Origin of the sequence: Leptotrichia shahii (genome assembly GCF_008327825.1) — a bacterium.
Classification (GTDB): Bacteria; Fusobacteriota; Fusobacteriia; order Fusobacteriales; family Leptotrichiaceae; genus Leptotrichia; species Leptotrichia shahii.
The window spans coordinates 1153430-1211100 of the sequence record NZ_AP019827.1 but is presented as its reverse complement, the minus strand read 5'-3'; the positions used below and the strand labels follow the sequence as shown (position 1 = coordinate 1211100).

Here is a 57671-nt window from a genome sequence, read left to right as displayed (position 1 = left end):
TTAATCGTACCAGCAGAAGCATGGGGAACAGGAATATTGAACTTGACTGACGAGCATAAAGAAGCCTTGAAAAAACAAGTAAAAGAATTTTTGGAATTTATTAAATAGACTTGAATTTTGAGAAAATTTGATATTTAATTTATTAAAGAAAAAAACAAAAGAAGAATAGCTTTTATTGGTTATCCTTCTTTTTTTATTAATTTAACTGTTATATTCAAAATCCAAAATATCTTTTCTAATATCCCTTATCAAAAATTTTATTAAATTATCTGATTCTGTTTGAATTAAAAGAAACAATCTTGCCAGTATTTTCCCAACAAAAACTTTTTTTATCTGATCCATCTCATTTAATGTATGATGTTTTAGAAAACTGATTAAATCGTCTACCTTATTAACAATATTATTTACTGATATATTTTCAAATCGTCTATCCGAAATAAATCTTTCATAAATCGTAGAATTTTTATTAATTCGGATTCCCTCCTTCTTCTCCACAGCCGTAGCTTTTGAAAAATGGTCATAAATTTCTGCATAAAGCATATCATTTGGACCTTCAAAGATAGTAAATGGTCTAAAGTCAATTGCCACATTGCTCATCGGATGCCCAGCTTCAAATCCTTTTGCCCCCAATAACTTTTGCGCTGTTTTTGCAGCATTGTATGTGTACTCAGTAGCAAGGCTCTTTATAATATTTGCTTCCATAAGTTTGTCTGACACCGATTTTTCAGGATCAACATTATCGCAAGTGTAATCATACATAATTTTTGACACACCATAAATTGTTTCTATTTCGTCCAGCTCCCCTTTTACAAATGGAATATCAGATTTAGAATATTTTTTTATATTTTTTACAATATATTCCATAATTCCATGTGTCATTCCAACTAGCTGTAATCGGCTTCTTATAAAGATATTTTGAAATTCTCTAAGACAGTTTGCCTTGCTTTCTGAAAGTTTTATTATATATCTTGCAGGAATTTCTGCATCAACATGATTTACAGCATATCTTACTGCTTTTAAACCTTCCGAATTTAGCACATCATAAGTTATATATTCTCTTGGAACTAAAATTAAGCTAATTATTTTTGATAATTTTCCTTCTTTCTTTTCCTTTGCTGCAATTAATAAAAAATCACTTTGAGAATTTCCTTGCCAATATTTATCAGCTTTAACATGAACTGTATTTTCATCAACATATTCATAGTAAGACTGCATTTCTTTTGCTATGGCAGATCCAGAAGTTTCAGGCTCTGTTATAGCTAGTCCTCCACCTTCTCCGTTAAATATCATTTCCAGACCTTTTTCAATTTGCTCCTCATTCCCATATTCAAGAAGCGGCTGCAATACTAATGCTCCTTCAATTCCTGTTCTAAGTGTAATTGGTACACCATAGCTACCTGCAATTCTAAGTACTTCCTGAATTTCAAACTGGCTGTTTTTTCTTCCTCCAAATTTTTCTGGCAGAAAAGGCAGTAAAAGTCCACATTTTTTTATACCTAACCATTTCTTCTCTGACAAATAGCTCATCAAATTTATCTTTTCAATATTTCCATTTGAAAAAACTTCGTTAAAAGCCTTCTTTATATTAGACAGAAATTCTTCTGTATTCATTTTTAGCAAATTTCCATTTATAAATTTATTCATTTTTCTCCTCCCAAGTAAGTAATTTAAATCAAAATATTTTGATTTTAAAATAATTTGTTTATATAACAGTTGTTATTATAACATAAATGAAAAAAAATGACAATTTATTAATAAAGTTATTTTTGTAACTTGTTTTAATTCAGTTAAGATTGAGAAAAAAAGGAATATCATCTTTTTAATTGACTGAAAAAATTAATTTAATATACTGAAAATAATAAGAAATTGAGTATAGGAGTAATGAAATTAAATTTGAAAAAATTAAAAAAAAACATTGCATTTAGTATTAAAATTTATGATTTTAGTTATAGAATTTAAGAAAAATCTGAATAGAATAAAAATTTAAAAATTCTGAAAATTTAGGAAATTACATAATTTTTTTGAAAAAATAAATTTTATTCTAAAGGGACAAAAGATGTCTCATATAAAAGTATAATTAAATAACAAATGTAAGGAGATAAAGAATGTTAGAGATATTAGATATCTTGAAGAAAAAAATTTAAGAGAAAATTTTGTTTTAATAGAAAAATTAGGAAAAAGTTTTAAATTTTGAAAAAGTGATAAATCAAGGTATAATTAAAACGTTGAGAAGAATTTTTTAGAAAGGCTTAATCTTAATCATGAAAAATGAAAATTCTGAGGAAAAATCGATTAGAATATTAAAAATAATGAAAAGGTTGAATCAAAAAGAGATAGTGAATAGAAGTGATTTAGCTAATGAATTTAGAGTCGATAAAAAAACGATACAACGAGATATAGCTACTTTGAGGAATTATTTTTTTGAAGAAGGTGAATCGGATATAAAATATTCTAGTTCAAAAAAAGGTTATTGTCTTGAAAAGAATGACAAGATAGCTTTTACAAACGAAGAACTTTTGGCTATAAGTAAAATTATCCTTGAAAGTCGGGCTTTTAATAAAGAAGAAACTGAAAAATTAATAACGAAACTAGTTAACAATTCCTCAATAAACGATAGGGAGATAATAAAAAATTTGATAAATAGTGAAAAGGTGAATTATATTCCTTTACAACATGGACAGAAACTACTCGAAAGCATTTGGAAATTAGCGCAATGTATAAAAAACCAAGAATGGGTGCATTTAAATTATACAAAAAAAGATAAACAATATAAAGAATACAGAATAAAGCCACTGTCAATAATGTTTTCTGAATATTATTTTTATCTAATTGGATATATTGAAAATAAAGAAGAATATCCTGCAATTTTTAGAATTGATAGAATGAAAAAGATAGAAAATACAGGCAGAAAATTTAAAATCTTAAATTATTCTGACAAATTTAAAGATGGTGAATTTAGAAAATATATACATTTTATGCATTCTGGACCTCTCACAAAAATTAAATTTGAGTACAAAGGTTATATTGAATACGTTCTTGATAAATTTCCAACTGCAAGAATATTAAAAGAGGAAAAAAGAGAAGAAAAAAATGTAGAATATACGATTTATAATGTTTTAACCGAGGTTTATGGGAGTTTTGGAGCAGAAATGTGGCTAAAAAGTCAAGGGGATTATGTTATTAAATATGAGATTTTAAAATAAATTATTGAAATTAAGGAGGATTGCTGTGAAAAAAATAAAAATAATCAATTTAGGAGAAACACCATTAGATGTGGTTGAAAATGAAAATTTAGAAATCATTGGAGCAAAAGATAGCTATGCAAATTTGAGAATAGATTTTCAAAATACAGATGCAATTTTTATAGTTTTAAATACGAATTTGGAAAATGAAAGAAACATTGCTTTAAAAGTAATTGAGGATGCAGAAAGAAGTAATTTTATAGGAATTTTCGATATTGGAAATGGCGATGCCGAATTATTTGATTCAAAAATAAATTTTATCACAAATTGTGAAACTGCTGAAGAGATAAAAATAGGTCTAAATGGAATAGTCAGTAGTTTGATAAATGAAGGACTAGTAAATATTGACCTAGATGATTTAAAAGTATTATTTGAAAAAACGTCAAAAGTTTCTTTTATTTCTGAAGTGGGAGAATTGAAAAATATTGAAACATTTTTAGAAAACTTGAAATTAAAATTGGGAACTTTACAAAAAAATAAAGACGGTAGAGTCTTTATTAATATAACAGGAGGACCTGAAATTTCATTGGATCAAATAAAGGATACAGTTGAAGTTGTGTCAAATATTTTTGAGAAAGCAACAATTATTTGGTGTTGTCTTTTGAATCCAGAATATGAAGAAAGCATAAAGGTTACTGTTTATAGTATGTAGTTAGGAATGGAAAATTGAAGAAATAGAATTAATACAGGAAAGAAGGGATTTTAGATGGAAAATAGAGAAAAAAATTATTGGGGATACAGAATTGATGTAAAGAATCAAGATTTCTTTTTTAAGGAATTACAGCAAGGACGTTTACGACAAGGTTTGGGGTATGCTGAAAATCAAAAATTGCCTAATACAAAGGATAGTGGTGCTAGAAAATGTATCATAATGTAAAAAAAGGAGATATACTGTTAATACCTAGATTGCCAGATTGGGGGAGCGTTGCTATAGTTGAAGCAACTGAAGATTGGGATAAAGCATATGGGTTTGAGATTGATGATGAAAAGAAAGATTATGGACATATTTTTCCTGCAAAGTACAAAGGATGTTTTAACAGACATGGAAAAGATGTTTCTGGAAATATACAAAGTACGTTAAAAGCAAGAAATAGATTTTGGAATATTAGCCGTTTTTCAGAAGATATTGAAAAAATTATGGGAAATTTAGAAGGAAATAGGGAATCAACAAGTGTTATTGAAAATATAAAAAACATTGTATCAGAACAAGTGAAATCTTCTTTTGATTTAAAGAGATTTTCTGAAAAAGTTATTGATGAATATAATCGAAAATTTACAGCTTCTCAGTGGGAAGAAGTAATAAAAAATATTTTAGAAAAAATCTATCCTGGATATGAAATTGAAAGAATTGGTGGTAGTAAAGAAGAAAAACATGGGACGGATATTTTGGTAACTATATCAGGACTTTCAAATTTGGAAAAATACAATATAGCTATGCAAGTAAAAAATTACAACGATGTGATTTCTGATAATAATATTGATAATATTATAAAACAAATAAATAAAGCCGAGGAATATGTATGGGAAAATAATGGTAAACTAATTGATAAAATTTTGGTCATAACTTCAGCAAAAAAAGAGGAAAATCCAAAATTAATTGAAGAATGTAAAAAAGAAAATATTAAAGTTATTTTTTCAGAAGAACTAGAAAAATTAATTCTTCGATCTATTATTGAAAGTATTGATTTAAAAGAAATTTTTGATGAGATGTTACAGGAATAATAATATATACAGATTATTAGAAGGTTAAATACTTAAATTTAAGAATTAATATTAGTATAAGAAGTTATCTCAAAATGATTAAAATTTTGAGTTTAGCTTCTATTTTTTTGCCTAAATTAAACACTCACTAATTTTTTATAGTTCTTTGATTACAATTTTTTTTTGATCAAAGAAAAATTAAAAAACTTTATTTCTCTTAAAACTTAGTTTTTAGTTAATTTATGAAGTTTTATATCTTCTTGTCTTTTTTTATGAATATATTTTCTTAAATTATATCCAATATCAAATATTAAAAGTTCAACTTTAGCTTTTTTATATTTTAACACTTCAAATGCTCCAATGTTCCTGTTGTAATGTATTTACAATATAAAATGTTCCTATTAAATCCTTATCTGATTTTTCCTTGTCCACAACCGATGTCTTATTTACAATACAAAATGTTCCTATTAAATGAAAGATATACGAAAGAAAATTGGATATTCTGACCTTTACAATACAAAATGTTCCTATTAAATCGAATATATTTATCTTATAATTATCTTTATCATATTGCTTTACAATACAAAATGTTCCTATTAAATTTCTATTCTCCTTATTTATACATATTTTTATTTATACTTTACAATACAAAATGTTCCTATTAAATTTGGATTTATAACAGCTGGAAATATAAATTTATTTGTCTTTACAATACAAAATGTTCCTATTAAATTTGTAATTTAGACACTAATAATTGTATGTTATCATTCTTTACAATACAAAATGTTCCTATTAAATTTTTATCAGTATTAATTGTCTTGGGTGCATTACTGCTTTACAATACAAAATGTTCCTATTAAATCTTAATTCCATATCTTTTAAATATTTGTATAATTTGACCTTTACAATACAAAATGTTCCTATTAAATGATTGTAGTAATTTTTATGATAGTTATGTAGAAGATACTTTACAATACAAAATGTTCCTATTAAATCAACGGCAAAAAAACAATTAAATTATTACGTTGCCATCTTTACAATACAAAATGTTCCTATTAAATGCTTCACTAAAACTCATTTTTATCCTCCTTATTAAGGTTTACAATACAAAATGTTCCTATTAAATTCTACAACTCCAGAGGGATGGAAAAGTCTTAATAGGCGTTTACAATACAAAATGTTCCTATTAAAGTCAAAATATTCAAAAATGGATTTTGATCCAGTAACATTTACAATACAAAATGTTCCTATTAAATATAAATACCTTCATTCTTATGCAAAAACCATTCGTTATTTACAATACAAAATGTTCCTTACTCCCATTTCCCAAGTCATTTGCTTTGATTTAACATTCGTTATTTACAATACAAAATGTTCCTATTAAATTGTTGCTTCGGATAAAGTGCCGGACCATCACGCGGATTTACAATACAAAATGTTCCTATTAAATAAAGGATAATATGCCATTTCAAACATATGTTGATCGATTTACAATACAAAATGTTCCTATTAAATATGACATTATTTTCTAATATCGATTTTGGGAGCATATTTACAATACAAAATGTTCCTATTAAAGAATGATATAAGAGGTACTGTTAGAGATAATGGTAAATTTACAATACAAAATGTTCCTATTAAATGAGAAGGCGAAAAAGAAAATTTTGAAAAAGATATGTATTTACAATACAAAATGTTCCTATTAAAGCAAAAACAGTTGATACAGAGAGTGGAACAAGCAAATTTACAATACAAAATGTTCCTATTAAATTTATAAAGGAATTCTCAAGGATTATAGAGCCAAGTGCATTTACAATACAAAATGTTCCTATTAAAAATGATGAAAACGCTTGGAACTGGTAAAACTGTAAAGCATTTACAATACAAAATGTTCCTATTAAATAGATATTGCAGACGTTGGAATAGCGGCGGTAATTTGATTTACAATACAAAATGTTCCTATTAAAATGAGATTTTACGATCCTGAAATGAACTTAGAGAAGATTTACAATACAAAATGTTCCTATTAAATACAATATATTTTCTTTTGATGTTTTTAGAATCAAGATTTACAATACAAAATGTTCCTATTAAATAAAAGAGTTGCAACAAGAAGACAACGAACTTCTGAAGATTTACAATACAAAATGTTCCTATTAAATATCGAAGAAGAAACAGCAGATAACGATACTCAAAGATTTACAATACAAAATGTTCCTATTAAATCATAAGCTCCTTTACTTCCAGCCGTTGTAAAAGATTCATTTACAATACAAAATGTTCCTATTAAATGATACACGTGTTATTAAAGCAGTTTGGAGATGAGATATTTACAATACAAAATGTTCCTATTAAATTAAATCATACACGTTTTTAGCTACTTTTTTATCAAATATTTACAATACAAAATGTTCCTATTAAATTTTTAGACTATATGAATTATGAATTATAAAAAATAAATTTACAATACAAAATGTTCCTATTAAATTTATCCTCCCCAAACTACTTATATAGTATACCACTTTTTCTCATTTTTGTCGATACCAATATTTTCATATATTTTTACCAAAAATTTCTTTTTATTTTTTTATAAAACAGTCAAAAAATCCAATAAAAATCAATATTACCGAAAATCTGTCGATGTCCCGGCTTTTTAGTGTTATTACAGGTCGACAGATTTTGTTTAAAAGAAGTTTGAAGTTTTATCATCTTCGATTCCCCAAAATTCTTTTTCTAGCCATTTTTCTTTATAAGATTTAAAAGTTATTAAGAAGTCTTTTTCTTTCAAAATGAATTTTCATTTTTTGATAATATTTGATAGTGATATTTTTTGTATTAGTTCCTAAAGTGATTGATAAAAAAGTTTAAAAATTTAAGAGAAGTTTTCGTTTTAATAAAAAATTTAGAATAATATTTTAAATTTTGAAAAATTATAAATTGAGGTATAATTAAAATGATAGAAAAATAATAAAAAATTTAATGAATCATAAATTATATAATGTATTGCAACAAATTAAAAAATTGATTACACTTTTTTACAACATTGAAAAAAATTAATCAAAAGCATAAATTAGCATAATATGTAAAAAATTAAATTTAAATACAAATTTTGGAAATGAAAGAGATGCTGTTTTAAAAATAATGAAAGGTGTTAAAAAAAAATAGTTTCGTAGGAATTTTTAATATGGAAATAAATTTATCATAAGTTATAAAACTTATGAAGAAATAAAAATAAGGATAAACAGAATAGCGAGTGGTTTAATAAACGATAAAATAGTAAATATAGATGGAGTGAGTGAATTAAGGGAGCAAGGTAAATATAAGAAAAAAGAAAGTTTAGAAAAAAAATAGAGAAAAAATTATTGGGGTTATAAAATTGCGAAAAGAGAAATCTTGTATTGAATTCTAAAAAAAATATAAATAAAGCTACAATGACATTGACATTAGAAAAAATAACGGTATACTTTTAATAAATAAATAATATAAAGATTAGTAAAAGAAGGCGATACAAAATGAAAATAACAGGATTGATGATAAACTATTATTTTGTTTGCAAACGAAAGTTGTGGTATAACTCACGAAATATTAATCTTGAAGAAGACAATGAAAACGTTCAAATGGGGAAATTAATTGATGAAAATAGTTATAATTTAGAAACAAAACAAATAATGATAGAAGAAACTGTAAATATTGATTTTATTAGACATTGGAAAGTTATTCATGAGGTTAAAAAAAGTAAATCTATTGAAAAAGCAGCTATTTGGCAAGTGAAGTATTACATTTATTTTTTAAAACAGAGAGGAATTAATATTGAAAAAGGGATCATTGATTATCCTGTGATTAAAGAGCGTAAAGAAGTATTTTTGACATTGGAAGATGAAAAAATATTAAAGGATATTTTAAAAGATATTGAAAAAATTTGTTTAGATAAAAAAATTCCTTCTGTAATTAATGAAAAAATGTGTAAACAATGTTCTTATTATGAGTTTTGCTATATTTGATAATTCTCTAAAAATAAAACTTATTTAAAAATATTTTTAAAATTGCTTAAAGTTATATATTAGAATTTTAAAAAAATTACCAAAAAAATTAAATTATAAAAACTACTGGAAAGAAGGATTCATAATGTCAGAAAGTTATTTTATTTTTTCAAATGGAGAATTAAAACGAAAAGATAATGTTATTAGAATTACTGCAGCGGATGGAAGATTTAAGGATATAAAAATTGAAGTTACTCGTGATATTTATCTATTTGGAGAAATTTCATTGAATACAAAAGCTCTAAATTATTTGGCACAAAATAAGATTCCAGTTCATATTTTTAATTATTATGGATTTTATACAGGAACATTTTATCCAAAAGAATCAAATGTTTCCGGGAAACTTTTTGTTAAACAAGTTGAAAATTATACAGATAATAAAAAAAGAATTGAATTGGCACAATTAATAATTGATGCAGCAAGTACAAACATTTTGCGAAATTTGAGATATTATCAAGAGCGGGGAAAGGAATTGGAGTCGGAAATAACAGATATTAAAGCACTTAGAAAAGGAATTTTTCGCACAGAGAATGTTGAAGAATTAATGGGAATAGAAGGAAGTATTCGTCGTATTTATTATACTACATGGAATATTATTGTAAATCAAGAAATAAATTTTGAAAAAAGAGTAAAAAGACCGCCTGACAACATGATTAATACGATGATTTCTTTTTTGAATACATTAGTTTATACATCTTGTTTATCAGAAATTTATGTGAGTCAACTAAATCCAACAATAAGTTATTTACATAGCGTTGGTGAAAGAAGATTTTCCTTATCGCTTGATATTTCTGAAGTATTTAAGCCACTTCTAGCAGATAGAATTATTTTTTCATTACTGAATAAAAAAATGATAACAGAAAAAGATTTTGTAAAAGACTCAAATTATTTCTACATGAAAGAAAATACTCAAAAATTAATTTTGAAAACTTTTAATGAAAGATTGGAAACAACCATAAAACACAGAGATTTGAATCGAAAAGTTTCTTATCGTCATTTAATGAGGTTAGAAGCATACAAGTTAGTAAAACATTTATTAGAAGATAAAAAATACGAAGGATTCAAAATATGGTGGTAATATGTATATAATTTTAGTTTATGATATTCTTTCTGATGAAAATGGAGCCAGAATTTCCAGAAATATATTTAAAATTTGTAAAAAATATTTAACAAATGTTCAGAAATCAGTATTTGAAGGCGAAATAACACCAGTATTATTAAAAAAATTAAATATAGAACTAGGAAAATTTATTCGCAAAGATAAGGACTCCCTAATAATTTTTAAATCTCGTCAAGAAAAATGGCTAGAAAAAGAATTTTGGGGAATCGAAGATGATAAAACTTCAAACTTCTTTTAAACAAAATCTGTCGACCTGTAATAACACTAAAAAGCCGGGACGTCGACAGATTTTCAGTAATATTGATTTTTATTGAGTTTTTTGACTGTTATATAAAAAAATAAAAAGGAATTTTTGGTAAAAATATATAAAAATATTGGTATCGACAAAAACAGAAAAAAATGGTATACTATTTAGGTAGGTTAGAGATAGTAAGATTTAATAGGAACATTTTGTATTGTAAATATTTTTGATGAAAATATTGGAAGAGCCTTTAATGAGATTTAATAGGAACATTTTGTATTGTAAATTTTTCATTAACTATTATATTATCTTGATTTTTATTAATTTAATAGGAACATTTTGTATTGTAAATAATTGTCGACTGTATATGTCGCAGTCGTATGCAACAATTTAATAGGAACATTTTGTATTGTAAATAATTAACAACACTTCCAGTTCCGTTTGGGTTTTTCAATTTAATAGGAACATTTTGTATTGTAAATGAATAAATCCTATTCCATAATACTCATTATTATCCGATTTAATAGGAACATTTTGTATTGTAAATGTCCTTTTATGCTGAATGAACCTCCAGCATTTTTCAAATTTAATAGGAACATTTTGTATTGTAAATTCAAATCCAAGAATAAAGCGATTGTACATTAATCCAAATTTAATAGGAACATTTTGTATTGTAAATTTCTATATTTTATTTTTATTGTTATTGTTAGATATAATTTAATAGGAACATTTTGTATTGTAAATATCTTCCCCATTGCTCATCATAATTGTGTTTTTTTCAATTTAATAGGAACATTTTGTATTGTAAATTTATTATAAACGTTTTGTACTGTTAAGTTTTTCATTATTTAATAGGAACATTTTGTATTGTAAATTATCTAGCAGTCTATGTAGTTGTTGTTCTGCCTGCTGATTTAATAGGAACATTTTGTATTGTAAATCATCCTTTATTTTTTTATAATTTTATATTTTTATTTAATAGGAACATTTTGTATTGTAAATGTTTTTCATTTATAACAATATATTTTCTTTTTAATAATTTAATAGGAACATTTTGTATTATAAATATCGATATCATATCACTTTGTTTAAAAAATGAAAAACTGGTATTGACAAATTTAAAGTGTGGGTTATACTAATATTAATACAAGAAAGGAATTCTAAAAATGAGATTTGGAAATACAAAAATAAATTTTAAGTTTAGAATTGGTTGGAAAGAAGCAACTAGAAAAGAAAAGTTTTATGGGATTTTAACTTGGATTGTAATTTTAATTGTAGTGATATATTTTTTTAATAGATAGTTGTAAATTAATAAAAAAAAGGGTGAATAAAATATGAGATTTAGAATTAATATTGAATTAATTGAAGGAAACACATTTCCAGTTAATTTTAGGGTTAAAATTTTGCATATGTTGAAAGTTGGGTTGAAAGAATATGATAGGGAGATTTTTGAAGAACTTTTTGATTCAGCAAAGCAAAAAAATTATACTTGGGCTGTTTATTTTCATGCGATTAAGTTTGAGAAAGAACGAATTTTATTTTTAAATGAGAATGATAAAAGATTTATAATTAATTTTTCTATTTTTGATAATGTAGATAGTTTAAATATTTATAATGCTTTTTCTAGTATTAGATTTAAAGAATTTAAAATATCAGATGAAACTAAAGTTAGAATTACTAATATTTCAGTTGTTCAAAGAAAATTTGTAAAAAATAATGTATTGAATGTGAAAACGTTGTCGCCAGTGGTTTGTAGGGATCATGATAGAGAAACTGAGAAAGATAAGTATTATGTAGGAACTGATGAGGAATTTCCTGTGATTATAAAAAGAAATCTTTATTTGAGATTGAAAGAAATAATGGGGGAATATGTAGAAAAAGATATTGAAAATTTAGTGATAGATGCGAGTAAAACGAAGAAAGTAGTCGTTAAGCATTATGACAAAAGAAGTGCTGCTCAGAAGGAAAGTTCAGAAAAAGAATTTAAGGGAATACTTATTGACGCTTCAGTAGGAACAATAAAATTTGAAGGAAAAAGTTATCTTTTAGATTATATTTATAGTGCAGGACTTGGAAGTGTGACTGGAAGTGGATTTGGGATGCTTGAAATAATTTAGTGTGAGAAGGAAGAGAAATGAGCGACGGGAAAATGAAATTAAAATTAAAAGATTGGTTATTTAATGCAGGGTTATTGGGATTTATTAATATACTTGAAACATCGGATGGAGAAGAAAAAGTAAGAAAATTTATTGATGATCAAAATAGATGTTTGAAATTTTCAAAAGAAGAATTGTTAGAACTTTTAGAAGATTTTGAATATAAATATTTTGATTTTTTTATAAAAAGATATGGGAAAACTTTAACTTATGGGAAAATTTTGGAGTTTGAGGAGTATATTGATGATTTTGAAAATGAGAATCGAAAGATTGAAGAAATTGAAGAATTGAAAAGAATAAACGAAAAAATTGGTTTTTTTAAAGAAAAATTAAAATCAAATAGTTATAAAGCGGCGTATGATTTTATAAAAAATGATGGAAAAAACGAGATCGAAAAACTTGAAAAAGCGTTGAAAAAAGTAAAAGAACCGAAGAAAAATGAAGAAATAAGTGATAGTATAAATCAAGATATAAAAAATAATCTTAAAATTATGAAGGAAATTATTAATTTTTTTAAATTAAAGATTTCAAATGAAAGAGGTTATAGCAAAAATTATTTGGCTGCAAAAAATATTGCATATATTTTAATAAATAATGCTTGGAATAGTGTTTCATTTTTAAACAGAGGAAATTCTGCTAAAGATATTTATGAAGAATATAAATCGTATTTTGTTGATACTGCGAAAGAATATATTGAAATGGATAAATCAAAATTTAAATATAAATGTGCAGTTACAAATATGCCAATGAAAGATTTTAAAAATACTCTAGGATTTCTAAATAATACAGGATTTGATGTAAATAGAAAACCTTCGCATGTTTGGAATTTTGTAAATGATATTGCGGTTACTCCGTTGGTTATATTAATTTATTCATGTGTTCCAGCGGGATTTGTGTATGGAGCAAGTAAGGGAATGTTTGTTAATGCTAATCATAGTATAGAACAGTTGGAGAGTATTAATAATGGTATGGCTAGTGAAATTTATAATGAAAATTTTAATGAAAAGAATATTAGTTTGTATAAAAATTTATTGAGAGAAATGCAAAAGAGAACGAATGAGTCTAAATATGAATTATCTGATATACAGGTTGTTAAGTATGAAAACGAAACATATAGATTTACTTTGCTGTCAAAAAATATTTTGCAGTTGTTAAATAAAAATAAATTAAGATTAGATAGATTGCTGGATAAATGGTATATTTTAGATAGAAGATATTTTTATTTATATGATGTTACAATTTCGGAATTATTAAATAATGAAAATTTGTTTTCTTTGATTAATAAATTGTGTCATTACAAAATTTCTAAAGTGAAAGGAAATTATAATTTAAGAAATCTTGAGGATTTGTTGCTGGTAAATCTTGAATATATTAGGAGGTTGAAAGAAATGGAGAAAGCTGAAAAAGAAGTCAAGAATAAAAAAGTTTCGCAAGAATTGGAAGAAAAGGATGTTTATTCTATTAGAAGAGATGGGATAGAATTTAGAAAAGCGTATCTTGGAAAAAGTGGAAATGACAAGAAATTAGGAAGTTTATTATATAGATTGCAAAATTCATTGAGAATAAAAGATGTGAATATGTTTATGGATACTTTGATTTCAGGACATTCTTATGCGGGAAGAAATGTTCATTATTTGTTTGGGAAAATTTTTACTGATGATGAAAATTTCCAAACATTGGGGCATGCTTTCTTGATAGGACTTTTGGGTGAAGATAAATTTGAAAAAACAGGTGAAGAAAAAAATACGACAAAGGGAGATGAATAAATCATGGATAAAAAAGGATTGACATTTACAGCGATTTTTTTAGCAGAAAGTGCGAATTATGGTGAAGGAATTGGAAATGTTGCTACATTGAAGAAAATATCGAGAAATAGAGGAGAACAGTATACATATATTTCAAGACAGGCTATTAGATATAACATTGTTGAACAATTGGATGAGAATAAAGCGAATGTGAAAGCAGAAGGTAGTGGAGATAAAAAAGTTGTTCAGTTTTCTGCAGAAACTACGATAAAAGATTATCCAGAATTGGATTTTTTTGGGTATATGAAAACAGTTAAAGGTGATAATTCTAAAAATAGATCAGCAATAGTTAGACTTTCTAATGCAGTTTCATTGGAAACATTTAAGGGAGATTTGGAATTTTTGACTAATAAAGGATTAGTGGATAGAATTGATAGAAATGAAAAGGTTTTTCCGAATATTGCACAGGCGGAAATTCATAAGTCTTATTATAAATATACTGTTACGATTGATTTGGATAAAATAGGTATTGATGAATTGGATGAAATTGAAATAGAAAATGAAGAAAAAGCTAGAAGAGTAAATAAATTATTGGATACAATTTCATTACTTTATAGAGATATTCGTGGAAGAAGAGAAGACCTAAAGCCATTATTTATAATTGGTGGAGTTTATGATATAAAAAATCCATTTTTTGAAAATGTGGTTGATGTGAGAAATAATAAAATTTTGGTTGAAAAATTGACAAGTGGAATTTATGATTTTATTGAAAATGATACGGTTGTTGGAATTGTGAAAGAACAATTTGAAAATGATACAGAAATTAAAACAGAATTAGCTAAAAGAAATATTAAAGTTTTAAATGTTCCAGAATTTTTTAAACAGTTGAAAAATAAAATTGACGAATATTATAAAAAATAGGAAAAAAGGGAGGGAAAGTGTATGAAATTTTAAAAAATAAATTAAAATTGTCATGCACTAAAAATCTTTATGAAAGCAATAAAATTAAGACTATATCAAAATATGGCAAATTACAAAGTTGCAACTAGTTTTCAGCTAAAAGAAACTTATCCTCTTCCTCCTTATTCGACAGTTATTGGTATGGTTCACTCGCTTTGTGATTTTAAGGAATATCATCCAATGAAAATAAGTATTAGTGGAAATTATTTTTCAAAAGTGAATGATTTATATACAAGATATGAGTTTAAAAATGGTAATTCTTTTGAAAAAGGAAGACATCAGATTGATGTGAATGGATTGGGTGTGAATAGAGGAGTTGCAACAGCGGAATTATTAGTGGATGTAAATTTAATAATTCATATTATTCCAGAAAATCAATCTGAAGAATTTTTAAATTTAATTTTTGAGGCTTTTAAATATCCGAGAGAATATCCGAGTTTGGGGAGAAGAGAGGATATTGTTGTAATTGATGAAGTTAAAATTGTAGAAATTAAAAAAAAGGAATTGGAAGAGGATATTGAGCTTAAAAAGGATACTTTTGCATATATTCCAGTAAATTTTATTTCTGATTCTTCAGTAGAAGTGGGAAATTCAAGAATTTTCGGGACAAGATATGAATTAACTAAGAATTATGTTTCTGAAAATATTGGAAATAAGAAATCATCTAAAATGGTAAGAATTTGGAATAAGGAAGAAGTAATTTATTCTTCAAATATTACAGCTTTAGAAGGAGAAATAGTTCCTATTGATGAAGAAAATGATGTTGTATTTTGTGAAATGTGATTTAAATGTCAGAAGAGAGGGAATTTTTAGATGGGAAATGTTTTTTTAGCTAAATCTAATGGAGAAATAGTAGTTGAGCATACAAAAAAATTAATACAGAATTTTGAAAAATTAATAGAGCTGTATCCGAATATAGAAGTTGATAAAAGATTATTACTTTTAGCTTGTATTTATCACGATTTAGGGAAAATCAATGCAAAATTTCAATATAAAGTTTCAAATGAAAAACGAAAGAGTCTTTTAAAAGAAAAATATGAAATTGATTTAAAAAAGAATGAAATTCCACATGGTATCTTGAGTACAGCATTTATTAATAGTAATGAATTATTAAAAGAAAATTTTGATAAAGAGGATATAAAGATTTTAGCACATTCTGTTGCATTGCATCATGAAAGAGATATTTCTGAAATAGAAGATGAAGATTTTAAGGAAGAAATAAAGAAAATGGAATTTGAACTTAATGATTTTGAAACAGAATTGACTAGTTTGGAAAATATTTATTTTGAGATTATTAAAGAAATTTATGGAGAAATAAAAAAATATTCGATTTTTAAAAGAGAAGATGATAATTTTAAAATAAAAAAATTGAGTAAGAAATATTATAAATTAAATGACAGAATTTATTCAGAAAAAATGTATACGAAAAAAGAAGAAGCTCTTGAAATTTTTAAGAAATACGTTATGTTAAAAGGATTGTTAAATAAAATAGATTATGCAGCAAGTTCGTATACGACTATTGAAGAAAAAAATGATTTTTTAGAAATTAAGATGGAAAAATTTTTGGAAGATGTGTTGAGAAAGGACAATCCTAAAAATGACTGGAATGCTTTGCAGAAATTTATGAAACAGCATAAAGATGAGAATATGGTAGTTGTGGCACAGACAGGATATGGGAAAACAGAGGCTGGGTTACTTTGGATAGGAAATAATAAGGGATTTTTTACATTGCCTTTGAGAGTGGCAATTAATGCGATTTATGATAGGATTGTGAAAAATATTGTGAGAGAAAATGTAGAAAAAAGAATTGGTTTGCTTCATTCTGATTTTAGAGAATATTATACAGAAAAAAATTCTAAAGAAAATAAATTACTAAAAAATGAAGAATTATCGGAATATATAAATAGAACAAAGCAATTTTCACTTCCGCTTACAATTTGTACAATAGATCAATTATTTGATTTTGTGTTTAGAGCTCCAGGATTTGAGTTGAAGGTAGCGACGTTGTCTTATTCTAAAGTAGTTATTGATGAAATTCAAATGTATTCAGCAGATTTGTTGGCTTATTTGATTTATGGATTGAAGTATATTACTGATTTTGGAGGGAAATTTGCGATAATGACTGCGACTCTTCCTGGGATTGTTACTTATTTGCTTGAAAAAGAAGGTGTAAAATTTGTTACGACAGAACCGTTTACGAATGATAAGAAAAGACATAGTTTAAAAGTGATGGAAGAAAATATAAATGCAGAATTTATAAAAGAAAAATATAGAAATAATAAAATTTTGGTTGTTTGTAATACAGTTAAAAAAGCAAAAGAGATTTATGAAAATTTGGATATTCCGAAAGAGGAATTGAATTTGATACATAGTAGATTTATAAAAAGAGATCGGACAAATAAAGAAAAGGAAATCACTGAGTTTGCGAATCCAAAGAGATTTAGAGAAGATATTAAAAATAGAAGAGAAAAAGAAGGATATCAAGAAAATGGGGTTTGGATTGGAACTCAAGTTTTAGAAGCTTCTCTTGATTTGGATTTTGATATTTTGATTACAGAATTGTCGGATTTGAATGGGCTTTTTCAGAGAATGGGGAGATGTTTTCGTAATAGGGAAAAAGTTGATGAAGAATATAATTGTTTTGTTTTTACAAAAGAATGTTCTGGAATTAAAGGAGCGAAGGCTATTATAGATAAAGAAATTCATGAAAAATCTGAAAGTGTACTATTAAAAGTTGATGGAATTATTTCTGAAGCTCAGAAATTAGATTTGATTAATAGTGTTTATTCTTATGAAAGTTTAAAGGATACAAAATATTTTAATAAAGTGACGGATAATATAAAATATTTAAAAAAATATATTGTTGAATATGAAAAAACGAAATCTGAAGTTCAAAAAATATTTAGAAATATTGCTTCATATGATGTGATTCCAAAAATAATTTACGAAGAGAATTTTGAAGAAATAAATAGAAATGTTGAGATTTTAAAAGAAAAAATGAAAGGCTTATTAGAAAACGACAAGAGGAAATTGCGAATAAGAAAAATAGAAGCTAGGGGAGAACTGAATAAATTTAAAGTGACGATTCCTGATTTTGAATATAGAAAACTGGAAAAAAGTAAAAAGAATGAGATTGAAAAGGTTAAAATAAATGACTATGAGGAATTGGTAGTTGTGAATTGTGGATATTCTTATGAAAAGGGATTTGAAGTTGTTCAGGGTGAAGAAGAAGATAATTTTTTTTAAGAGAGTGTCCGTGATTTTGTATAAATTCAAAATACAATATATGATGTAGGCATCTTATTTACACATTTTATCATATCTAAATTTTCATAAAAAGATGTATTTAGTTAATTCTTCTGAAGATATGGTTAAATTGTTTGTCTAATACTATTCTTCGTTTAAAAAGCGAATATTTATTTAATTATTTGAAAGTAAATATTAGGTTTAATCTACTAAAAAGATTTATAATGTATTCGTTATTCAAATAGGGTTTAGTATAATTAGTAAATAGACTTGAATTTTGAGAAAATTAAATATTTAAATTCGGAATTAATATGAATAGAAAACTCCACTCTAAAACGAATGGAGTTTTTTTTGTAAATTACAATAATTTTTTATAAAGTTCTTTTATTTCTTCCAAGTTTGTATCACGTGGATTTCCACCAGTACAAACATCATTCAAAGCTGATTCGGCAATAAAATCCAAATCTTTTATGTCCATTATTCCCTTTAAATTTTCAGGAATATTTACATCGTGTGCCAATTGTCTTACAGCATCTACTGCTGCTTTTCTATATTCTTCGGGAGCCATTCTTTTAGTATGTTTTATTCCAAAAGCCTTTGCTATTTCTCTAAATTTTTCCCCTGTATATTCAGCATTGTATTCCATTACAGTTGGTAAAATTATTGCGTTTGCAACACCGTGTGGAGTTCCGTAGAATGCTCCTAGAGGATGAGCCATTGAGTGTACGATTCCAAGTCCTACATTTGAGAATCCCATTCCTGCTAAATATGAGGCAAGAGCCATTTTTTCTTTAGCTTCTTCGTCATTTTCCACAGCTTTTCTCAAATATTTTGCTATTAATTCAATTGCTTTTAAATGGAACATGTCTGTCATTTCCCAAGCAGCTTTTGTTGTAAATCCTTCGATTGCATGAGTTAATGCATCAAGTCCAGTTGCAGCTGTCAATTCTTTTGGCATTGTCATCATCATTCCTGGATCAACTATTGCAACTATTGGCATATCGTGTGGGTCAACACAGACAAATTTTCTATTTTTTTCAACATCTGTTATAACATAATTTATTGTAACTTCGGCAGCTGTTCCAGCTGTAGTTGCAACTGCGATTATTGGAACGCATTTATTCTTTGTATCTGCAACTCCTTCGAGACTTCGTACATCAGAAAATTCAGGATTATTTATAATAATTGCCACAGCTTTGGCACAATCCATAGCAGAACCTCCACCAATTGCAATAATATAGTCTGCACCACTTTCTTTAAATTTTTCAACCCCAGCTTTTACATTTTCAATCGTAGGATTTTGTTGAACATCAGAAAATATTAAATATTCCAAATTAGCTTTATCAAGCACATCAGTAATTTTTTTAGCAGCTCCAGCCTTAATTAATCCAGGATCTGTACAAATAAAAGCCTTTTTGAATTTATTTTTTTCCACTTCACTTGGAATAGATTCAATTGCTCCAAATCCATGATAAGATACTTCATTTAAAACGATACGGTTTGCCATAACAAGTCACTTCCTTTTATTATAAAAAAATTTTTAATTCTTTATTTTTCTCTAATATAATTGTAGCTCAAAAATTTTTGTTGTCAAGGTTAAAAGAATGTTGTATTTAATATTGTAATTTATGATGGATAATTTTATAGTATGTGTTTTAGTTATAGTGAATTTGCAAAATTGATATTAGACTTCAAGAGAAAAAATTGATAAAATAAGTTCAAGAAAATTAAAAGTACAACTGTAATTAAAAAATTATATATAAAATTAGGAGGAAATATTATGAAATACGTAACTTTAAACAATGGAGTAAAAATGCCAATATTAGGATTCGGAGTATTTCAAATTGATGATATGAAAGAATGTGAGGAAGCGGTTTACAATGCGTTAAAAGCAGGATATAGATTAATTGATACAGCTGCGTCCTACAGAAACGAAGAAGCTGTGGGAAGAGCTATAAAAAGAAGCGGTATACCTAGAGAAGAAATTTTTGTTACAACAAAATTATGGGTAAGTGATGCAAATTATGAAAAGGCAAAATTGGCATTTGAAACTTCTTTAAAAAAATTGGATTTGGAATATATTGATTTATATCTGATACATCAGCCATTTAATGATGTATATGGAGCTTGGAGAGCGATGACAGAGCTGTATAAGGAAGGGAAAATAAAAGCAATTGGTGTAAGTAACTTCTATCCTGACAGACTGGTTGATTTTATTATGAATAATGAAGTAGTGCCAGCTGTAAATCAGGTAGAAACACATCCTTTCAATCAGCAGGTCAAAGCAAATGAAATAATGAAGGAATATGGGGTTCAAATAGAATCATGGGGACCTTTTGCAGAAGGAAAAAATGGAATATTTGCAAATGAAATTTTGTCTAAAATTGGCAAGAAATACAATAAATCTGTAGCTCAGGTAGTTTTAAGATGGCTAATTCAAAGAAATGTAGTTGCAATACCTAAATCAACAAGAAAAGACAGAATTGAAGAAAATTTTAATGTATTTGACTTTGAATTGAGTGTAGAAGATATGAATAAAATAGCTGAACTTGATAAAAAAGAAAGTCTATTTTTAAATCATGATGATGTCGAAATAGTAAAATGGCTTAATGGAAGAAAATAATAAAAATACGAGGGAGATTTCTTCCCTCTTATTTTTTAAGAATCTTTACTAAAACTATCAAAAAGTTTCTCAATTTCATTTTTTATATTTTTCTTACAGACACAGTAGAAAGTCATTTTTGCTTCCTTGTCAGCAATTGGAATTGAAATATTATTTTTGAAATTGTCTTCACGTTCAAGTGTAAAATTTGAACGGAAATGAAGTAAATTTTGCATTTCAGCTAATTCCTGATAAATAATCCTGTCGTTTTGGATAAGAAAGTTCATATTAGGCATTTTTTCTAAAACTACATCCTTCCATATTCCGATTGGATTGAATAAGAGCATTCTGTCATCTGTAATATCTGAAAAATGTATTTCCTTCTTTTTAGCCAGTGGATGACTTAGAGGAACTGATAAAAATAATTGTTCAGTTTTATATTTTATGCAGAAAAATTCAGAATTATCAATAGGCTCAGAAAGAATAATCATCTGATAACTGTCATTTTTAAGTTTTTCAAATAGCTGAAGATTATTTTCTATTTTATGAAGAATGTATTTTTCAGGATAAAATCTTCCAAATAATGAAATCATATCCCACAATGGAGCGGGAGCACATGAACCAATTGAAAAATTATTTTGAATCTGATTATTTTTATTAACTTTTTCTTCCATTTCATCTACAAGATTGAATATTTTTTCTGCGTACTGGATAACAGTTTTTCCATTTGGATTTAATTCCATCTTATTTTTTTTCCTGTCAAACAGTTCAACCCCTAAAGTTTTTTCTAGCTTTTGTATCGAACGGGAAAGTGCAGGCTGTGAAATATACAACTTTTCAGCAGCTTTTGATAATGTTCCATATGTTGCAAACGCAATAAGCTGTTTAAGTTGTTCCAATTCTATCATATTAATCACCTCATATAATTTTTATTTCTAGTATGCATTTTAATTATAGCACATTTTATAAACGGTATTGTACTTTTTTTAAAAAATGTAATAACTTCAAGTATAAACTTATAAAAATTATCTAAATTACTTACTCTTTTTTGAATATCTATAAATCTTATTTTTTCTTATATTTATTTCCATATTCGTTCATTAAATCAAAAATAGGTTTTAGTTCACTACCTTTCTTTGTAAGAGAATATTCTACTTTTGGTGGAACAACTGGATATACTTTTCTTACAACTATTCCATCACTTTCAAGTTGTCTTAAATTTTCAGTTAAAACTTTTGCACTGATTCCGACTATAGATTTTGTTAATTCATTATATCTTTTTATACCAGTTAATAAATCCCTCAATATTAGTATTTTCCATTTATTAGCTATCATTGAAGCAGTATATTCAACTGGACATTCTGTATATATTTTTCTCATAAAATCACCTCTTGCATTCATTATACCATCATATGATACTTTAAGTAAGTACAAAAAAAGAGCTGTCTCAAAATAGTAAAATTTTAAATAATTCAAAAATACAGTTTCCACATTATTTTTTAAATTTTTTTTTGAGACAAACCCTATTAATATATAATATTAATATATAATGGCATCATTTTCAGTATATGAAGTTAATGAATTTTCTTTTACTTGAACACATACATAGCTGATACCTTCATCATCTGCAGCTGCAAATTGTCTTTTACCATTAGGGGATATTTTAATTACATTTCCTTTTTTTATTTTAACAACTTCACCATCAATTGTCAGAGTACCTTTACCCTCTGTAATTATATATATTTCCTCATTTTCTTTATGTGAATGAACAAATGGTACGCTTACACCTGCAGGTAAACTGTTAAAACTTACTTCCGCTCCTGTTAATCCTAATGTTTGATGGAATTCTGTTCTTGCTCCATCCGCAATTCCTATTGAATAATTTTTCATATATGATTCCTCCTTTTCTTTTATGTGTTTATTTTATAACATAATGAAACAAATAGCAAGAATGCACTTTTTTGTTATATAGTTACCTTTTGGTATAAATTGTGGAAATATAAAGAAAATGATTGAATAAATTTTAAAAATATCTCTATATTTTTAATTGAATCACAGATTGTATAAGATATTATGACAAATAAAAAATGAAACGAAAAGCTTTTCGTTGCAAAAAAAGTAGAAATAAAGTATAATTAATTTATAAAATATTATTTTAAATTAAATATATGGATTGTAGTTATTTTTATGAATTTAAATAAAGTTATAATTAGAAGAATGGATGGTTTAAATGAGAAAAGATTATGAGGCAATTGAAATAGAAAATGAGAAATTAGAGTTTAAATTTTTAGAACAGAAAATGAAAGAAATAGTAGGAATAGAAGAACTAAATTTAGATATATTAAAAACATTGAATTTATATGAAAATAAGAAATTTACTATAGCTGCTGAACTTTTCGCAGACAATAATAATAGAAAATTTTCTGGAATCGATATAGTAGTTTTAGGTGAGAATATAGCAGGGAAAAATAGAAATAGGATATTGTTTAGGAAAAATATTGAAAAAAAATCAATACTTGAACAATATTTTGAAGTTATCAGTATATTTGAAAGAGGTTATGAATATGAAGAGATAGAAGGTGCTGAGTGTATAAAAAAAGAAAAAATTTCAAAAGAGGCTTTCAAGGAATCTGTTGCAAGTGCGATAGTTCATAGATTGTGGGATATAAATGCAAATATAAAAATAATAATGTCAAATGATAAAATAGAGATTATATTACCAGGAAATTTATCATCAGGAATGTCTGAAGATGAATATATGAGAGGATATGCCTCAACTTTGACAAATCCCATAATAGCAAATATTTTTTATCGGCTAGGAATAATTGAAAAATTTGGAATAGGAATAAAAAAAATAAAATATGAATATCGGGAAAATATTGTAAAGCCATCTTTTGAGACACATAAAAATAGCATAAGGATAACTTTGCCAATGATTAAAACAGTTCTAAGTAATTTAGTTAATAGGGAAGTAAAAGTTTTTGAAATTCTTAAAAAATATGAAAAATTAAGTAGGAAAGAAATCGAATATTTAAGTGGATATAGCAAATCAAAAGTCATAAGATCAGTAAATGGCTTAATTGAAAAAAGTATTGTTGAACAAGTGGGAAAAGGACGTTCAGTGAAATATAAGTTGAAAAAATGATATGAAAATTATTTTTTTAAAGTATATAAAGGCTATTTGTCAAGTGTGTGGGAGAAATATACTTCCAATCAAGTATTTATTTTGAAGGAAGAATTTAAAAACAGGATGATGAAAATTACCATCCTGTATCTATTGTATTTTAAGTTTACACAAAATTATGGACATTCTCTATTTTAAGTTTATACGAAATTTTGAACACTCTCAAAAAAACTCCCAAAAAATTTTAATAATTTTGATTTGTAATTATAGCAATTTTTACTCTTCTGTTTTAAGCTGTTCCAGTTTTTTCAAATTATTTACGAAGATTGTTTGCTTCAGTAATTATGTGAAGTTATTCTTGAATTTGAAATACCTTGTGATTTAAGGTAAGATTAATAGATTGTTAATTCAGTCGTACAAGAAAACTGCTGTTAATAATGATAACAGAATAATTGTTAATATTTTTTATATTAACTTTTCATGATTAATTTAAAAAATTTATATTTGAAGCCAAAATTAAAACTTGAGTGTAATGATGTCCTGTGTGCGAATGAAATAACTCACCAGTAATTTGTACCCTTTTTCCTAAAACATCTTTATTGAATAAAGAAAGTGTCGCATTTCCCATTAATTGAATTTCCTGTACATTTGTTTCAGTTGGGCTATCTTCAGCATCTCCGATTACTGTAATAGGTGTGCTTAATCTTAATAAGAATATCTCTGTTGTTTGATATTTTCTGTGTATAAGCGTTCCAACAAGTGTAATTGAAGAACTGTAATAGTATTGTGACTTGTTAGGAGTTATAATAACAGGTTGTCGTCTTTGCTCTTTTTCTTGACCATTATTTTTTTTCTGTCTTATCCTTGCAATATTGGCGTCTGAAACAGCATCACTTTCCACTACTAATTTCCAGCTGCCATTAACATTTTCAAAAGTTAGATATGATGGGTATTCTTTTGTCTCACGCTTTGTAGACACTTCCTTAACAAATTTTGCTAGCATTTTGTTATCAGAAAGTCGTGTAACTATAATGTCGCCCACTATTCTTTGACTATAAACAGGATTTTTTTGAAAAAACCTTTTCTGATCTGCAATGTAATAATTTCTAGAAACTAAAGACTGATAATAGTCAATCTTATCTCCCAATATTCTTTCCAAAGTGTTAAAATCAGCATTACTGGAAGCTGTATTCCATATAGTGACCATATTTTTTATCTCTTCTTCAGTACTTTTTTCATTATTAGCAGTGCTTTTTTCATTGTTAGTTTTTTTTATATTTTCATTATTATTACTAAATTTGTTAGAATTAGCCAAATTATCTGAATTAGCGACATCTTCATTTTTCCCGCATGATAGTAGTAATAAAAATATTATGAAAAATATAATTTTTTTCATTTCATCAATCCTCCTTATTTTTTTATTACATAGTTATTTGTAAAAGTCTAAAAATTATGACAAGCACAGTATTTCTTTATTGAATGTTCCAATTTTTTTTCTCTAATAAGGGATTTTACCTTTTTGGAATTATAAGTACATCTGTTATTCATTTTTTATGTCTTTTGCTTTTACAATCACTTGTTTTTATTACACATAAAATTATATATTTTAATATTATTATAGCCTATAAAATGAAAAAATGGCATAGCTAATTGAATTTATTTTTTATTATTAGGTAGAAATAATTGATAATCTTGAATTTCGAGTTATAATAATAGAACTGTTAAACCTAGAATTTAACAAAATAAAAATATTTTGAAAAAAGGAGTCTTGCCCCCTTGTAGAGATAAAAAACATATCTAATGAGATTTAAATAACGTAAAGGAATGATAAGAATGACTGGAAAATTTAACAAATTATTTGAAAAAGTAAAATTTCTTAATGAAGCAATTACTAAATAGAGATTTGTAATGTCAGTAATGGTTCTTAATAGTTTGAGATATGAAGGGAATATGGATGAAAACTTGGTTATTTATTTATTGCTGAATAATTATCAAAAAAGCTGAATATTAACAGTAAAATTGTAAGAATAGCAATAAAAGATTAAATAACTTATTTATTAAATTATTACTATTCTTTTCTTGACTTTAATATGCAATGAGGGTATAATTTATTAACTAAAAATTAATATAGTATATTTTTTTTGAAAGAGGGTAGAAATATGGGAGAAAAAATAGAAAAAGAATTAAAATGGGCTGTGCTGGGGACTGGCATAATTGCAAATGAGATGGCACAGGCTCTTGAAAAAATGGGGAAAAAACTTTATGCAGTAGCAAACAGGACACATAGCAAGGCTGTGGAATTTGCAGAGAAATACGGAGTTCAAAAAGTTTATGATAAAATAGAAGATATGTTTACAGATGAGAAAACTGATATAATCTACATTACAACACCCCATAATACGCATATAAAGTTTATGATTGAAGCACTTAAAAATAGGAAGCACGTATTATGTGAAAAATCAATTACATTAAATAGCGAAGAACTTGAAGAAGCAGTAAAAATTGCAAAGGAAAAAAATCTTATTCTTGGAGAAGCAATGACAATTTTCAATATGCCACTTTATACTAAACTTTTAGAAATTGTAAACTCAGGTAAACTGGGGGATGTGAAAATGATACAGGTTAATTTTGGAAGTTACAAGGAATATGATATGAATAACAGATTTTTCAACAGGAATCTGGCAGGAGGGGCATTGCTTGATATAGGAGTTTATGCTATTTCTATCGCAAGGCTGTTTATGACTTCAAAACCAGATAATGTACTTTCACAGGTGAAGTATGCACCAACTGGAGTAGATGAACAGGCAAGTATAATTATGATGAATAAGGAACAGCAAATGTCAACAATAGCACTTACACTTCACTCAAAACAGCCAAAAAGAGTTGTAATTGCATGTGAGAAAGCATATATTGAAATTACTGAATACCCAAGGGCTGATAAGGCTAAAATAGTTTATACTGAAACTGGCGAAGTTGAAGAAATTACAGCAGGAATGACATCAAATGCACTTCAGTATGAACTTCAGAATATGGAAGAGTCTGTAAAAACAGGAATTAATAAAATGAAACTGGAATATACGATAGATATTATGGATATTATGACAAAATTACGTAAGGAATGGGGAATGACTTATCCTGAAGAAGAATAGTGAATGAAAATATTCATGAAAATGATTCACACGTAAGAGAAATAAATGAAGAAATAAAAGAATATAAACCAAGTTTTATAGAAAATAGATTATAAGTTTGAAGGTATGAGTAAAAAGTGAAATATTAAAAAGGGCATTTTTTACATATAAGTAAATGTAATATTTGCCCTTTTTGGTTATTATTGTTCTAGAATCCCCTTGTCCTTATCTTTGAAAATATGTAATTTTTTAATAAGTTTCATCTTTTTTTGGAATTTTTTTCATTTCACCTTTCAAAACAATAACCGACACTGCAAAAGCTATGAAATCTGCTATTGGGAATGCAAACATAATTCCGTCAACTCCCATAAAATGCGGTAAAATTATCAGCAATGGCAAAAGTGATATAATTTGTCTTACAAGTGATAGAAAAGCTCCTTGGGAAGCCTTTCCAATGGAAGTTAAAAACATTGTAATCGCACCTTGAATACCGTTTAGGAATATAAAGAATAAAAAGACTCTCATATACTTTGTTCCGTATTTAAAATATAAATTGCTTCCTTTACCAAAAATAGAGATTATTTGGATTGGGAAAATTTGAAATACCGCAAATGAAACCAATGAAATAATAAATGCCACTTTTAATGTTAGTTTTAGTATTTCCCAAACTCTGCTATATTTTTTTGCACCATAATTAAATCCTGCGATGGGCTGTGCCCCTTGGGTTAATCCTAAAAGGATTGCTATGAATATAACATTTATTTTCATAACGATTCCAGCCACGGCAATAGGGATTTCACTTCCATAAATAGAGTTTGCACCGTATACTTTCAGTAAATTATTTGTCACAATTTGAATGATTAACGCAGAACATTGGAAAATAAAAGGTGATGTTCCTAATGCAAACAAAATTCCAATTTCTCGTATTTTTATCTTAAAATCCTTCAATTCAAATTTTACACTTTTAAATCTAAAAAAATATAATCCTAGCATAACTGCTGAGATAAATTGCCCAATTACAGTCGCCCAAGCGGCACCATCCATTCCCATATCAAATCCAAACATAAACAGCGGGTCAAGAATAGTATTTGTAACTGCTCCAATAACTATTGCAAGCATTGAATAAAAGGCGTTTCCATCAGCTCTTACCATAGGATTTGCTCCTATTGAAAATAGTAAAAAAGGTATCCCAAGAGATGTAATCTGAGTATATTCAATCGCATAATTAAAAATTTGATCGGTAGCTCCAAATGCCGTCAACATTGATTTTAAAAAAATATTAATTAATATACACAAAATAACACCACTTAAAAGTAGTATTGTAGCCGCAGTTCCAGCCACACTTTTTGCCCTTTTTGGACGCTTTCTTCCCAATTCTAAATTAAAATTAGTCGCAGCTCCAACTCCAGTCATAAGCCCAATCGCAAGACAAATCGTCGTAAGCGGAAAAGCCACATTTGTAGCCGCATTCCCAAGAAACCCAATTTTTTGTCCAATAAAAATCTGATCCACAACATTGTAAAGAGCATTAACCAAGTTAGCAATGATAGCAGGAACCGCAAGTGAAATCAGCAATTTTCCAACAGGTTCTGTACCAAATTTAGTTTTTCGTTCATTTATTGCTTTCGTTTTTCCCATTTTTCCTTCCTTTCAAAAATTTTTAAATATGATAAAATTCTCTCTAATAAAAAGAGAAAAAATTTTTGGTAACAAGAAAACTGAGAAAAAATCCCAGTTTTAAGCCATCATATTAGTATGGTAAAAAATAATATCTTAAGAGTATTTTACTACATTTGGTAAAGGTTTTCAAATTTTTTTATTTAGTGTAGAACAGAATATTATGGTGAATTTTAGAATAAAAGAATTTATTGTAATGTAAACTGACTTTAGAAATAAAAAATGATATAAAACATGTAGATTTTTTGTCAAAAATATTGTACAATAAGTAGAGGTGATTAGTATGATAGCTACAAATTATTCAAATGTAAGAAATAATTTAAAAAAATATTGTGATAAGGCAACTGATGATTATGAAACAGTCATTATAACAAGAAAAAACGATAAAAATGTGGTGCTGATGAGTGAAGAGGAGTATAACAATTTGATGGAAAATTTTTACATCATGTCAAATAAGAAATATTATAATGAACTGTTAAAAAGAAAAGAAGAAGTAGAGGCGGGAAATGTACAAATACATGATATAATTGAGGTGGAATAATGAATCTGATTTGGAATAATGAGGCTTGGGAAGAATATCTCCAATGGCAGAAACAGGATAAAAAAATAGTCAAAAAAATAAATGAAATAATAAAAGACATCAAAAGAAACGGCAATGAAGGAATAGGAAAGCCTGAGCCTTTAAAGCATGAACTGAGTGGATATTGGAGCAGAAGAATTACAGATAAGCACAGGTTTATATATAAACTGACAGAAACAAGTATAGTAGTTATCGCCTGTGCAAATCATTATAAATAATGGAAATTATGAGAAAATAAAGAATAATAAAAAAGACGTCTTTAAAATTAAGAAAAAATCTTAGTTTAAGAAGTCTTTTTTTATTTTTTTGAAATTTATATAACAAAATTTGTAAATATTATTGTGTAGGGTCATTTTGAAGAAAGATTTTATTTAAAGAAAATTTATGAAAAAAATAGGGTATAATATTACTACTTAAAATTAGAAATATAAATTTTGTTAATATTGAAAAAATATAGAAAGGACAAGTTATGAAAAAGATAATTTTAATTTTGGTAAGTGTATTATTTTTAGTGAGCTGTAGTGGGAATATTCCTTTCTCGGAGGAGGAAAAAGGAGCTTTAAAAAAGGCAAAAATGGAAATTGCTGAAATGAAGAAAAATCCAACAATGGCAGAAAAGGAAAGAATTTTGCAAAAGGGTAGAGAAGTTCAGAGAAAATATTTACGGATTGGGGTAGTGTATTTTAAAAGTGTGGAAAAGGACATTCCGATGACAGATTATTATCTGGCAAGAAACTATAGTGCGAGAGGAGAAAATGAAGAGGCACTGAAATGGGCAAGAAAAGGCTCGGATAGAGGAGTAAAGGAAGCAAGTGCATTTGCAGGGCAGATTTATGCTAATCAGAGAGATGAAATGAATGCAAGAAAATATTATATAAAAGCAATGGATCAGGGAGATTATAGGGAAGATACCTTGTTTAGAGTGTGGGTATATGGAGAAAGGAAAGAAATTGATAGCGAAGTGGTGGAAGCGTTTAAAAGAAATTTAAATAAAAATATTGAGGTAAAAAATACTTTGGCTTTTTATTATCAGAGGCATGATTGCTTTGATGAAGCTGAAAAACTCTACAAGGAGCTTGTTAATGAAAAATATCCGAATGCAGAAAGACTTTTAGGGGAACTTTATATGTCGAAAAAAGATTATGGCAAAGCTGAAGAATGGTTATTAAAAGAATCGGAAAAATTGTTTTCACATTCAGAAAACAATGTAAAATATATTGAAGAAAAAAGAGCAAGATTATTGCGTCTGTTAGCAAAAGTTTACGAAATGAAAGGAGATTATGGCAAGGCTGAAAATAACCTTTTAAAAGCAAAAGAACTTGCACATAAGGAACTTGCGTTAACGAGCTTGGCAGAGCTGTATGAAAAGCAAGGAAAATATAATCAAGCTATAAAAATAAATGAAGAATTGAAAGAGTTAAAAAAATAGAAATATCGAAAAGTTAAAATCTAGGAAGAATTAAAGAAGTGAGATTTATTTTAAAAGAGAAAAAAGTAATAAAAGGTTGTATTTTTGTTAAAGGTATTAAAAATATTATCGGATGTTTTTATATAAGAAGTAAGAAAAGCAAAATATTTAATAAAACTGGAATCAAAAAATAATAAAATTTGTAAACACAAATACTCTTGTTTTTTTACAAAAAATGTGGTATTCTTATAATATAAAAATTAATTTTATAATAAGTACAATTATGTAATTATAGTTGTATGAAATAGAAAGGATGAAGAAAATGAAAAAATATGATGCAGTAATAATTGGATTTGGAAAAGGTGGAAAAACTCTGGCAGGATTTTTGGCTGGGAAAGGTCAGAATGTCGCTTTGATTGAGAAATCGGACAAGATGTATGGAGGGACTTGTATAAATATTGGATGTATTCCTACGAAAAAGCTTGTTGACAGTACAAAAGTTCTTAAAAATAAAGGGTTAAATGGCATTGAAGAAAAAGAAAGATTTTATGAAGAAAGTATAAATAATAAAAATACACTGATTGGTGCATTGCGTGGAAAAAATTATGAAATGCTGGCTACAAAGGAAAATATTGATATTTACGATGGATTTGGAAGTTTTGCTTCAAAAAATGTAGTTAATATTGAAAGCAATGGTGAAAATGTTCAGATTGAAGGAGAAAAGATATTTATAAATACAGGTTCGACTACAATAATTCCTGGTATAAAAGGGCTTAAAGAAAGTAACCATGTGTATACAAGCACTTCGATTATGGAATTGAAGGAACTTCCTAAAAAATTGACTGTTTTAGGAGCAGGGTACATTGGACTGGAATTTGCTTCGATGTATGCTGATTTTGGGTCAGAAGTTACAGTGATTGATTTGGCACAAAGACTTATGCCTAGAGAAGATGAAGAAATTGCTGATAGGGCAAAGGCTATATTTGAGGCAAAAGGGGTTAAATTTTTACTGGAATCAAAAATTGAGGAAATTGTTGATAAAAATGGAAAAGGATATGTGCAAATTTTACAAGGAGCAAGTAAGATTGAAATTGAATCAGACGCAATTCTTGTGGCAATTGGAAGAAGACCTAATACAGAAGGACTTAATTTAGAAGCAGCAGGAGTAAAAACTGACGAAAAAGGTGCGGTTGTAGTTGATGAAACATTGAAAACAACAGCTGATAATATTTGGGCAATGGGAGATGTGAAAGGTGGACTTCAATTCACATATATTTCTCTTGATGACTTTAGAATAATAAGAGATAATCTTTACAATGGAGGAAATAGAACAGTAAATGACAGAAATGTAATTCCATATAGTGTATTCATAAATCCGCCATTATCAAGAGTTGGAATGACTGAAAGTGAAGCGATTGCCAAAGGATATGAAGTAAAAACAGGAAGACTTGAAGCAATGGCAATTCCAAAAGCAAAAATAGAAGGTGTAACAGATGGACTGCTTAAAGCAGTTATAGATGCAAAAACAGATAAAATACTGGGATGTACTTTATTATGCAACACTTCCCACGAAATGATAAACATCGTTGCAGCGGCTATGAAAGCTGAACAAAAATATACATTCCTAAAAGATATGATATTTACTCATCCAACAATGAGTGAGGCTTTGAATGATTTATTTGGAAGCGTGAAATAATAGTTCTTGTTTTGTTGAAAAAATTAGGCTAAATTTAAATAAAAATAGGAACAGATAATTGTAAAAATAAATCAAAAAATAAGAATAAATTAAAGGATTATGGAAATTTAGCATTATCTTTACTGGATATTACAAATATTGTTATATCGTATGTTGTCTTGATTACTTATGTAGTTTCAGCATTTTAAAAAATAAAAGATAGAACAATAAATAAAAACAAAAACTTTTTGCAAATGAAAATCACGGTTATTAAGATTAACTGTGATTTTTTGTTAAAAATTTATAAAACATATAAATGGGGAGAAATATTTTCTGAAAATTGTTGATAAATTATAGACGATAAAGTATAATAATATTGTTATATACTTTTTAGATTATGAAATTTCTGAAAAGATAAAAAAATAAGTACAACGCTAAAGGCTTAAATATAATTGAATTTTACTTTAATATGTTATGCCATATTTTAGATAAAATCAAGATGAAAATTAGAAATAAAAGTAATATTTTTAGAAAGGAAAATTAAAAAAATGGAAGACATTATAAAAAAAATAAATGAATTTTCAAAATTGGCACGTGAGAGAGAATTGACGGAAGAAGAGAAGAAAGAGCGAGAAAAATATAGAAAAATGTATATTGAAAAGTTTAAGGAAAGTGTGAGAGGGCATTTGGATAGCATTAAGGTTGTTAGAGTGGATGACGATGGGAATCCAATTGATGATGACGGGAATGTTATTGAACCTGAAGCGTAAAAAAATAAAGTAAATTAGGGAAGGAGTGAATAAAAATTTATGAAATATGATTTAGTTATATTTGATTTGGACGGGACGCTTATGGATACGTCAAAATCTATTACAAAGACTGTAAATTCAGCGATGGAAGAACTTGGGAAAAAGCAGTATTTTATTGATGAGTGTGTAAAATTTGTTGGTGGTGGAGTTTCAGGGCTTGCACGGAATATTTTGGAAAAAGAGAAATATGAGGATGTAACGAATGAGGAAATGGAAAAGGTTATAAGAAAATATTACGATATTTACTTTGACTATGGTGTCGAACCTTATGAAGGAATACCTGAATTGCTTGATTTTTTAGAGCAAAATGACGTGAAAAAAGGTATTGTAACAAACAAGGATCATGAAACAGCCTTGTCTGCTGTTGATAAAAAATTATCTAAATGGAAATTTGATGGGATATTTGGCTCAAATGAAAAGGAATATCCAAATAAGCCGAATCCTTATAATGTTGATAGAATGGCACAAAACTTAAATATTCCAAAAGAAAAAATATTATTTGTTGGAGATATGCTTGTGGACGTAAATACAGCTAAAAATGCTGGAATTGACATTGTTTACTGCAAATGGGGATTTGGCGAAGTAAAAGGCGAGGATGGAATTGAAGAAGATGTGAAGGTGTCTAGTGTTCAGGAGATTATGAAAAGAATAAAATAAATTTAAATTTTTTGGAGTAAAATAAACTGTAAAAAAATTTGATTTAGAAAAATAAAAAGCGGAATGTATTTTAAAATTTTTAATTAATTTCCGTTTTTTTATTATTCAGATACAGCACCAAAATAAATTGCTAAACAGTTAAAGTTAAATTATTTAGAATAGCAAATTATTTGATTTATTGAGGAAAATAAGGTAAAATATAGCATAATATATAAAATACATTGATGATAAATAAATTTAATTAGGGGGAATATAAGTGAAAGGAAATAAAACTAGAAATGTGGCGGCATTTTTTGATATCGATGGAACAATTTACAGAGATTCGCTGTTAATTGAACATTTTAAGATGCTTGTTCAGTATGAGTATATTGATATGATGACTTGGGAAGGGAAAGTTAAGGAAAAATTTTCCAAGTGGGAGAATAGAACTGGAGATTATGATGATTATTTAGATGAGCTTGTGCAGACTTATATGGAGGCATTGAAAAATTTTAGCAAGGAGGATATGGACTTTATTGCTAAAAGGGTGATGAAGTTAAAAGGTGATAAAGTTTATCGGTATACACGGGAAAGGTTGAAATATCACAAGGAGAAAGAGCATAAGGTTATAATTATTTCAGGAAGTCCAGATTTTCTTGTTAGTAAAATGGCTGAAAGATACGGCGTTGAAGATTACAGGGCTTCTATTTATGAAGTTAATGAAAATGGGATTTTTACAGGGAATGTCATTCCAATGTGGGATGCTAAAAGTAAGCAGAAGGCAATAGCAGACTTTTGTAAAAAGTATGACATTGATTTGAAAAAATCGTATGCCTATGGAGATACAACGGGAGATCTGACAATGTTTAAAAATGTAGGAAATGCCATCGCTATAAATCCAGCAAAAAAATTATTGCAAAAAATAAAGCGGGACAAGGAATTAAAGGAAAAAGTTATGATTGTTGTGGAAAGAAAGGATGTTATTTATAAATTGAAGGCAGATGTCAGCATTATATAGTATATTTGTTTTAAAATTTGAATTTGGGAAAATAAATATGAATTAGGTTATTATAAATAAAATTAAAAAGTTTATAGGATATATTCCATGAAAGTATAGTTTGGAATATAATCTGAGAAAACTGATTTTTTATTAAATAGTAAAATACTAAAAGAGGGATGATATTTATGAAAAAAAATTTAAAAATAGTGTATCTGGATAGAATTACAGCTGGACCAATTGATTTAAAGGAAAAGTTTGATAAATATGGTGAATATATTGAATATGAAGATACTGAAATAGGAAAAATTGATGAAAGAATAGAAGATGTGGATGTTGTAATAACAACTAGAATAAAACTTGGAAAAAAGCAGTTTGAGAAGGCTAAGAAACTTAAATTGATACTTATTACAGCGACTGGCTTTAATCATATTGATGTGAAAAGTGCGAATGAGTTTGGAATAAAGGTGGCAAATGTTTCAGGTTATTCGACTAATTCTGTTGCACAGCTGGCAATTACTTTTCTTTTAAATGAATTAACACCTGTTAATAAATATTTTGAGGAAGTAAAAAATGGTAAATGGATTGATATTGATGCTCCTGATTATCAGAAATATCCGATTGATGATGTGGAGGGGAAAATTTTAGGAATTGTGGGATTTGGAAATATTGGGAAAAAAGTTGCTCAGATGGCAGAAGCATTGGGAATGAAAGTAATGGTTGCTAAAAATAATGAAAAGGATTATAAAAAAGTTGAAGAGAATGGAGTTTTACGGTATGATTTGGATGAAGTTCTAGAAAAATGCGATGTTTTAACACTTCATATACCATTGACTAATTCAACACGAAATCTTATAAATCTTGAAAAAATGAAAAAAATGAAAAGGAGTGCTAGAATTTTGAATTTAGCACGAGGACCAGTTATAAATCAGGATGATCTGTATTTTGCATTAAAAAATAAAATAATAAAATCAGCAGCTATTGATGTAACGAGTGTTGAGCCAATTGAAAAAAATTCTAAATTATTTGAATTGGACAACATTGTAATTACTCCACACATTGCATGGAAGTCTGAAAAAAGTATGCTGGCACTTATGAATGATGTTGAAAAAAATTTGAAATTGTTTCTCGAAGGAAAGTTAGAAGGACTGAAATAAGGAATAAGAAGGTACAATAAAAGAGGTGAAAAAAATGTTGGTAAGTAATTTTAATGGGATAAAACTTGAATTTGATGGACTTTATTATGGAGGGAATTATGAAATCGAGGTTTTTGGGGATGGAAGATTTTATTATTCATATATTGAGAATACGTCGGTTGAACTGAAAAAGGGATCGTTTCAAATTAATCAGAAGGAAATCATGATTTTTGAAGAAATGATGGAATATTTTGAGCTTTTGAAAAATCAGAGAAATTATATGATAAATGAGTTTAATTTTGGAAATGGAGTGCTTGTCATTCAAAAGGATAATGGGCGGGAAGAAAAGATTAAGCTGGGGAAGGAAATGATGTTTGAATATGCAAAGACATTGATTGACAAATACACAAAGAAGTCAAGAAGACTGTTTTTGCTGGATACTTATTTAGAAGGGGCTAAATATATTAGAAATTTTGCTATTAAAATTAAAGATGAGGTTCAGATGGACTTATTTCGTGAATTTAACGGCATCTCTTTAAATGCAGTCGCTGTTTATAATTCTAGAAAGGAGAAAGTTGGATATTTGCCAAAAAGTCAATGTGAGATTATTGCTAGAATGATTGATGCGGGGAAAAAGTTTGTTGCTGTGCCCATTCCATTTGATGATGAAATTGCTCTTAAGGTTTATCTTGTAGATTAATTAATAAAAAATTAAAATTTTGGTTGACAAATAGATATTTTTGTTGTAAAATAATAACAGATAATTAAAATTAAATTAATTTAAAAAAATAGTGCTATTATTTAGTTGTCAAAAATAAAATGGGGGGAATAATTTATGGGATTCAGATTGAGCGTTAAAGGACAAGAAAATGAAATTTTGCTAGACAAGGAAAGTATTTTGGATGTAAAATACATTTCTGAAACGCCTGATGATTCAAATGCGAGAGCAACAGATCTAGGAGTAATTTTGGAAATAAGAGGGAAAATACTGGCTGCAGCAAGTGGAGATACGGAAGATGACACAAGAAAAGTTGCACAATGGTCATTAGTTCCATCAGAAGCAAGCGATGCCTATAGACAAGCAAGCCTTGAAATCATTTCAGCAGGACAGATGGTAAGAAAAATTGATATGACAAATGTATTTGTAGTTGATTATATCGAAGAATATGGAAATCAGGCTGGAACAGGGACTTTTTCATTAAAAATCAAACAGAAGAAGGAAAAAGTGAAGGAAGTTGCAATCGAAGGTGGATATGCAGCACAGGAAGCATAAATTAATTGATTTTATAGAATTAAAATTTGAAATATTTAAATTTAAAATAATAAAAAAAAGAAATAACAGTAAATTATTTTTGAACTTTGGAAAATTTTTGTAGATAAAATAAAAAATAGTCCCTTTTGTTGATAATAATTCAAGATTAGGGATTATTTTTATATGTTTAAATTTTTTTAATCAAATAGATCAAAATTAATACTAAACTCTGTTTAAAAATAGAAGCTATATTTTATATTATTTGCTAACAAGTGTTTTTTGATTCTTTTGCAAAGAAATTTATAACCAGTCTGTTGTTTAAATGGGAAACAGTATAAGTTTAAATTTCAGTAAAATAATAATTCTATTTTTAAAATTATTTTAAAAATGAAAATGCTGATTAAATGTCTTTTCTTATATGTCTTTCAGCAATTTCAATTACTTTTTCTACTCTATTTGTATATTTTTTTTCATTTATCAAATAATCAGTAGTCATCCATGTTTTTACAATTTCTTGTGCAATAGCAGAACCAATAATTTTTCCACCAAGGCAAAGTACGTTTGTATTTGAGTGAGAACGAGCTAAACTTGCACAAAATGGATCTTGACAAACAGCAGCATAAACACCGTAAATTTTATTTGCAATTAAAGCACTTCCATAGCCAACACCGTCTATAAAGATTCCTCTGTCAACTTCTTGTTTACTTACTGCAAGTGAAGCAGGATAGATAAAATCAGGCAAGTCACAAGATTCTTCACTAAAAGGTCCAAAATCTATAACTTCGTGCCCTTGTGATTCCAGCAATTCCTTAATTTCCTTTTTTAAATTAAATCCAGCATGATCTCCAGCCATTGCTATTTTCATAAAATCATCTCCTAATATTTTTATATATTTTCATTTTACTTTAAAAAGTTAGAAAAATCAATAAGCTAATTAAAGTTTTTTGTATTCAGGAATCCATTTTGTATTTTTAATTGCTTCTTTTAAATCATCAACAGGATCTCTATTTAATTTTTGCTTTAACACACTTTCTCCTACCGCAAGTGCCACTGTTTCAGAAAATTCTGTTAATTTCGATACAGGTGGAAGTACTGCAGCACCAGGTTTGTTTGTATCAACAATTCCTCCTAGTGAATGAGCTGCTGCTGAAATTATTTTGTCATTTACAAGTCTTGATTTTGTTGCAATAATTCCAAGTCCTAATCCAGGATAAATTAATGCGTTATTAGCTTGTCCAATTTCATAAACAGTGCCTTTATATTCTATTGGATCTGATGGAATTCCTGTTGCAATAAGAGCTCTTCCATCTGTCCATTCAATAAGATCTTTCGCAGATGCTTCTGCTAATTTTGTAGGATTGCTTAATGGAAAAATTATAGGTCTTTTTGTATGTTTTGCCATTTCTTGTATGATCTCTTTTGTAAAAGTTTTCGGTACTGTTGAAGTTCCTACTAAAATTGTTGGTTTTATAGCTTTAACTGCTGCTTCTAAATTTATTAGTTCATTAGAATTTTCAAATTCATCATGTTTTCTAGCAAAAGGAATTTGTTCTGGTGTCAATCCTTCTGTATCTTCAAATAATAATCCTTGCTTATCAACTAAATAAAAACGCTTTTTTGCTTCTGCTTCAGAAAGTCCTTGTTCAATCATTTCATCAAAAATTCTTTTGGCAATTCCAGCTCCAGCAGTTCCTGCACCAAAACACATATAAACTTGATCTGTAAGTTTTTCACCAGAAATTTTTAATGCTCCTAAAATTCCAGCTAAAGTAATAATTCCTGTCCCCTGTATGTCATCGTTAAAAGTTGCAATTTCATTTTCATACTTTTTCAAAATATTAGCAGCATTTAATCTTCCAAAGTCTTCCCAATGAAGATATAAATCTGGAAAAATTTTCTCAGCTGTTTTTACAAATTTATCAATAAAATTATAATATTCGTCACCTCTAACTCTTTCAAATTTATTTCCCAAATAAAATTCATTCTCCAACAATTCTTTTCTATTCGTACCTGCATCAATCACAACTGGAAGAACTGTAGAAGGATCAATTCCAGCTGCAGCAGTATAAACCATTAACTTTCCAACTGAAATATCTACTCCATTAGTTCCCCAATCTCCAATTCCTAAAATCCCTTCAGCATCTGTAACAACTATCAATCGAATATTTCTATCACTTGTGGCATTTTTTAAAATTATTTCTATATTTTCTGGTTCTTTTACTGATAAATAAGCTGCATTCTGAGGGTTTACAAATAATTCGCTGTAATTTTCTATACTTTCTGCAATTACAGGATCATAAACAATAGGCATAAATTCAACAACGTGTTCATTAAATAAATAATAAAATAATGTTCTATTTGTGTTAAAAATTTCCATCAAAAAATATCTTTTTTCTATTAATTTATCTTTCGCTTGAAATTGTTTGTAAACTTGTTTCGCTTGAGTTTCTATCGTTTGGAATTGTGCTGGCAATAGTCCCAATAATCCATATTTTTCTCTTTCTTCTTTTGTAAATGCTGTTCCTTTGTTAAGAAAAGGATCATTCAAAATTTCATAACCTGATTTCATAAATAATCACCTCTAAATTTTTAAAATAATTTTGATAAGTCAAGTATAACATGGAATAATAGAGAAATTGATTTTTTTTTACTTTAAATTAAAGGAGAGTACCTATACATTTATTGGAGAAAATGATAAAATATATTCAATTATAATTGAATAAATAATAAAGTAATTTTGAATTATGAAAAATTTAGATTGGAAAATATGTTAGGGAAATTTATAAAGTAAAGAAATAAAAAATGGAGAAATAATAGTGGATAAATTAATAAGAGATTTTGAGAATACAAAATATTTTGGATACATGTTTTTTATAGAATATAATGGAGAAAAGTTTAACTCTTTTGATGAAAATCCGAATAAAAAAAGTATAAAAGCAGAATTTAGAAAAATTTTGGAAAGTAACAAAATCAAAATATTCAAAGGAATTCAGCAGGCTGGAAGGACTGATGCGAATGTGAGTGCAAAGGAAAATATTCTTTATATAAATTCCAAAGATGTTATTGATTTTTTTAAATTAAAATTTTTGGAAATAGAAGGGCTGAAAATTAATAAAATAGTAAGAACATTGCCATTTTTAGAATTTCCACAGATGATTCAAAAAAGATATTATATTTATAAATATCCAAAACATCTTGTAAAAAATAATGAAGAGAGAATAAATCAGATTTGTGAGAAAGTGTCTGGGAAAAAGGATTTTTACGAATTTACTTCAGAAAAGGGGAAAAAATTAAAAAATCACATAAGAGAAATTTTGGTGAAATATGAAAATGGTAATCTATATTTTGCGGGAGATGGATTTTTGCCGCAGCAGGTGCGGATTATGAGTAATTTTATTTTAAATAACACGAAGTTTGATATTGAAAAGTTGAATGATGAAAACTTTGAAAATAAAAAATTAAGTATAAAAGACAAGGCACTTGATGGAAAATATTTAACATTGAAGAAGGTTGAGTTTTCAGAGGAGTTGGAAAAAATGAGATTTTTTGATGTGGAAAATATTGAAGAACTGGTGGCTTTGAAAAATAAAGAGAATAGGGAAAATTTTGAAAAAGAAAATCTAGGAATTACAAACTTAGAAAAAACAGATTTTGAAATAAAAATAAATAATTTGAATGAAGAGTTAGAGAATATTGAAAAAATTGGCAAAGTTAGGAAAATTGAAAAAAATAGTTATTTTACAGTATTTTTTGTTGAAAAGAAAGATAAAGGGGAGTTTATTGGTAAAAAGGGAAAAAATATTAGGAAGTTGAAGAAAATTTTGGGGGATGTAGTTGTGAAGGAAATTTAGAAATTGAGAAAAATAGGAAATATATTTCATTTATAAATTCTGAGTTTATGTGGCTATTGGATAGGTCTAATAAAAAATTAAATATAAATTAAAAATATGTAAAAGAGGTTGGAAAAATGTATATAATTAGAAAAGCGATGGAGTATTTTAACCCGAAGATTAATAGGGCTTATATGAATGAGGCTCTAAAAAAATTGACAGAGCAAGAAAAGAAAATATTTTTGGAAATGTCTGATTATGATAAGTTTCATTCACTTGAAGTTTATAAAAAAATAAAAAAAACAGAACTAAAAAATAATGAGAAGTATTTTAAACTGGCACTTCTGCACGACTGTGGAAAAGAAAATGTGTCGATTATAACGAGAGTTTTGCATAAATTAGGATTTAAAACGCAGTTGCAGAATCACGCACAAAGAAGTTTTGAAAAGCTGGAAAAAGTAGATGAGGAAGTAGCGATTTTAGCTAAGAATCATCATAATCGAGGGTATTCAGAGGAAATGAGCATTTTTCAGAAATGTGATGATGAGAGTTAAGAAATTGATGAAAAATTTTTAGAAAAGAGTGAATTTATGGAAGATAAGTATAAAATGACATTAGAAGAAAATATTTTTGTTGCAAAAAGAAATGTAGTGGATTCAATTTGGAAATCGGCAAATTTGGAAGGAATAGCTGTGACTTATCCTCAGACTGAAACAATTTTTCAAGGGCTGGGAATTCAAAATATGAAAATTAAGGATATAAATGCCATTGTTAATTTGAAACATTCGTGGGAATTTATTTTGGAAAATATTAAATATCCGATTGATTTAAATTATATCTGTAAAATAAATCAACTTATTGGAGAGGCAAATGTAAATCCTTTCCCAGGACTCAGTATGGGTGGAACAGATTGGAAGCCTGAAATTCCTGATAAAGAAAAAGTGAATGACAGTTTGAACAAGATTTTAGAAAGTGAAAATTCTGCAACAGAAAAAGCAATAAACTTAATGCTATATTTAATGAGAAGCCAGCTTTTTTATGATGGAAATAAAAGGACAAGCATGATGGCGGCAAATCAAGTGATGATTCAAAATGGTGCAGGGATTATTTCAGTTCCTATAAAATATCAGGAGGAATTTTTGGAATTGCTTGTAAAATTTTACGAAACTAATGATATGAATGAAATTAAGGAATTGATTTACAATCATTGTATTGACGGGATAAATTTTAAAAAAGAATAGAATTTTGGGAAATAAAAAATTATAAAAGAAAGAAAAATAAATAATTATGAATAAAAAATATGAAGTAGAAAATAAATTTGAAGATGAAATAGATAGTGAAAATGAGGAAGATATTGTTGTTTTGAGAGAAGAAGCTGGAAGCAGAATTGATAAATTTTTGTCAGAAAGGCTGGAGTTGACACGGACACGTATTCAGCAGCTTATAAAAGATGAAAATATTTTGGTAAATCAAAAAAAGACAAAGCCTGCTTATAAGATTGAAGAAAATGATACAATAAAAGTTGCAATTCCGGAACTGGAAACTGTTGAAATTAAACCTGAAAACATTGATATCAAAATAATTTACGAAGATAATGATTTGGCAGTTATTAATAAAAAAGCTGGAATTGTCGTACATCCTGCGAATGGACATTATTCGGGAACACTTGTAAATGCAATTTTGTATCACATTAAAGATTTGTCGGGAATAAATGGGGAAATCCGTCCTGGTATTGTGCATAGGCTAGATAAGGACACAAGCGGACTTTTAATAATTGCAAAAAATGACAAGGCACATCTGAAATTATCGCAAATGTTTCATGATAAAACTGTGAAAAAAACTTATCTTGCGATTTTGAAAGGAAAACTAAATCAGAAAAGTGGAAGAATTGTAACACAAATCGGACGTGATAAAAATGACAGAAAGAAAATGACTGTAATAAATGATTTAAATTCAGGAAAAACAGCAATTACCAATTATGAAGTAATTTCACAGACAGAAAAATTTACGCTTGTTAAAGTTCATATTGAAACAGGAAGGACTCACCAAATCAGAGTTCACATGAAACATCTAGGATACCCAATTTTAGGCGACAGTGTCTACGGCAGAACAGATATCGAAAAACGCCAAATGCTTCACGCTTATAAATTGGAATTTCAACATCCAATTACAGAAGAAAAGATGGAATTTATTGCAAAATTGCCAGAAGATTTTAAAAAGGCACTGAAAAAATGTGGGCTTGAGTTTGAAACCTTTTAATTAGACTGTGTTTGAAAATTATCAAATTGAATATTTTAAAGGCAGTTTTATAAAAAGTTATTTAATAAACCTATTAAATAAATTACAAAAAATAGAGGAAAAATTTATGGATAAAGAAAAATTAGAAAACAAAAGAAATGAATTAATGGAATTTGATGAAAAGTACAATAAGATTGTTGTTGGAGTTGATGAGGCTGGGAGAGGGCCTTTGGCTGGACCAGTTGTGGCTGGGGCGATTATTGTAAATCGGAATTTTCCAGAATTGCAGGAGATTAATGATTCAAAGAAATTGACTGAGAAAAAAAGGGAAAGGTTGTTTGAGGCAATAGAAAAAAATTGTATTGTGGGAATTGGGATTGCTTCGGAAAAGGAAATTGATGAGATGAATATTTTGAATGCAACGTTTCTTGCAATGCGTCGAGCGATTAGTCAAGTGGCGGGAAAATCTGAATTTGGTATAGTTTTAGTTGATGGTAATCATTTGATTCGTGAGTATAAAGGAGAGCAGGAGTGCGTTGTGAAAGGCGATAGCAAGTCGATTGCAATTGCGGCGGCTTCGATTGTGGCAAAGGTTACGAGGGATAGAATGCTTTGTGAAATCGCAAAAGAATTTCCTGAGTATGAATTTGAGAAACATAAGGGATATGGAACTAAGAAACATAGGGAGATTTTGCTTGAAAAAGGGGCTTGTAAGTATCATAGGAAGACGTTTTTGAAGAAGATATTGGTAGATAGTGAGAAGAAAGAATAGACATGTATATAGTAGAGAGTTTGAGGAAATATGAATATGACAGGATGGCGTTAATAAAAGAATTGGGAAATAATGGAAAAAAGTGGAATGTTTCATTTGTAGAATACAATGTAAAAGATACTATTAGCAAAGGGGATATTGTCAAAGTAGAATTATTTATTCAATATGTGCGTAAAGATTTGAAAATAGATATGAACAGTGAATTGAGTGCTACGCAGCCTTTGCCAAATTCTCCACATATAGAAGCTGTAGTGAAAGTGGTAAAACAGATAAATTCAGATTCTTTGCTGGTAAAATCATCCATTTTAGATTCAGAAATTTTGATCGAATTTGAAAATGAGGTGATTTATAAAAAAAATGATGTTGTTTTTTTGGAAGGTGAACTTTCATTTAAATTTTTACAGTAAGAGTAAATGCCTTATTTTCAGTCTTGAAAAAAAAGTAAAAAATTGGTATCATATAATATAAAATTAACTGATTAAATATTTATGATACAATATTTTAAAAAAGGGGATGGAAAATAAAAAGATGAATAAAAGGGAAATTGGGTTTAAGTATGAGAATATTGCGAAAAAATATTTGATTTTGCAGGGACTTACGTTTGTTGAGAGTAATTTTTATACTAGGTTTGGAGAGATTGATCTGATTTTTTTTGAAAAGAATAGCGAGACACTGGTGTTTGTGGAAGTTAAATATAGGAAGAATAATTTTTTTGGGTCAGCGATTGAGATGGTGACACAGGAGAAGCAGAATAGAATTCTTGCCAGCTCGCAGGCTTATCTTTTGAAAAAAAATTGGGATAAGAATGTGAGGTATGATATTATTGGAGTAAGCAAGGGTTCTGGAAATATTGAATGGTTAAAAAATGCGTTTTGAGGTGGTTATATGAGAAATGATGAAAAATGCTGTAAATGCGGAATGGATATATTTGAAATAAAAAAGGTGGCTATTCCTACCAAAAAGGCTGTTGGAGCAAAGATAGCTATTGATACGTTTTATTTGAAAATATGTAAAAACTGTGGATATACGGAAATGTACTCAACCAAAATAATTCAGAAGGTTGAAGATCCAGTCTAAAGTTTTTAGGAAAATAATATTTAATTTTAAAGGAATTTTATTTAGAAATCGGGATATAATTTCTGGGGAGGAATTGGTTGAGTGTGATATTGTATCAAAAGATACAAGAAATGATTTGAAAAAGCTAAAAAAATTGAAGAAATTAAATAATATTTACTATGTCTGGGATTATAACAGGGAATTTAAAAGATTGATTTATTCCTATAAATATAATCATAGGAAGATTATGGCAAAACTAATTGCTGAATTGGTAAAAGAGGAATTTTATTATGTTTTAAAAAGGGAAAAAATAGATGTTGTTGTGAGTGTGCCTGTCAGTAGGAAAAGGAAAAATGAGAGAGGATATAATCAGGTTGATGAAATTTTGAATTTCTTAAAGGTTAATTATGTCCAGCTTGAACGGATTAAAAATACGAAAAAAATGGCTGGAATTCTAAATGAGGAAGATAGAAATAAAAATATAAAGGGAGCTTTTAAAATTTCTGGAAATATTGACTTTAAAAATAAAAACATTCTGATACTTGATGATATTATAACAACTGGGGCTACACTTAGGGAAATTAAAAGTAGTATTTTAGAGCAATTTGAAGGTGATGTGAATAAAAAAAATATAAAAATAATAGTTTTTTGTCTGGCTGCGGCTAGGGAAATTAAGGTGAATAGAGGAGAAGTATGAGTTTTAAATTAAAAATGAAAGTTTTGCTATTTTTGATAAGTTCAGTTGTTTCATTTTCAGCTTCAGTACAAAATGAGGATTTTCATGAAAATATAAAAAATGATGCTGTGAATATTCAAGAGGATTATTTGATTAGTGTAGCGAAGAAAAATAATAAAAAAAATAGTGAAAATTTAGAAAAAATTGATAATGATGATGATAATAATGAAACAAATGAAACAGATGAAAATACATATATTTCTAAAACAAATGAATCATTGAAATATAGTCAAAGAAATGATGGAATTATTGATTTAAATTCATTAGTTCACAAAGAGGATACTGAATTTAGAGTTCTTAACGGAAATAATGTTAAGGTAATGTTAAAGACTAAAAATAATGATATTTATTCTGCAGAAGTTGTTTATGATGGCGGTAAAAAATTGATGCGTGGAATTGGAAACTATGGTGGAAATGAAATTTTTATGGCTGAAATTCCAAGCGGCGTGTCAAGTTACTATTTTGTGCTGACAGATGACAAGACAAAATATTATATGGGAAGAAATATTTCAAAAAATTTAAAGGATATAGAAAAATTTGAATTTTCACGGTCAGATAAATTAACGACGATTCCAGAATGGGCGAGAGGTTCTGTAGGATATCAGATTTACATTGATTCATTTAGAAATGGGGATGTGGATAATGATGCGATTTTTAATGAGTTTGGGACAGATGACTTTGCTGAGCCTACTGGAGAAATTCGTTCAGGAAGATCAAAAAAAGATTTAGTTTTAGCGTATTGGGGCGGAAATGAGAAGCCGCAATTTTCCCTAAATGAGTGGAATAGTAATTATGAGGAAAAAAACGAGTGGGAAGAAAATACGTTAAATGATGTTCAAAATTACACACGTTATTATGGTGGAGACTTAGAAGGAATAATTGAAAAACTTGATTATATTAAAGATCTTGGTGTAGAATATATAATTTTATCATCACCATTTTATTCACTTTCAAACCATAAATACGACACAATTTACTTTAATCACGTTGATCCGTATTTTGGCTACATAGAGCAGACTGGAACGTCAAAAGGACTTGACATAAAATCAAAAGTTCATAATAACAATGGGGATATGGAATTAAATTTGCTTATTTTTAATCCTGAAACTGATAAAAACTTGCTTGATGAAGACTTGCTAGATCCAAAAACGTGGGTGTGGACAGATTCTGACTTAAAACTGGCGAGCCTTGTGAAAAAGGCCCATCAGAAAGGGCTTAAAGTTGTTCTGGAAGTAGCGCCTGACACTACATCAAATAGATTTTTTGCAATAAATAATAAGGAATTTTCAAACTGGTATTTGAAGAATACTGTGCTTGACTTAAAAAATCCTGAAGTTAGAAATTATATTGAAAATGCGATGAAAAAATGGGTTTTAGGACCTGATGGAACTTTTAAAAAGGAAATTTATGATGACGGGATTGACGGGATAAGATATGTTTATTATGACAATGAAAATAAAGAATATATCGCAAATATTACAGAAAATTTGAAAAAATATAAACCAGATCTGCTGATTACAGGGGAAGTTTCAAATAGCATTACAAAAGATATTGAAGATGGAATATATGATAGTGGAGCAGATTATAACATAATTAATAATATTATAAAATATACTGTAAATACTAATCCGAATTATCGTATCGGCGGAGTAGAATTTGCAACAAAATTAAATGAAATTTATAACAGATATTCAAGTAATCGTTTTAATATGACACAAGTGTTTATCGGCTCGCTTGATACGGACAGAATTTTTAGCGGAATGATAAATCCAAACAGGGTTTATGATAGAAATAATCAGTCAGATCAAGGATATTTGAATATTCGTCCAGATCTTTATGATGGAACGGCTGTAAGTAAACTGAAAAGAGTAGTTTCAATGCAAATGATGCTGCCTGCAACGCCAGTTATCTATTATGGAGATGAAAAAGGAATGTGGGGAGCAGATTCGCCTAGAAATAGAAAGCCTATGTTATGGCAGGATTATGAACCCTATGACAATGAAACTGACAATATTATCAAATATAAAGATAGGCTTAGAAGTTTGCCAAGCGTTGTGGAAGTAAATGAAGTTCAAAAGTGGATTTCATATCCTGTAAACAGTAATTCTGATATTGAAAATCATTACAGAGCATTATTAAAAATACGTGAGGAACATAAAAACTTATTTAGAAATGGAAAGTTGAGAATTCTTGAAGTCTATAGCGATCCAAAGACAAAAGGACGTATTGACTCAGAAATTACAGCTTATTTAGATGATCAGAAAAGACGGGCAAAATTGTATCAAGGTCGTGATATAAATCCTGCAAGACCAAATACAGACTTTATTTCCTATGAGATATCAGATGGAAATGAGTCAATGATAATAGTGGTAAATAACGGGTCAGATGAATATCCATTGTCGTTGCAAGTACCAAAATTATTTGGATTTTATAGAAATCAGCTAAATTTAAAGGAAAATTATGCTATTTCTGACAAAAAAATCCAAGTTAATGTAAAGCCTTATGAAGTCAAAGTTTTATATAGTAATGCAAAAAATATGTTTGATTCATTTAGACAAAATAAAAAATAAAAATATATGGGGCAGAAGCCCCTTTTTAAAACGTAATTTATCTAAATCATTGAATAATAAAAAATATGAAAAGGAAAGATAAAATGATACAAAATTCTAAAATTGGAACATTGGAAGTAGTTACTGGAAGCATGTTTTCAGGAAAAAGTGAGGAGCTTATAAGACGGCTTAGGCGTGCAGAGTATGCAAAGCAGAAAATTGTCGCATTTAAGCATGCAATCGATAACAGATATGGAGAAGACGGAGTGTTTTCACATGGGAATGACAGTTTTAGAGCTTATCCCGTAAGTGATGTTTCTCAAATGGAAGAAATCATGGAAAAAAATGTTGATGCAGAAGTCATTGGCATTGATGAAGTGCAGTTTTTTGGAGAAAGAGTTGTTGATTTTTGTAAAAAGTATGTGGAATATGGTAAAAGAGTGATTGTTGCAGGGCTTGATATGAGCTTTAGGGCAGAGCCTTACGAGCCTGTGCCTGAATTGATGAGCATTGCCGATCAGGTAGATAAACTTCACGCAATTTGCATGGTTTGTGGAAAGCCTGCTTATGCGAGTCAGCGTCTTATTAATGGAGAGCCTGCTTATTATGATGATCCATTAGTTATGGTTGGTGCAAATGAAAATTATGAGGCAAGATGCCGTAGACATCACATTGTAAGGTATAGAACTGATAAAAAAGGGAAAATATATTTTATTGTTGGAACAGAAATTAACGTTGGCAAGAAATTTGTTGAAAAAATGTATGAAAAGCAGCTAGTTGACAAGAAAAAAATAGAAAGCATTGTTATAAAAGGTCAAATGAACGAAAGTGAAAAAATTGATTTAATAAAATTGCGTGAAAAAATAAATTTGGCATTAGTTGAAAATGATTATATCTTTGTCAGAATTACTGGCGGGCTTTTGTTAAAGCTGGAAGGAAGCTACAGTATTCTGGACTTTATGTGTGAATTTAGAAAAAATTCAGAAGTTATCATTGTTTCAAAAAATAAAAAAGGCGTACTTAACCAAATTTTATTAACAGTGGATTTACTAAAAAAATCAGACTTGAACTTGAAGGAAATTGTTTATAAGAATGGGACTAGTCATGCTGGGGAAGAAAAGGAAGAAAATGGTGTTATTGAGAAAATATCGAAAATAACGGAAGTGAAGTATCGGGAGTTATAGGATTTGAATTTATTATATATTTAGAGTGTGAATTAATAGTAAAATTTGAAGGAGAGATTTATAATGAAAAAATTATTAACTGTAATTTTGATTACTTTCTGTATAGTTACTTGCGGAAAGAAAAATCAGGACACTAGTGATTTAGTTTCTGATACAAATATAAAAAAACAAAAAATTGCTAAAACTAAATCAATAAGCAATTCAGAAGAAGCATATCAATTAGTACGAAAATCTATTATTAAACATAATTTGGCGGATATTAATTGTATAACGGCTTCAGAGGGTGAAGATGAAAATTATTATTATTTTGATATTCGCAGTAATAATGAAAAATGTGGTGGAGATCCAAGTGTAGCACCACGATTATTTAGTTATCAAGTAAATAAGAAAACAGGCAAATTAAAAACAGATTCAATGCAGTGGGCTGAAAAAATTGGGAAAGATCCTTTAGCGATGGAATTTCATGCGATAGATTAAAATTTGAGAGAGAAATTAAGAATAATTTTAAAAATTTGAAGGGAGAGATTTGGGGTGAGAAAATTTATTTTGTTAGGGATTTTTTGTAGATCTTGCTCAAGTAAAATATAAATCAGATAACAATATATTAAGAATGCACATGCAAATGCGTAGGACAGCTTACAAAAATTTACCAGATGGATTCATTCTACCTATAACTTCAAAAAATATAAAAGAACAAGGTGCTAAAATTGTAGATGAAGATTTAGTAGAAGTTTATGGAAGCACTTTGGGAGTGCCAACAGTTTCTGAAGAGGAATTTTTAGATGAAGAATATTAAAATGAAGAATAGGGAGAATTTTATGAGAAAAATTATATTATTTTTAAATTTATTTTTAGTTTTTAATTTAGGCTTTTCAGCTCCACAATCTAATACAACAGGTGGATATATCGATAATAAATGGTATGCTTGGTATGATAATACTTTTCTTGGAAAAGAAACTGTAATTTCTGAAAAATTTCATAAATTTAAAAGTTTAGAAGTGGATGTAATTGGAATCGGACTTTATTATGATGTCAAAAATAAATATTATAATTCTAATGATAAATTTGAAAATGGATTTAATAAAGTATTTTTAAAAGTATCTAATTTTAAGTTGACTGATATAAATGGAAATATATACACGAAGGATAATTATCCAAATGAAAAAAGAGTAGAGTTTATTCCTGATATAATTATAAATAATCGTTATTTAGCAACAAATTTACTAAATAATGACGTAAATTTAAAATTTAAAAGTCCAGAAAAAAAAGATAAAAATCTGATATCTTTAGATGTTGTACCAGTAAAATTAAAATTCGTATCAGATGGTGTTGACATTATTTGTTCTGAAATAGATGGCAGAACGTTACATTTAAGTTGTAATGACATAGAATATAACTGGTATAATATATCGCCAATTGAGCAAACAATAGATAATTGAATAAAGGAGTAAAAGCAATGATAAGATATATTTTAATAATATTAGCACTTTTAAGTTTTAACATTTTTGCTGAAAGATACAAAGGTGGTTATGTTAATGGAAAATGGTATGCTTTTTATAACAATAATTATATTGAAAGAAATTGTATAGATGGATTTGAAAACGAACCTCTTGGTGGATGCGGACATCAATTTCCGTTTTTATTGCAAAAAATAGAATTGTCAGTTATAGGAGTTGCAGAAATAAAAAATAAAGAAAATGATGCACTAGAAATTTTGTTGAAAGTTTCTGATTTTAAAATTGAGAATTCTGATTATGAAGGTGAAATATACACACCATATGCTTACCCTGTTCCCCCAGAAAAGAAAGGAAAACCATATTTTCCAAAATTTTCTTCAATTCCCAAAGATGAGTTTTTAAAATTTTTAAAAGATAATAATAAAAACTTGAAGTTTAATAATAAAGAATGGGTAGAAGAATATGAAGGAAAAAAAGTAAAATTTTCAGGAGTTGAAATAATAAAATTAAATTTGTTTGGTAGTTTTTACAGAGAAGGAAATGAAATATGGATTAGTTGTGTTGGATTTTGATTAGATTAATTATAATAAATTAATTAATGTTTATTATTATTGATAAAAAAATTCAATATTTTGATAGTTTTCAGATACATACTAGATATTTAAAAAATAATGATGATTAAAAAAGGAGAAATATGAGCAGTATTTTAGATGAATTAAATGAAGAGCAGAGAAAAGCTGCGGAAAAAATAGAAGGGCCTGTATTGATACTGGCTGGAGCGGGAAGTGGTAAAACACGGACAGTTACTTATAGAATTGCACACATGGTAAAAGAAATAGGGATTTCACCGCTTAATATTCTGGCACTTACTTTTACGAATAAGGCGGCAAGAGAGATGAAGGAAAGGGCTGCGGCACTTATTGGACATGAGGCGAATAATCTTGTAGTTTCTACATTTCACTCGTTTTCAGTAAGATTGCTTAAAACTTATTCTGAAAGAATTGGATATGGGCGAAATTTTAATATTTATGATGTGGATGATCAGAAGTCGATTATTACAAAGATAAAAAAGGATATGGGAATTAAGGATAATGACAATGTTCAGCCGGGAAAACTTGCAAATAGAATCAGCAAATTGAAGGAACAGGGGATAGGAATTAAGGAGCTTGAACGTGAAATTGATATGAGAATTCCTGCGAACAGGCTTTTTGGCGAGATTTATCAGAAGTATGATGAAGTTTTGAAGGCAAATAATGCGATGGATTTTTCGGATTTGCTTTTGAATGCGAGAAAATTGCTGGATGATGCTTTTGTTCTCGAAAGAATCCAGGAAAGGTATCAGTATATTGTGGTGGATGAGTATCAGGATACTAACGATATTCAGTATGAGATGATTAATATGATTGCAGCAAAGTATCGAAACATCTGTGTTGTAGGAGATGAGGATCAGAGTATTTATGCATTTCGTGGGGCAAATATTAATAACATTCTGAATTTTGAGAGAGATTACAAGGAAGCGTTTACGGTAAAATTGGAAAGAAATTACCGTTCTACAAAGAAAATACTGGATACAGCCAATGAGCTTATTAAAAATAATAAAAGTTCAAAAGGGAAAACTCTTTGGACAGATGGCTCAGATGGAGAAAAAATCAAGATTTACAATGCAATGACTGTTTATGATGAAGCAGATTTCATTGTGACAGAGATGAAAAAAAAGAAAAGAGATGGTGCTGATTACAAGGATATGACGATTTTGTACAGGACAAATGCACAGTCAAGAGTTCTGGAGGAAAAACTGCTGTCTGCAAATATTCCTTACAAAATTTACGGTGGGATGCAGTTCTTTCAACGTAAGGAAATAAAGGATATTTTGGCATATTTAAGCCTTTTAAATAATAAAAATGATAATCATAATTTTTATCGTATAATTAACGTTCCAAAACGTTCTGTTGGAGAAAAGACGCTTGAAAAAATACAGGAAGTGGCAAATGAAAAAAATATCTCGATGCTTGAAGCGCTTCACTACATTGATGAAATTCCTGTAAGAGCATCTACAAAACTGGCATTAAAGGAATTTTACAATTTAATGCAGGGTATTTACTCAAGCCTTGAAGAAATGTCAATTAAGGAAATATTTGATGAAATTCTTATAAGAACACGTTATATTGACTCAATTGAAGACAACAAGGAAGACAGGGTTAGAAATATTGAGGAATTGTTAAACAGTATTACTGAAATTGAAAAGCAAAATCCAAGTATGTCCTTAAATGAATATCTTGATATGATTTCGTTAAGTTCGACGACTGATGAAATGGAAGAAGATGAAAATTATGTAAAACTTATGACAATTCACAGTTCAAAAGGACTGGAATTTGATTATGTATTTCTTGCAGGAATGGAAGATGGGCTGTTTCCGTCAATTTCTTTCGATGCTCCTGAAGAAGAGCTGGAAGAAGAGCGTAGACTTTGCTATGTGGCGATAACCCGTGCTAAAAAAGAACTGTTTATTTCCTATTCTTCATCAAGAAAAATTTGGGGAAAAGATGACAATTTACGTCGTCCATCAAGATTTATCTATGAAATGAAGCAAGATAATCTGGAGTATATAGGCGGAAAATACGGAAGTTTAAAAGGGAAATCTTCAGCTCCAAGAAGTTTTACACCGAAAATAGAAAACTTTAATCCATTTTCTAAGGATAAATTAGGAACTTTTGGTAAAAAATTAAGTAATTCTCAAATAACTTCAAATGTGAATTCTAAATATAAAGTTGGAGATGTTGTTAATCACAAGAAATTTGGACGTGGAAAAATAAAAAAAGTGGATATGAAAAGTATGATTGTGGAATTTATGATTGGTGAGAAGAAAATAGCATTGGTGTTGGCGGATAAAATTTTGGAAAAATAAAAAATAGTATTATTACAGTAAAAGCCTTTTTACTTTATTCAAAGAGGTTTTACTGTATTTTTAGTATATTTTCAAAGGATAAAGGGTTATAATCGATTATACAAATTAAAAGTATATGGTGATTTAAAGGTATTAAAGATTAACTGCCAGCAGTGTCTATAACAATAAGAATTTTTGTTTCCTTGTCAAAGATGGAGAAAATAATAAAGCTAAAAATTTTAAAATACTGTATTTGGTGAAATTTTTATACTTTTACAAACGGCTAAAAAGAGTATAGGGAAGGAGAGTATGATTTTTACATAATTTGTAATTATCATACAAAATAAAAATGAAAAATTTAATATTATCGACAGATTCATATAAAATTACTCATCCATTTCAATATCCAGAAAATATGACGTATATGCACGATTATATCGAGAGTCGTGGCGGTTTATACGGATATGTAAAATTTTTTGGACTGCAATATTACTTAATGGAGTATTTGACAAAAAGAATTACAAATGAAATGATAGATGAAGCCAAGGAAATTTGTGAATTACATGGATTGCCATTTTTTGAAGAAGGATGGAGATATATCGTAGAAAAGTTGGATGGGAAGTTGCCACTTAGAATTAGAACCGTGCCAGAAGGCAGCGTTGTAAAAAATCATAATGTGCTGGTTACAGTTGAATCAACTGACAAAAATGTGCCTTGGATTGTGGGCTGGGTGGAAACATTGCTGTTAAAAGTATGGTATCCAATTACCGTTGCTACATTTTCATACAAGGCAAAACAGATTATAAAATACTTTTTGGAAGAAACAAGTGACAATGTGGAAGCAGAGTTGAAGTTTAAATTGCATGATTTTGGTTATCGTGGTGTTTCTAGCGAGGAAAGTGCTGGAATTGGCGGAATGGCTCATCTTACAAATTTTTATGGAACGGATACCTTAAATGCACTTGTCTTTGCCCGTAAATATTATAATGAAAAAATAGCCGCTTTCAGTGTGCCTGCTTCTGAACACAGTACAATGACTTCGTGGACTCAGAAATATGAAAAGGAAGCATACGAAAACATGCTTGATAAATTTCCAAAAGGAATTGTTTCAATCGTTCTTGACAGCTATAATTTTTTTAATGCGGTAGAAAATATTATCGGAAAAGATTTACGTGAAAAAATATTGGCAAGAGATGGAATGGTTACAATACGTCCAGATAGCGGAGATGCAATTACAAATATTCTATTTGCACTTGAAAGTCTGGAAAAGAATTTTGGCTATACTATAAACTCCAAAGGATATAAAGTAATTAACAAAGTTCGTATTTTACAAGGTGATGGAATTAATGAAGATACAATCTGGGATATTTATAAATCTTTAAAAGATAATAAATATTCTGCTGAAAATGTTACTTTGGGCTGTGGAGGATCACTTTTGCAAGGAAATGAAAAATCTAGCATTAACAGGGATACTCATAAATTTGCCATGAAATGCAGCTGTATAAAAATTGGAAATGAAGTTAGAGATGTTTACAAAAATCCTGTTACAGATAAAGGAAAAGTCAGTAAAAAGGGACGACTTGACTTAATAAAAAATAAAAATGGAGAATTTGAAACAGTAAATATTTCAGATTTACCTGAAAATCAATATCACGAAGATTCCGTAATGGAATGTGTTTTTGAAAATGGAAAAATTTTGAAAACATATACTTTTGAAGAAGTTAGAAGAAATGAAGATTTATTATATAATCCGAGTTTAATCAGAGAAGTATCAAAATAAAAATAATAAATTAGATAAAAATAGTTTAAATTAAAATTGCAAAAATTATACAATTTAGATTTTTAAAAGCAATAGATAAAATTACGAAAGAAGGAAATAAATGAAAAAAATATTATTATTAGGAGTAGCTGCAGTAGTTTTAGCTGCCTGTGGAAATAAGCCCAAAACACAAAATAAAATAGGACAGGCGGGACAAAATGCCGAATATGCACAATATTTAGACACTTTGAAAGCTGATAATAATTTAAAAATCACAATGGGAAAAGTTCCCGTAACAATTGTTGGAAAAGAATTAAAAGTTGGAGATAAAATAAAGGAAGTGCCTTTAGTTATAAATACGAAATTGGAAGAAAAAAATATTTTTGAAGATAAAAATATAAAAGTAATCTATACCGCACCATCGCTTGATACAAAAGTTTGTTCATTGCAGACAAAACAGTTAAATGAAGCTGCAAAAACTTATCCAAATGTAAAATTTTACTCGGTAACTGTTGATACTCCATTTGCACAGGAAAGATTCTGTACAGCCAATGAAATTAACGGATTAAAAGCAGTTTCTGACTTTAAATATCATCAATTTGGTATTCAGAATGGATTTTTTGTAAAGGAAAAAGGACTGTTGACAAGAGCGTTGGTAATAGTGGATGAAAATAATAATGTAAAATATATTGAATATGTGCCTGAAGAAGGGAAAGAGGCAAATATTGACAAAGCGTTAAAATTTTTAAAAAATAATTTAATAAAAAAATAAAATTTTGAAAATTTGAAAAAATGAGGTATAATTAATTAAAACAAACTTTTTGGAGGAAAAATGAAAAAAATAAAATTATTACTTCTAATTTCAGTTTCAGCGATGATTTTTACGGCATGTGGAAATAAGTACAGCGTAAAAAATTTAAAAAAAGATGACAAGCTCTTAAAAGAGACTGTCATAAAATGTAAACAAAAACAAGATGAGAAAATTTGTAAAAATGTGGAGCAGGCACAAAGTGAGCTGGCACAGGAATGGTGGAACAAAGTGAAGCCTGAAGTTTCTAAAAAAGTAGATGAAATTTCAAAGGATGTGTTAGCAGGAAATGCAAGTTCAAGTATGGAAAGTGCACCTGAAAAACTTTGGGACTGGGAAGCTAAACATCTATCTACAACACCGCAAAAAGCTAAAGAAATGACATTGCAACTGTTAAAGGAAGTTTCGCAGAAAGTAAAATTTGAAAAATTTGAATATAATATGCAAAACGTAAAGACAGGGCAGACAACTGCTGGAAGAAATTATGCTGTTATACCAACAAAAAGTATAATTTCAGCTCAAGGCAAAAAAATGGAATTAAATCAAAAGACTTTGGCATTTGAAGATAAAAATAAATGGTATTTAGTAAATATTGATGAAAAAACTAAATTAATTTTGAAAGAATTATATTCAGATCTTGCAGATGTAAATATAGAACAATAATAAATAAAAAATACTGGGGAGCAGTTTTGCTGAGAATTAAACCCATATAACCTGTACAGATAATGCTGTCGGAGGGAGTATTTTATATAAAATAAAAAATAATTTAAAATAAAGAATGAAATAATTTTAATTTTAAAGTTATTTGATATTATCTTTTTGAATTATAAAAATATAGAATCTCCTTGTAACAAGGGGATTTTTTTATACGAAAAAATTTCAAATAAAAAAATATAAATTTAAGGAAAGGAATTATAAATTAT

General features: G+C 28.0%; 57 protein-coding genes, 3 CRISPR repeat arrays and 1 riboswitch (2 of these 61 running past the window's edge). Of the genes, 47 read left to right on the top strand and 10 right to left on the bottom strand.

Annotated elements, in window-relative coordinates; translation table 11 throughout:
* Positions 1–108, top strand: the 3' portion of a protein-coding gene (locus tag F1564_RS05660) for an NADPH-dependent FMN reductase (protein WP_332103012.1). 387 nt of this gene lie to the left of the window's left edge; only the last 108 of its 495 coding nucleotides appear in the window; its start codon lies off the left edge, out of view; its stop codon occupies positions 106–108.
* A 93-nt stretch (positions 109–201) separates the two neighbouring features.
* Here F1564_RS05660 and F1564_RS05655 read toward each other — a convergent pair whose 3' ends face one another.
* Complete coding sequence (locus F1564_RS05655; protein ID WP_018449883.1) at positions 202–1644, bottom strand: acyl-CoA dehydrogenase family protein; 1443 nt, start codon at positions 1642–1644, stop codon at positions 202–204.
* A gap of 617 nt (positions 1645–2261) precedes the next feature.
* Here F1564_RS05655 and F1564_RS05650 point away from each other — a divergent pair.
* From F1564_RS05650 to F1564_RS05640, 4 genes are read left to right on the top strand one after another with little or no spacing between them, the layout of a single operon-like run.
* The gene (locus F1564_RS05650) at positions 2262–3203 is read left to right on the top strand and encodes a helix-turn-helix transcriptional regulator (protein WP_018449884.1); all 942 of its coding nucleotides are present in this window, start codon (positions 2262–2264) and stop codon (positions 3201–3203) included.
* Positions 3204–3228: 25 nt separating this feature from the next.
* Positions 3229–3894, top strand: coding sequence for an FtsZ/tubulin family protein (locus tag F1564_RS05645; RefSeq protein WP_018449885.1), 666 nt, complete (start codon positions 3229–3231; stop codon positions 3892–3894).
* A 54-nt stretch (positions 3895–3948) separates the two neighbouring features.
* On the top strand, positions 3949–4119 hold the full coding sequence (locus tag F1564_RS10120) for a hypothetical protein (protein WP_018449886.1): 171 nt from the start codon (positions 3949–3951) through the stop codon (positions 4117–4119).
* A complete protein-coding gene (locus tag F1564_RS05640; protein ID WP_018449887.1) occupies positions 4104–4964 on the top strand; it encodes a restriction endonuclease in 861 nt (286 codons plus the stop codon). The genes F1564_RS10120 and F1564_RS05640 overlap by 16 nt, the downstream gene beginning before the upstream one ends.
* A gap of 203 nt (positions 4965–5167) precedes the next feature.
* Here the strand turns inward: F1564_RS05640 and F1564_RS10495 are convergent, their stop codons facing one another.
* Positions 5168–5290 carry a hypothetical protein gene (locus F1564_RS10495; RefSeq protein ID WP_269473379.1) on the bottom strand — a complete coding sequence of 41 codons (123 nt, stop codon included), beginning with the start codon at positions 5288–5290 and terminating at the stop codon, positions 5168–5170.
* Positions 5291–5321: 31 nt separating this feature from the next.
* A CRISPR array of direct repeats spans positions 5322–6199; the repeat unit is 29 nt; unit sequence ATTTACAATACAAAATGTTCCTATTAAAT.
* 100 nt (positions 6200–6299) lie between these two features.
* Positions 6300–7431: direct repeats of the CRISPR family, unit length 29 nt; unit sequence ATTTACAATACAAAATGTTCCTATTAAAT.
* Positions 7432–8455: 1024 nt separating this feature from the next.
* On the opposite strand from F1564_RS10495, the gene cas4 reads away from it, so the two are divergent.
* The 9 genes from cas4 to F1564_RS05595 all read left to right on the top strand — a co-directional run bounded on the left by cas4 (position 8456) and on the right by F1564_RS05595 (position 18451).
* Positions 8456–8944 (top strand): CRISPR-associated protein Cas4, encoded by a 489-nt coding sequence (gene cas4, locus F1564_RS05630; protein WP_018449888.1) that lies wholly within the window; start codon positions 8456–8458, stop codon positions 8942–8944.
* 124 nt (positions 8945–9068) lie between these two features.
* Positions 9069–10061: a type I-B CRISPR-associated endonuclease Cas1b gene (gene cas1b / locus F1564_RS05625; protein WP_018449889.1), complete on the top strand. Its 993-nt coding sequence runs from the start codon at positions 9069–9071 to the stop codon at positions 10059–10061.
* A gap of 1 nt (position 10062) precedes the next feature.
* The gene (cas2, locus tag F1564_RS05620) at positions 10063–10341 is read left to right on the top strand and encodes a CRISPR-associated endonuclease Cas2 (RefSeq protein ID WP_018449890.1); all 279 of its coding nucleotides are present in this window, start codon (positions 10063–10065) and stop codon (positions 10339–10341) included.
* A 196-nt stretch (positions 10342–10537) separates the two neighbouring features.
* Positions 10538–11411: direct repeats of the CRISPR family, unit length 29 nt; unit sequence ATTTAATAGGAACATTTTGTATTGTAAAT.
* A 99-nt stretch (positions 11412–11510) separates the two neighbouring features.
* Positions 11511–11645, top strand: a complete 135-nt coding sequence (locus F1564_RS10490; RefSeq protein WP_018449891.1) for a hypothetical protein — start codon at positions 11511–11513, stop codon at positions 11643–11645.
* 33 nt (positions 11646–11678) lie between these two features.
* Complete coding sequence (cas6, locus tag F1564_RS05615) at positions 11679–12461, top strand: CRISPR-associated endoribonuclease Cas6 (RefSeq protein ID WP_018449892.1); 783 nt, start codon at positions 11679–11681, stop codon at positions 12459–12461.
* A gap of 17 nt (positions 12462–12478) precedes the next feature.
* Positions 12479–14266: a Cas8a1 family CRISPR/Cas system-associated protein gene (locus F1564_RS05610; RefSeq protein ID WP_018449893.1), complete on the top strand. Its 1788-nt coding sequence runs from the start codon at positions 12479–12481 to the stop codon at positions 14264–14266.
* 3 nt (positions 14267–14269) lie between these two features.
* Entirely contained in the window at positions 14270–15166 is an 897-nt protein-coding gene (gene cas7i, locus F1564_RS05605; protein WP_018449894.1) for a type I-B CRISPR-associated protein Cas7/Cst2/DevR, read from the top strand.
* Positions 15167–15235: 69 nt separating this feature from the next.
* Positions 15236–15988 (top strand): type I-B CRISPR-associated protein Cas5b, encoded by a 753-nt coding sequence (cas5b, locus tag F1564_RS05600; RefSeq protein WP_018449895.1) that lies wholly within the window; start codon positions 15236–15238, stop codon positions 15986–15988.
* A gap of 30 nt (positions 15989–16018) precedes the next feature.
* A complete protein-coding gene (locus F1564_RS05595) occupies positions 16019–18451 on the top strand; it encodes a CRISPR-associated helicase/endonuclease Cas3 (protein ID WP_018449896.1) in 2433 nt (810 codons plus the stop codon).
* A gap of 358 nt (positions 18452–18809) precedes the next feature.
* Here the strand turns inward: F1564_RS05595 and fucO are convergent, their stop codons facing one another.
* A complete protein-coding gene (fucO, locus tag F1564_RS05590; protein WP_018449897.1) occupies positions 18810–19958 on the bottom strand; it encodes a lactaldehyde reductase in 1149 nt (382 codons plus the stop codon).
* A 273-nt stretch (positions 19959–20231) separates the two neighbouring features.
* On the opposite strand from fucO, the gene F1564_RS05585 reads away from it, so the two are divergent.
* Positions 20232–21074 carry an aldo/keto reductase gene (locus tag F1564_RS05585; RefSeq protein WP_018449898.1) on the top strand — a complete coding sequence of 281 codons (843 nt, stop codon included), beginning with the start codon at positions 20232–20234 and terminating at the stop codon, positions 21072–21074.
* 35 nt (positions 21075–21109) lie between these two features.
* Here the strand turns inward: F1564_RS05585 and F1564_RS05580 are convergent, their stop codons facing one another.
* From F1564_RS05580 to F1564_RS05570, 3 genes are all read right to left on the bottom strand, one after another.
* Positions 21110–21961: a LysR family transcriptional regulator gene (locus F1564_RS05580; RefSeq protein WP_018449899.1), complete on the bottom strand. Its 852-nt coding sequence runs from the start codon at positions 21959–21961 to the stop codon at positions 21110–21112.
* A 157-nt stretch (positions 21962–22118) separates the two neighbouring features.
* Positions 22119–22433 (bottom strand): winged helix-turn-helix transcriptional regulator, encoded by a 315-nt coding sequence (locus F1564_RS05575; RefSeq protein ID WP_026231191.1) that lies wholly within the window; start codon positions 22431–22433, stop codon positions 22119–22121.
* Positions 22434–22592: 159 nt separating this feature from the next.
* On the bottom strand, positions 22593–22943 hold the full coding sequence (locus F1564_RS05570; protein WP_018449901.1) for a cupin domain-containing protein: 351 nt from the start codon (positions 22941–22943) through the stop codon (positions 22593–22595).
* Between the two features lie 340 nt (positions 22944–23283).
* On the opposite strand from F1564_RS05570, the gene F1564_RS05565 reads away from it, so the two are divergent.
* Positions 23284–24198 (top strand): ATP-binding protein, encoded by a 915-nt coding sequence (locus tag F1564_RS05565; protein ID WP_018449902.1) that lies wholly within the window; start codon positions 23284–23286, stop codon positions 24196–24198.
* A 463-nt stretch (positions 24199–24661) separates the two neighbouring features.
* Here the strand turns inward: F1564_RS05565 and F1564_RS05560 are convergent, their stop codons facing one another.
* Positions 24662–25573: a DUF4431 domain-containing protein gene (locus F1564_RS05560; protein ID WP_018449903.1), complete on the bottom strand. Its 912-nt coding sequence runs from the start codon at positions 25571–25573 to the stop codon at positions 24662–24664.
* A gap of 763 nt (positions 25574–26336) precedes the next feature.
* On the opposite strand from F1564_RS05560, the gene F1564_RS05555 reads away from it, so the two are divergent.
* Entirely contained in the window at positions 26337–27326 is a 990-nt protein-coding gene (locus F1564_RS05555) for a Gfo/Idh/MocA family protein (RefSeq protein ID WP_018449904.1), read from the top strand.
* A 228-nt stretch (positions 27327–27554) separates the two neighbouring features.
* On the opposite strand, the gene F1564_RS05550 is transcribed toward F1564_RS05555, so the two are convergent.
* Positions 27555–28943: an MATE family efflux transporter gene (locus F1564_RS05550; protein WP_018449906.1), complete on the bottom strand. Its 1389-nt coding sequence runs from the start codon at positions 28941–28943 to the stop codon at positions 27555–27557.
* A 322-nt stretch (positions 28944–29265) separates the two neighbouring features.
* Between F1564_RS05550 and F1564_RS05545 the strand changes: the two genes are divergently transcribed.
* The 10 genes from F1564_RS05545 to F1564_RS05500 all read left to right on the top strand — a co-directional run bounded on the left by F1564_RS05545 (position 29266) and on the right by F1564_RS05500 (position 37496).
* Positions 29266–29523 carry a type II toxin-antitoxin system Phd/YefM family antitoxin gene (locus F1564_RS05545; protein ID WP_018449907.1) on the top strand — a complete coding sequence of 86 codons (258 nt, stop codon included), beginning with the start codon at positions 29266–29268 and terminating at the stop codon, positions 29521–29523.
* On the top strand, positions 29523–29780 hold the full coding sequence (locus F1564_RS05540; RefSeq protein ID WP_018449908.1) for a Txe/YoeB family addiction module toxin: 258 nt from the start codon (positions 29523–29525) through the stop codon (positions 29778–29780). The genes F1564_RS05545 and F1564_RS05540 overlap by 1 nt, the downstream gene beginning before the upstream one ends.
* Before the next feature lie 251 nt (positions 29781–30031).
* Entirely contained in the window at positions 30032–30991 is a 960-nt protein-coding gene (locus tag F1564_RS05535; RefSeq protein WP_018449909.1) for a tetratricopeptide repeat protein, read from the top strand.
* Positions 30992–31292: 301 nt separating this feature from the next.
* Complete coding sequence (locus tag F1564_RS05530) at positions 31293–32666, top strand: FAD-dependent oxidoreductase (protein ID WP_018449911.1); 1374 nt, start codon at positions 31293–31295, stop codon at positions 32664–32666.
* Positions 32667–33193: 527 nt separating this feature from the next.
* The gene (locus tag F1564_RS05525) at positions 33194–33415 is read left to right on the top strand and encodes a DUF896 domain-containing protein (RefSeq protein ID WP_018449912.1); all 222 of its coding nucleotides are present in this window, start codon (positions 33194–33196) and stop codon (positions 33413–33415) included.
* A 39-nt stretch (positions 33416–33454) separates the two neighbouring features.
* Complete coding sequence (locus F1564_RS05520; protein WP_018449913.1) at positions 33455–34111, top strand: HAD family hydrolase; 657 nt, start codon at positions 33455–33457, stop codon at positions 34109–34111.
* Positions 34112–34367: 256 nt separating this feature from the next.
* Positions 34368–35108, top strand: a complete 741-nt coding sequence (locus F1564_RS05515; RefSeq protein ID WP_018449914.1) for an HAD family hydrolase — start codon at positions 34368–34370, stop codon at positions 35106–35108.
* Between the two features lie 167 nt (positions 35109–35275).
* The gene (locus F1564_RS05510) at positions 35276–36244 is read left to right on the top strand and encodes an NAD(P)-dependent oxidoreductase (RefSeq protein WP_018449915.1); all 969 of its coding nucleotides are present in this window, start codon (positions 35276–35278) and stop codon (positions 36242–36244) included.
* 34 nt (positions 36245–36278) lie between these two features.
* Complete coding sequence (locus F1564_RS05505; RefSeq protein ID WP_018449916.1) at positions 36279–36923, top strand: HIRAN domain-containing protein; 645 nt, start codon at positions 36279–36281, stop codon at positions 36921–36923.
* A 135-nt stretch (positions 36924–37058) separates the two neighbouring features.
* Positions 37059–37496: a hypothetical protein gene (locus F1564_RS05500; protein WP_018449917.1), complete on the top strand. Its 438-nt coding sequence runs from the start codon at positions 37059–37061 to the stop codon at positions 37494–37496.
* Between the two features lie 379 nt (positions 37497–37875).
* Here the strand turns inward: F1564_RS05500 and F1564_RS05495 are convergent, their stop codons facing one another.
* A complete protein-coding gene (locus tag F1564_RS05495) occupies positions 37876–38340 on the bottom strand; it encodes an RpiB/LacA/LacB family sugar-phosphate isomerase (RefSeq protein WP_018449919.1) in 465 nt (154 codons plus the stop codon).
* 69 nt (positions 38341–38409) lie between these two features.
* Complete coding sequence (locus tag F1564_RS05490) at positions 38410–40044, bottom strand: malolactic enzyme (RefSeq protein WP_018449920.1); 1635 nt, start codon at positions 40042–40044, stop codon at positions 38410–38412.
* Between the two features lie 247 nt (positions 40045–40291).
* Here F1564_RS05490 and F1564_RS05485 point away from each other — a divergent pair, with 247 nt between their 5' ends.
* From F1564_RS05485 to F1564_RS05390, 20 genes are all read left to right on the top strand, one after another.
* Positions 40292–41326 carry a pseudouridine synthase family protein gene (locus F1564_RS05485; RefSeq protein WP_018449921.1) on the top strand — a complete coding sequence of 345 codons (1035 nt, stop codon included), beginning with the start codon at positions 40292–40294 and terminating at the stop codon, positions 41324–41326.
* 116 nt (positions 41327–41442) lie between these two features.
* Positions 41443–41859 carry an HD domain-containing protein gene (locus F1564_RS05480; protein ID WP_018449922.1) on the top strand — a complete coding sequence of 139 codons (417 nt, stop codon included), beginning with the start codon at positions 41443–41445 and terminating at the stop codon, positions 41857–41859.
* 36 nt (positions 41860–41895) lie between these two features.
* Positions 41896–42546 (top strand): Fic family protein, encoded by a 651-nt coding sequence (locus F1564_RS05475; RefSeq protein ID WP_018449923.1) that lies wholly within the window; start codon positions 41896–41898, stop codon positions 42544–42546.
* 46 nt (positions 42547–42592) lie between these two features.
* A complete protein-coding gene (locus F1564_RS05470; RefSeq protein WP_018449924.1) occupies positions 42593–43564 on the top strand; it encodes an RluA family pseudouridine synthase in 972 nt (323 codons plus the stop codon).
* 64 nt (positions 43565–43628) lie between these two features.
* The gene (locus F1564_RS05465; protein ID WP_269473415.1) at positions 43629–44315 is read left to right on the top strand and encodes a ribonuclease HII; all 687 of its coding nucleotides are present in this window, start codon (positions 43629–43631) and stop codon (positions 44313–44315) included.
* A gap of 2 nt (positions 44316–44317) precedes the next feature.
* The gene (locus F1564_RS05460) at positions 44318–44722 is read left to right on the top strand and encodes a hypothetical protein (protein WP_018449926.1); all 405 of its coding nucleotides are present in this window, start codon (positions 44318–44320) and stop codon (positions 44720–44722) included.
* A 121-nt stretch (positions 44723–44843) separates the two neighbouring features.
* Complete coding sequence (locus F1564_RS05455; RefSeq protein WP_018449927.1) at positions 44844–45191, top strand: YraN family protein; 348 nt, start codon at positions 44844–44846, stop codon at positions 45189–45191.
* Positions 45192–45200: 9 nt separating this feature from the next.
* Positions 45201–45392: a zinc ribbon domain-containing protein gene (locus tag F1564_RS05450; protein WP_018449928.1), complete on the top strand. Its 192-nt coding sequence runs from the start codon at positions 45201–45203 to the stop codon at positions 45390–45392.
* Entirely contained in the window at positions 45376–46068 is a 693-nt protein-coding gene (locus F1564_RS05445) for a ComF family protein (protein ID WP_018449929.1), read from the top strand. Before F1564_RS05450 ends, F1564_RS05445 begins: the two co-directional genes overlap by 17 nt.
* Complete coding sequence (locus F1564_RS05440; RefSeq protein ID WP_018449930.1) at positions 46065–48677, top strand: alpha-amylase family glycosyl hydrolase; 2613 nt, start codon at positions 46065–46067, stop codon at positions 48675–48677. Before F1564_RS05445 ends, F1564_RS05440 begins: the two co-directional genes overlap by 4 nt.
* An 83-nt stretch (positions 48678–48760) precedes the next feature.
* Positions 48761–49840 (top strand): thymidine kinase, encoded by a 1080-nt coding sequence (locus F1564_RS10485; RefSeq protein WP_018449931.1) that lies wholly within the window; start codon positions 48761–48763, stop codon positions 49838–49840.
* Between the two features lie 63 nt (positions 49841–49903).
* Complete coding sequence (locus F1564_RS05430) at positions 49904–50317, top strand: hypothetical protein (RefSeq protein WP_018449932.1); 414 nt, start codon at positions 49904–49906, stop codon at positions 50315–50317.
* Positions 50318–50456: 139 nt separating this feature from the next.
* Positions 50457–50636, top strand: a complete 180-nt coding sequence (locus F1564_RS05425; RefSeq protein WP_026231194.1) for a hypothetical protein — start codon at positions 50457–50459, stop codon at positions 50634–50636.
* A gap of 22 nt (positions 50637–50658) precedes the next feature.
* Entirely contained in the window at positions 50659–51279 is a 621-nt protein-coding gene (locus F1564_RS05420; protein ID WP_149201911.1) for a hypothetical protein, read from the top strand.
* A gap of 17 nt (positions 51280–51296) precedes the next feature.
* Complete coding sequence (locus F1564_RS05415; protein ID WP_018449935.1) at positions 51297–51869, top strand: hypothetical protein; 573 nt, start codon at positions 51297–51299, stop codon at positions 51867–51869.
* A gap of 122 nt (positions 51870–51991) precedes the next feature.
* Positions 51992–54202, top strand: coding sequence for an ATP-dependent helicase (locus tag F1564_RS05410; RefSeq protein ID WP_018449936.1), 2211 nt, complete (start codon positions 51992–51994; stop codon positions 54200–54202).
* 328 nt (positions 54203–54530) lie between these two features.
* Positions 54531–55961, top strand: coding sequence for a nicotinate phosphoribosyltransferase (locus tag F1564_RS05405; protein ID WP_018449937.1), 1431 nt, complete (start codon positions 54531–54533; stop codon positions 55959–55961).
* Between the two features lie 100 nt (positions 55962–56061).
* A complete protein-coding gene (gene tpx, locus F1564_RS05400; RefSeq protein WP_018449938.1) occupies positions 56062–56712 on the top strand; it encodes a thiol peroxidase in 651 nt (216 codons plus the stop codon).
* A gap of 60 nt (positions 56713–56772) precedes the next feature.
* Positions 56773–57411: an EexN family lipoprotein gene (locus F1564_RS05395; RefSeq protein ID WP_018449939.1), complete on the top strand. Its 639-nt coding sequence runs from the start codon at positions 56773–56775 to the stop codon at positions 57409–57411.
* Between the two features lie 4 nt (positions 57412–57415).
* Positions 57416–57505: riboswitch (TPP riboswitch) on the top strand.
* 164 nt (positions 57506–57669) lie between these two features.
* Positions 57670–57671: a 2-nt sliver of a thiamine-binding protein gene (locus tag F1564_RS05390; protein ID WP_018449940.1), read on the top strand. Its footprint extends 310 nt past the window's final position; only 2 of the gene's 312 nt are visible here; its start codon straddles the right edge of the window (only 2 of its three bases are visible, at positions 57670–57671); its stop codon lies beyond the right edge, outside the window.

Bases quoted from the DNA above. Each gene is read 5' to 3' on its own strand.
- F1564_RS05655 (WP_018449883.1), bottom strand. From the start codon at position 1,644: ATGAATAAATTTATAAATGGAAATTTGCTAAAAATGAATACAGAAGAA.
- F1564_RS05650 (WP_018449884.1), top strand. From the start codon at position 2,262: ATGAAAAATGAAAATTCTGAGGAAAAATCGATTAGAATATTAAAAATA.
- F1564_RS10120 (WP_018449886.1), top strand. From the start codon at position 3,949: ATGGAAAATAGAGAAAAAAATTATTGGGGATACAGAATTGATGTAAAG.
- F1564_RS05640 (WP_018449887.1), top strand. From the start codon at position 4,104: ATGTATCATAATGTAAAAAAAGGAGATATACTGTTAATACCTAGATTG.
- cas4 (WP_018449888.1), top strand. From the start codon at position 8,456: ATGAAAATAACAGGATTGATGATAAACTATTATTTTGTTTGCAAACGA.
- cas1b (WP_018449889.1), top strand. From the start codon at position 9,069: ATGTCAGAAAGTTATTTTATTTTTTCAAATGGAGAATTAAAACGAAAA.
- cas2 (WP_018449890.1), top strand. From the start codon at position 10,063: ATGTATATAATTTTAGTTTATGATATTCTTTCTGATGAAAATGGAGCC.
- F1564_RS10490 (WP_018449891.1), top strand. From the start codon at position 11,511: ATGAGATTTGGAAATACAAAAATAAATTTTAAGTTTAGAATTGGTTGG.
- cas6 (WP_018449892.1), top strand. From the start codon at position 11,679: ATGAGATTTAGAATTAATATTGAATTAATTGAAGGAAACACATTTCCA.
- F1564_RS05610 (WP_018449893.1), top strand. From the start codon at position 12,479: ATGAGCGACGGGAAAATGAAATTAAAATTAAAAGATTGGTTATTTAAT.
- cas7i (WP_018449894.1), top strand. From the start codon at position 14,270: ATGGATAAAAAAGGATTGACATTTACAGCGATTTTTTTAGCAGAAAGT.
- cas5b (WP_018449895.1), top strand. From the start codon at position 15,236: ATGAAAGCAATAAAATTAAGACTATATCAAAATATGGCAAATTACAAA.
- F1564_RS05595 (WP_018449896.1), top strand. From the start codon at position 16,019: ATGGGAAATGTTTTTTTAGCTAAATCTAATGGAGAAATAGTAGTTGAG.
- fucO (WP_018449897.1), bottom strand. From the start codon at position 19,958: ATGGCAAACCGTATCGTTTTAAATGAAGTATCTTATCATGGATTTGGA.
- F1564_RS05585 (WP_018449898.1), top strand. From the start codon at position 20,232: ATGAAATACGTAACTTTAAACAATGGAGTAAAAATGCCAATATTAGGA.
- F1564_RS05580 (WP_018449899.1), bottom strand. From the start codon at position 21,961: ATGATAGAATTGGAACAACTTAAACAGCTTATTGCGTTTGCAACATAT.
- F1564_RS05575 (WP_026231191.1), bottom strand. From the start codon at position 22,433: ATGAGAAAAATATATACAGAATGTCCAGTTGAATATACTGCTTCAATG.
- F1564_RS05570 (WP_018449901.1), bottom strand. From the start codon at position 22,943: ATGAAAAATTATTCAATAGGAATTGCGGATGGAGCAAGAACAGAATTC.
- F1564_RS05565 (WP_018449902.1), top strand. From the start codon at position 23,284: ATGAGAAAAGATTATGAGGCAATTGAAATAGAAAATGAGAAATTAGAG.
- F1564_RS05560 (WP_018449903.1), bottom strand. From the start codon at position 25,573: ATGAAAAAAATTATATTTTTCATAATATTTTTATTACTACTATCATGC.
- F1564_RS05555 (WP_018449904.1), top strand. From the start codon at position 26,337: ATGGGAGAAAAAATAGAAAAAGAATTAAAATGGGCTGTGCTGGGGACT.
- F1564_RS05550 (WP_018449906.1), bottom strand. From the start codon at position 28,943: ATGGGAAAAACGAAAGCAATAAATGAACGAAAAACTAAATTTGGTACA.
- F1564_RS05545 (WP_018449907.1), top strand. From the start codon at position 29,266: ATGATAGCTACAAATTATTCAAATGTAAGAAATAATTTAAAAAAATAT.
- F1564_RS05540 (WP_018449908.1), top strand. From the start codon at position 29,523: ATGAATCTGATTTGGAATAATGAGGCTTGGGAAGAATATCTCCAATGG.
- F1564_RS05535 (WP_018449909.1), top strand. From the start codon at position 30,032: ATGAAAAAGATAATTTTAATTTTGGTAAGTGTATTATTTTTAGTGAGC.
- F1564_RS05530 (WP_018449911.1), top strand. From the start codon at position 31,293: ATGAAAAAATATGATGCAGTAATAATTGGATTTGGAAAAGGTGGAAAA.
- F1564_RS05525 (WP_018449912.1), top strand. From the start codon at position 33,194: ATGGAAGACATTATAAAAAAAATAAATGAATTTTCAAAATTGGCACGT.
- F1564_RS05520 (WP_018449913.1), top strand. From the start codon at position 33,455: ATGAAATATGATTTAGTTATATTTGATTTGGACGGGACGCTTATGGAT.
- F1564_RS05510 (WP_018449915.1), top strand. From the start codon at position 35,276: ATGAAAAAAAATTTAAAAATAGTGTATCTGGATAGAATTACAGCTGGA.
- F1564_RS05505 (WP_018449916.1), top strand. From the start codon at position 36,279: ATGTTGGTAAGTAATTTTAATGGGATAAAACTTGAATTTGATGGACTT.
- F1564_RS05500 (WP_018449917.1), top strand. From the start codon at position 37,059: ATGGGATTCAGATTGAGCGTTAAAGGACAAGAAAATGAAATTTTGCTA.
- F1564_RS05495 (WP_018449919.1), bottom strand. From the start codon at position 38,340: ATGAAAATAGCAATGGCTGGAGATCATGCTGGATTTAATTTAAAAAAG.
- F1564_RS05490 (WP_018449920.1), bottom strand. From the start codon at position 40,044: ATGAAATCAGGTTATGAAATTTTGAATGATCCTTTTCTTAACAAAGGA.
- F1564_RS05480 (WP_018449922.1), top strand. From the start codon at position 41,443: ATGTATATAATTAGAAAAGCGATGGAGTATTTTAACCCGAAGATTAAT.
- F1564_RS05475 (WP_018449923.1), top strand. From the start codon at position 41,896: ATGGAAGATAAGTATAAAATGACATTAGAAGAAAATATTTTTGTTGCA.
- F1564_RS05470 (WP_018449924.1), top strand. From the start codon at position 42,593: ATGAATAAAAAATATGAAGTAGAAAATAAATTTGAAGATGAAATAGAT.
- F1564_RS05460 (WP_018449926.1), top strand. From the start codon at position 44,318: ATGTATATAGTAGAGAGTTTGAGGAAATATGAATATGACAGGATGGCG.
- F1564_RS05455 (WP_018449927.1), top strand. From the start codon at position 44,844: ATGAATAAAAGGGAAATTGGGTTTAAGTATGAGAATATTGCGAAAAAA.
- F1564_RS05450 (WP_018449928.1), top strand. From the start codon at position 45,201: ATGAGAAATGATGAAAAATGCTGTAAATGCGGAATGGATATATTTGAA.
- F1564_RS05440 (WP_018449930.1), top strand. From the start codon at position 46,065: ATGAGTTTTAAATTAAAAATGAAAGTTTTGCTATTTTTGATAAGTTCA.
- F1564_RS10485 (WP_018449931.1), top strand. From the start codon at position 48,761: ATGATACAAAATTCTAAAATTGGAACATTGGAAGTAGTTACTGGAAGC.
- F1564_RS05430 (WP_018449932.1), top strand. From the start codon at position 49,904: ATGAAAAAATTATTAACTGTAATTTTGATTACTTTCTGTATAGTTACT.
- F1564_RS05425 (WP_026231194.1), top strand. From the start codon at position 50,457: ATGCAAATGCGTAGGACAGCTTACAAAAATTTACCAGATGGATTCATT.
- F1564_RS05420 (WP_149201911.1), top strand. From the start codon at position 50,659: ATGAGAAAAATTATATTATTTTTAAATTTATTTTTAGTTTTTAATTTA.
- F1564_RS05415 (WP_018449935.1), top strand. From the start codon at position 51,297: ATGATAAGATATATTTTAATAATATTAGCACTTTTAAGTTTTAACATT.
- F1564_RS05410 (WP_018449936.1), top strand. From the start codon at position 51,992: ATGAGCAGTATTTTAGATGAATTAAATGAAGAGCAGAGAAAAGCTGCG.
- F1564_RS05405 (WP_018449937.1), top strand. From the start codon at position 54,531: ATGAAAAATTTAATATTATCGACAGATTCATATAAAATTACTCATCCA.
- tpx (WP_018449938.1), top strand. From the start codon at position 56,062: ATGAAAAAAATATTATTATTAGGAGTAGCTGCAGTAGTTTTAGCTGCC.
- F1564_RS05395 (WP_018449939.1), top strand. From the start codon at position 56,773: ATGAAAAAAATAAAATTATTACTTCTAATTTCAGTTTCAGCGATGATT.